The organism is Aquimarina pacifica (assembly GCF_000520955.1).
In the GTDB taxonomy this organism is placed as follows: Bacteria; Bacteroidota; Bacteroidia; order Flavobacteriales; family Flavobacteriaceae; genus Aquimarina; species Aquimarina pacifica.
In genome coordinates this window covers 1-57,671 of record NZ_JACC01000028.1, presented here as the reverse complement: position 1 = coordinate 57,671, position 57,671 = coordinate 1, and the positions used below count along the sequence as shown (strand labels likewise).

The following is a 57,671-nucleotide window of genomic DNA, read 5'->3' as shown; positions in this document are numbered from 1 at the left end:
AAGGAGATAGGATAGCAAAAGCGTTAGGAGATAGTAAAGCGGCCATTTTACAAAATCATGGTTTAATAACCGTAGGTAATACTATCGATGAAGCGGCATGGTGGTTTATTACTATGGAGCGAAGTTGTCAAGCAGAATTATTAGCTAGGCAAACAGGAGGCAAGTTGATAGAAATAGATCATGAGACAGCCATGAGAACGCGTGCAGAATTGGGGTTTCCTCTTGCTGGATATTTCCAGTTTCAGCCCATGTGGCAGGATATAAGTGCCAGTTTAGAGTTTATTAAAGTTTAACCCATTTAATTTAGTCGATTACTATATGAACGAAACAGGTACCATAATTATCGGGCTTTCATTGATCATCATTATGTTTGGGATGGGACTTTCGCTTACTGTTGATGATTTTAGAAGAGTAATTAAATACCCTAAAGCTATATTGCTAGGGTTACTCAATCAATTAGTTTTTTTACCAATTATAGGATATGTAATAGTATCTGTATTAGAGCTTAGACCAGAGATAGCTATTGGGATTATGATTCTGGCTGCTTGCCCAGGAGGAGCTGTTTCAAATATTATTGTAAACCTTGCCAAAGGTGATGTGGCTTTATCTATCAGTCTTACGGCAATTTCTAGTGTTGTAAGTATACTGACCATCCCTTTTATTATTCAATTTGCCTTATTAGAGTTTATAGGAGCCGGAGAAAAAATTACACTCAATGTTCCTCAGATGATAGGACAATTATTGGCTGTTATTATTGTTCCGGTTTTTGTGGGGATGCTGATTAGGGCAAAATCATCGGGTTTTGCTATTAAGATGGAAAAACCAGTCGGTGTAGCGTCTGTGATTTTACTTATTCTTGTTATTACAGGAGTGCTTATAAAAGAGAGAAGTAACTTTGTGCCGTATTTTATTGAGGCAGGTTTACCTACGATAGTATTAAATATATCTACAATGGGATTGGGGTATCTCACTGCAGTTTCTTTAAAACTTATCAAACCACAAGCAATAAGTATTGCAGTAGAGTCGGGAATTCAAAATTCTGCACTGGCAATGACTATTGCGATCGTAACATTGCAGAATTCGTCTTTAGGTATTTCTGCAGCTATATATACCTTGGTTATGTACGTTGCCGGTTTTGCGGTTATTATATACGGACGTAAATAATTATATCAATACCCTACACGAGATATAAACATTTATTTTGTGATTTATTATGGTAAGCCCTTCAAGAAATAACCCTTCTAATAGTGAGTATTTTACTGCATCAAAAAAACAAAATAAAATGAGTTATTTTTTTCATTTTAAAAGACTATATTTGCAGCCTGAAAAAAGATGGTATTCTTAATTGGTAAATATCAAGTCTTTTTAAATAGTTAAATACTAAACATTAAATAGTTATATAATGTCTAAAGTTACGGGTAAAGTATCTCAAATTGTAGGTCCGGTTATCGATGTAGAATTCGCTGCTGGTACTGACTTACCAAAAATTTATGATTCGTTAGAAATTAACAAAATAGACGGTACTAAGCTAGTATTAGAGATTCAGTCTCATATTGGTGAAGATACTGTACGTACTATTGCAATGGACTCAAGTGATGGGTTAAGCAGAGGGATGGAAGTTGTAGGAACAGGAGCTCCAATCCAAATGCCAATAGGAGGAGATGTGTACGGACGTTTATTTAATGTGATCGGAGATGCTATTGATGGTCTTGGAGATCTTCCTAAAGCAGGAAAAGATGGTCTTCCTATCCACCGTCAAGCTCCTAAGTTTGAAGATTTATCAACTTCTACAGAAGTTTTATTTACAGGGATCAAAGTAATTGATCTTATTGAGCCTTATGCAAAAGGAGGTAAGATTGGATTATTTGGAGGTGCCGGAGTAGGTAAAACAGTATTGATTCAGGAGTTGATTAACAATATTGCAAAAGGTCACGGTGGTCTTTCTGTATTTGCAGGAGTAGGAGAAAGAACACGTGAAGGAAATGATTTACTTCGTGAGATGTTAGAGTCAGGAATTATCAAATATGGTGATGACTTTATGCACTCTATGGAAGAAGGAGGATGGGATCTTTCTAAAGTTGATAAAGAAGTAATGAAAGAATCAAAAGCTACTTTCGTATTCGGTCAAATGAATGAGCCACCAGGAGCACGTGCACGTGTTGCGCTTTCTGGTCTTACGATTGCAGAATATTTCCGTGATGGAGCTGGAGATGGGCAAGGAAAAGATGTACTTTTCTTTGTTGATAATATCTTCCGTTTTACACAGGCGGGTTCTGAGGTATCAGCACTTCTTGGTCGTATGCCATCAGCGGTAGGTTATCAGCCGACATTAGCAACAGAAATGGGGGTAATGCAAGAGCGTATTACTTCTACCAAAAAAGGATCGATTACATCTGTACAGGCGGTATATGTACCTGCAGATGATTTAACAGATCCTGCACCAGCAACAACTTTTGCTCACTTAGATGCAACAACAGTATTGTCTCGTAAAATTGCTGAGCTTGGTATTTATCCAGCGGTAGATCCATTAGATTCTACATCAAGGATTCTAACAGCAGATATATTAGGAGATGAACATTATAACTGTGCACAAAGAGTAAAAGAGCTTTTACAGCGTTATAAAGAACTACAAGATATTATAGCTATTCTTGGTATGGAAGAATTATCTGAAGAAGATAAATTAGCAGTAGGACGTGCACGTCGTGTACAGCGTTTCTTATCTCAGCCATTCCACGTAGCAGAGCAGTTTACAGGTATCCCAGGATGTTTAGTAGATATTAAAGATACAATTAAGGCATTTACAATGATTATGGATGGTGAGTTAGATCACCTACCTGAAGCAGCATTTAACCTTAAAGGGACTATCGAAGAAGCTATTGAAGCTGGTGAGAAAATGTTAGCTGAAGCTTAATATTAGTTACTTGTTTTAGTTCGTAGTTGATGGGAGTGTAATTCCTGAACAACGCAGAACTATTAACAAACAACAAACAACGATAAGATATGTATTTAGAAATAGTAACTCCAGAAGCAATATTATTTAGTGGCGAAGTAACTTCGGTTGCGGTGCCTGGTGTAGACGGAGAGTTTCAAATGTTAGATAATCACGCCCCAATTATTTCTTTATTATCAAAAGGTAATATAAAGGTGTATGGTGATATGAAGTTAGATGAAGAAGTTGCAGATAAATTTACCAAAGGTGAAAACGGGGCAACTTTACTTTCTATTAATTCAGGAACTGTAGAAATGAATGATAATAAAGTCATCGTTCTGGCTGATTAAAAAATCAGAAACGAATACAAATAATAATAAAAGCCTTTTAATTCTTTTGAGTTGAAAGGCTTTTTTCGTTAAGTAAATTTATGTTAGAATTCTTTATTTCAAGTTCCATTGCAAAATAATCCACTCTGTTTTATCAGAAGTATAGGTGATAAGCGTTTCGAAACCAATTGCATAATGTGCTTGTAGTGAACGCGAGTTGTTAGCAGCAACTTCTGTAATGAGGAGTTCATAACTCGTATGAAGTTCTTTTTTCATAGTTTGATAAAGTCCCCTGAAAATTCCCTGTTTTCGGTATTTTTTATGAATACAAATTTGCCCCATGACGATATAGGAAAAAGGTTGAGATACATGCTGATCAATTTTAGAAAACATGGGTTTCAGAATTTCGATATCATCTTTGAACTCTTTTTGCATACACAAAGCATAACCAATAACATTATTTTGATCTTTCGCAATAATATGAGGTTGACGATCGTGCATTTTTTTTAGGATATCAATAGTGTGTTGTACGGTAACAAAACCTTCTTCTTTCTTTTCTATCGTTGAAATTGAAGTTGGTAAATTAGCTTGTTGCAGTGTTAATATTTGCTCTAATTCATTTTCAGAAGAAGTAGTAGTAAAGCGATATGTGTTAGAATTTTTGGGTCTCATGTAACTCTATAAGGTAGAAAATAAACACAATGATTATCTTTGTGAAGATAATGAAAAAACTCCCAAGTAAATTACAGTCTAAGTTAGCGTTGCGGCAGCAAGCGAATTCGCTTCGTACATTACCAATTAATAAAACTCTTGTAGATTTCTCATCAAATGATTACTTAGGATTTGCGCAATCAAAAGAAATTTTTGATCGTACGCATACGTTTTTGCAAGAAAATGAAATGAATCAAAATGGAGCAACAGGATCTCGGTTGCTTTCAGGGAATCATAAGGTATACAGCCAGACTGAAGCTATGCTGGCTACTTTTCATAATGCCGAAGCTGCTTTAATTTTTAATTCTGGATACGATGCAAACGTGGGTTTTTTTTCGTCAGTACCACAGCGTGGAGATTTAATTTTTTATGATGAATTAATTCATGCATCGATTCGTGACGGGCTTACTATGAGTACTGCAAAATCCTATAAGTTTGACCACAATAACTTAGAGGATTTAGAGAAAAAATTAACCTTACTGTTATCAGGGTTAGATACTCATAAAGAAGTGTATGTGGTGACAGAATCTATTTTTTCTATGGATGGGGATTCACCAAATTTGCAAGGTCTAGTTGCGTTATGTAAAGCATATAATTGCCATATTGTGGTTGATGAGGCACATGCCATAGGGGTTTTTGGGCAATATGGAGCAGGTCTCCTGCAGGAATTAGAGTTAGAACATGAAATTTTTGCTCGTATTGTTACCTTCGGCAAAGCTTTGGGTTGTCATGGAGCGGCAATTCTGGGATCAGAGGAGTTAAAAAGCTATTTGGTAAATTTTGCACGAAGTTTTATTTATACAACCGGACTATCACCACATGCTGTTGCTACAATACAGTCAGCATATTATGAGTTGCAGGTAACAGAGAATATAGGAAGACTAAAGTGTACTATAGACTATTTTAAACAACAATTAGAAACAGAAGGTCTAGAATCAATTTTCGTACAAAGTAACTCTGCGATACAATGTTGTTTGATTTCTGGAAATGAAAATATAAAAAGAATAGCGAATACAATTCAAAATAAAGGAATTGATGTCAAAGCTATTTTGTCTCCGACTGTACCAGAAGGAAAGGAACGTCTGCGCTTTTGCCTGCATAGTTTTAATACTAAAAAAGAAATAAACGCTGTATTAAATTACTTGACTACCTTTGCTCTTGTATGAATGAAATGTTTGCAACTGTAGCTGTTTTTCAGTATTCTTCTGAAGCTTTGATTCTAAGAGGTAGGTTAGAGACAGAAGGAATTGATGTTTATATGACAGATATGCACACTATTGATACAGACCCGCTGGTAAGTAATGCTATTGGTGGTGTTAAGATTAAAGTACGATCAGAAGATAAAAAAAAGGCGCTCGAAATTATTGATGGGATTAGCAAATATGTAGTAGATGATCTTGGTTATGAGATAGAATGTCCTAATTGTAAAAGTAAAACAATAGAATACTTTACTACTATCACGAGCATCAAATCATTTTTCGCTTTTGTTTTCGGATTTTTATTTGGAGGACTTCCTTTTTATAAAAAATATGAATATCGATGTGCGATATGCAATACTAAGTTTAATCAAAAATGAAAAAAATTTTTATTACAGGAATTGGGACCGATGTGGGAAAAACAATAGCTTCTGCAATTGTAGTAGAGGCGTTGCAAGCAGATTATTTTAAACCAATACAAGCAGGAGATTTAGCGTTTTCTGACACAGATAGAGTGAAAGAATTGGTATCAAATTCAGTGTCCAAATTTCATCAAAATAGTTATGCTCTTAATACTCCTATGAGTCCCCATGCAGCTGCCGATATCGATGGTGTTACTATTGATGTTGATAAAATAATATTACCAAAGACAGAAAACTCACTAGTCATAGAAGGAGCTGGCGGATTATTAGTTCCATTAAATGAAGAAGACACAATACTTGATATAATTGGTCCAGATTATAATGTCATCGTTGTGTCTAGACATTATCTAGGAAGTATTAATCACACACTTATGACTATTTGGATTTTGGCAGAACAAGGTTTTACGGTATCTGTTATTTTTAATGGTAAAGAGCATAAAACAACAGAAGATATCATTAAAAAAATGGCAAATGTATCTGTTATAGGAAGAATAGATGATGAATCCTATTTTGATCAAAAAGTAATTAAAGAATATGCTGAACAGTTCAAGGAAAAATTAAAAGAACTGTAATGAATCTTTACTCTAAATCAATTTGATGAAAAATTTAGAGATAAAGTAGTAAGGATTAGTTATGTATCTACAAGACCGTTAAAAATGAGTTTAAAAGAGAGGGATAAAAAACATCTTTGGCACCCACTGACACAACATAAAATTCATCCCGAAGCATTGCCTATTGTAAAAGCAAAAGGAGCTTTGTTGTTTGATGAAGATGGGAATGAGTTTATTGATGGTATTGCATCATGGTATACCTCAATGTATGGTCATTGCAATGATTACATTTTAAATAAAGCGCAATCTCAGATGCATCAATTGGATCAAATTGTGTTTTCTGGGTTTACACATGAACCGGCAATTGCATTGTCAGAAGAACTCATAAGAATCTTACCCAAAAATCAAGAAAAAGTTTTTTTTTCTGATAATGGATCTACGGCAAATGAGGTAGGTATAAAGATGGCGCTTCAGTATCATTTTAATAAAGGAGAAAAGAGAAATATAATTATAGCGTTCGAAGATGGATTTCATGGAGATACTTTTGGAGCCATGTCGGCCTCTGGCTTATCAGTGTACAACGGTCCTTTCGAAGATTTTTTTATCGACGTAAAAAGAATTCCTACTCCGAATTCTCAAAACATTAATCAAGTAATAAAACAACTAGAAGAGTATATTGGTTCGAATGAAGTGGCAGCATTTATTTATGAACCTTTGGTACAGGGAGCTAATGCAATGCATATGTATGAAGCTAGATATTTAGATCAAATTCTTGCTACATGCAAAGAGCATGCGGTTATTACTATTGCAGATGAGGTAATGACTGGTTTTGGAAAAACAGGAATGAACTTCGCATCGGATTTTGTAGAAACCAAACCAGATATTATTTCTATGTCTAAGGCATTAACTGCTGGTTTTGTACCTATGGCAGTAACGAGTTGTACACAAGATATATATAATGCTTTTTTAGATGATTCTGTAGGGAAAGCTTTTTTTCATGCACATACGTATTCTGCGAACCCCATTGCATGTGCTGTTGCTTTGGCGGGAATAGAGTTATTGAGCTCAGAAAACATTCAGCAGAATATAAAAAATATTATAGCGTCGAATAAAGGTTTTGATGAAAAAATCAAAAAACATTCAAAAGTACAAACAACACGACAGATGGGTGTGATCTATGCAATAGAACTTAAGATAGATATGGATCGGTATGGTAAAAAACGATATGAGATATTTGATCACTTTATGAAGAATGGAGTTTATCTCAGACCTTTGGGTAATACTATTTATATACTGCCTCCGTATATTATTTCTCCAGAGCAGTTAGAATTAATCTATAGTTCTATCATTAGTCTTTTAGACGATGTTATCTAAGACAAAGTCAACTAATAAAAGATAGAGATTGTTTTTTGATACTGTATTTTGATAGAGTTCACATTAATTGCATATGAGTTAAAAGGCTCAATGCTCTTAATGTATTTTTGCTTTGCACAAAAAAATATTTTTTTGTTTTATTTTGACACATGCGAACACTCAAAATGTGTAAATGGCATGAAAGTTTTCTAGAAAAATCCTTGAAATTTTATAAAAAACAAAAGATCATTTGATTAAAATGATATCAAAAACAATATAACCAACTAATTAAAATCACTACAAAAAATGATAATTCTTAAAACCCAAAATTTTGAAGGTATCACTAATGCTTGATATCTCTTAGCGCCCTTATTTGAATCTCTAGTTTTTGTTCTTGCTTGCGCTAAACTAAATCATAAGGGTTGTTTTAATATTAATTTCTAAGTAATGTTATGATATTCTATTAAAAGTATTTTTTAGGGTATGGATTCTTTTTTTTGATATTACAAACGCTACCATAGAAATTACTAGTTCTTATTCGTAATCGGTAATGCAACATCACTAACAATAAAATTCGAATCACTATATGAATGATAATTCTTAGAACCTAAATTTAAACGACCTTTATCAAAAGAATCAAAGATTAGTATAGTCGTTTTAACCTATGTTTTGATTTGTTTTTTTTGAAAATTCTTCGATTAAGAGTATTTACACTTTTGAGTTTACAGTTGTAAAATGGCTTTTTTTAGTTTCGTTTTAAAGTAAAATTATAAGCATTGTTTGACACCCCAATTAAGCTGATTGCTAGATTTTCTTTTTTACCAAAATAAAAACTAAACATTTACTACAGTAAATTCAAAAGTGTAATTTATTCTAATACAGTTTTTCTGTTAAAAAAAATAGAATATTTTTTGAGATTTAAAAAAACTACTTAATTTTTATTTTCTATTTACTTCTTTAGGATTAAATTTTCACATATCATTATGCATGTCGAAACATCAAACATATTAGAATGTAACATAACAGGTAGGGATTTAAAAGAATCTGTTGAGCAAATCAGAGATACTATTGGAGGTAAAATTGAAGAGCGATGGGGGGAGTATGTTCTTACGGTTAATAATTCAAATGCAACTGGCGAAATCAGGTTTATTACTTTTGATTGGGGGGTGAATTTACTACAGTTAGAGATGGTGTTTCATAAAGAATGCATTATTAGTGTGGATGCTTCTAAGTTTAATCCTATTCAATTTATTTATTGTCTTAAAGGATATTGTAGACATAGTTTTGATTATCAAAAAAGGATAAATACTATAGAACAACATCAATCAGTCATTATTACAAGTCGATATGGAGGATATAATTATGCTTATTTTCCAAAGGACGAGAAATTGGTTCTTAATGTTATAAAAGTTGTTAGAGAGAAGTATTTGAAAAAGCGACTTAATAATGTGTTTCAGCTTAAAAACCAGCTTTTTCAGGTTTTTACGGATAAAAAACAAGAAAAGGCGTATGCTCATTTTGGAGCTCTTAATTTTAAACTGTTAAATAAGATAGAAACTCTTCAGAAAATAAAGAAAAAAGGAATTACTCGCATATTACTAATAGAGGGGATTGTGTATCAAATACTATCAATGCATATTCAGGAATATGAATATCTGATGATAGAAAAAAATAGCCCTAAAGTTCTTTTGGAAGGAGAATTGAAATTAATAAATGATCTAGCCGAGAGAATAGCCAACAGTGTATCTCATGAATATTCTTTAGAAAATTTATCAAAAGAAACAGGCTTGTCAAAGGCGAAGCTTCAGGAGGGTTTTAAAGTGTTATTTGGTCGTACTGTAACAGAATACATTCGCCATGTACGTCTAGAAACTGCAATAGATCTTATAAGTAAAAATGATATGAATATGTCAGAGGTTATGTATGCGATTGGTTTTAGTAGTAGAAGTTATTTTTCTAAGATATTCAAAGAGAAATATGGTATTGCCCCTAATGATTTTAAAAATAGATTAAAACTGCCTGTAAAGGAAATTATTGATGCGTCTTGATTTTTTTAAAGTAAGGTAACTATCGAATTAACAATATCTTAAGTTATAAGTCTGTAGGTATTTCATATCTTTAAGTTAGAATATTAAATTTAGAGTTTTATGAAAAAATCAGCTATATCCATTAGATACGGGGTTTTGATTGCAATAGGCCTTGTTTTTTATTTTTTAATTCTTTCATTAGTGGGTGTTCAGACAAACCCGATTTTTAGTCTCGGTAACGGATTTATTGTAGCATTTGGTTTGTACAAAGCCATGAAAAATTATAAGAAGGAGTTAGCTGGTGATTTTGAATATCAGAAAGGGTTTATGGCAGGTCTTTTTACAGGATTTAATGCAACTATTATTTTTACATCTTTTTTTGCCGTATACGTAACTAACATTAATAGTAACTTCTTACCTATGATGTTAGAGAATTGGAGTTCGCATTATCATGTAGGAGTAGGAACTGTGGTGTTTATAGCTGCCGTAATGGGTATTGCCACTACTTTTGTTCTTACGCTGTCGTTTATGCAACTATTTAAAGAAAGTTGGAATTCTAAAAAAAATCAAAATTCTCTATCTATAGAGGTATAAAATATTTGTCAGTTAATTAATTAGCAGTATATTTGCACCCGCCTATGAATATAGGTGGGTTCTTTATTTTAGAAAAAAATTAATAAAACGTTACGCTATGTACGCAATTGTAGAGATAGCAGGGCAGCAATTTAAAGTTGCAAAAGACCAAAAAGTGTTTGTACACCGTTTACCAGGAGAAGAAGGAGACAAAGTCTCTTTTGATAAAGTTCTTCTTGCAGCAGATGGGAAACAAGTTACTTTAGGCGCCCCAGCTATAGATGGAGCTCAAGTAGGAGCAAAAATCACTAGGCACCTTAAAGGTGATAAAGTTATTGTTTTCAAGAAAAAGAGACGTAAAGGATACCGTGTAAAAAACGGACATCGTCAATCTCTTACTGAAATCATTATCGAAAGTATTGTTACTTCTGGAGCTAAAAAAGCAGCTCCTAAGGCAGCTAAAAAAGCTGAGCCTAAGAAGGTTGAGACTAAGAAAGAAGAGAAAGCTCCTGTAGCTAAAGCGGCTCCTAAGAAAAAAGCTGCTGCAAAAGGAGATGACCTTAAGAAAGTTGAAGGTATCGGACCTAAAATCGCAGAAACTCTAAATGCTAATGGTATTTTGACATTTGCAGATCTTGCAAAAACAAAACCAGAACAAATAGCAGAGTTTATTAAAGATGTTAGAGGAAATCACGTTCCTAATTCATGGCCTAAGCAAGCTAAAATGGCTGCCGATGGTAAATGGGACGAGTTAAAAGAATGGCAAGATAACCATAAAGGTGGTATAGAAGAATAAAGTTTAATCTTCTATTCGTTTACTAGAAAAACGACTAGAAATAAAATATTATATCATGGCTCATAAAAAAGGAGTTGGTAGTTCAAAAAATGGTAGAGAATCAGAATCGAAACGTCTAGGTGTGAAGATTTTTGGTGGACAAGCTGCCATAGCTGGTAACATCATTGTTAGACAAAGAGGAACAGCTCATAAACCAGGTGAAAATGTGTATGCTGGTAAAGATCATACATTACATGCCAAAGTAGATGGTTTGGTAAAATTCACAAAAAAGAAAGACAATAAATCATATGTTTCTATAGTACCTTTTGAAGCATAAGGATTTCTTCCTTGTAATAAATTACGAACCGCTTTTCAATTAATTTTGGGAAGCGGTTTTTTGTATTTCTAATGATAGAGTTATCTAAAAAGGACTTAACTTTTGATAATACAGACAATAATATCAAAAAGAATAACATAAAAATAATCCACAAATAACAACTAAGAGTTTTTCGAGAATTAAGTTTACAATTCTATATGGGAAAAGTGGCCCTGTTGTTATATATAATTTTTATGAAACATTATCGAAAGATTATTCTCCTGTTTTTCTTTATATCAATTAAACCTACCCTATTTTCGCAAATATATCAACATAAGGAGCAAGAGGAGAAAAGGCATGTAGATGAAACATTTCGAGTGTTAGAATTAGAACTCAAAACGGCTCAGGAAAAGAACATACCTTCAGAAATCGCCTATAAATTTCTTCAATTAGGTGAATTTTATCAAAAAGCAAGGGTGTATAACGAAGCCATCCTGCACTATAATCATGCTTTAGGGGTGCTCAAAAAGAATGATACACTGGTTGTTCATCTGCAAAATGAAATAGGTAAAATACAACTTTCATTAAAAAACGTAAGAAAGGCCATCATCTATTTTAATAAAAGTCTGGCAATATCATTGGCCAATGATTATTTAAGAGGTGCAGCAATAACAAAAGGGTTACTCGGTTCTTGTTACGAAAAGCAAGGAGAATATCTTAAAGCATTACAATATCAAAAAGAAAGTCTTGAATTATTTACACAGATAAGTTATCATGCCGGGATCGCCAAGGTGCATGAAAATATGGGAAGTATTTATGAAGATCTTGAGCAATATGATTTGGCATATGAGTATTTCGAAAAGTCGGATCAATTCTTTGCAAAAATAAATACAATTGATCGGATTAGTGTTCTAAATAATTTAGGGGATATTAATAGGAAAACGAACAACTATCACAAGGCCTTAATGTATACACAAATGGCCTATGAATTATCGAATCAATTTAACGATAAGCATCAGTTAAGAAGTGCACATAAAGATTTGTCTAAAACATATAAACTGACAGGAAATTATAAAGAAGCACTCGATCACTTACTTAAAAGTGAGCACATAAATGATGAGCTAACAACAATGCAAAATGTACATCAGCTTAATACCTTGCAAACCATTTATGAAACCAAGCAAAAAGAGGCACAAATTAATTTATTACTACAGCAAGGAAAAGTGAGTCGTGCTCATCAGAATCTGTTGTGGGTAAGTTTAGGAACGACAGTTATTATAGCAATCATTTTATTTTTATACTTTAGAAAAAAAAGAATTCAGAATACAAAACTGCAAGAATACAAAGAAAGAGCCCTGAAGGTTGAAATAGAAAAAAAAGCGTTTGAAGAAAAAAACTTACAAAAAGAAGTGCATGTAAAGACGGCAGCATTGTCAAGATACAGTCTGCACCTGTCTCAGAAAAATAAGATGTTGTATGATGTTTCGCAAGCACTTACGAATATTGCTAATCGAAAAAATTTTGATCAAAAGGTTAGTTTAAAAAAAATTGCCCAAGAAATTAATTTTAATCTACATCAGGAAAAAGAGTGGGACGAGTTTAATAATTTTTTCAAAGAAATCCATCCGGCATTCATAAAAAAATTATCTGCACTTTCAGAAGAAAAACTATCCCCGGCAGAATTACGATTAGGAATGCTATTGCGACTTAACTTATCATCAAAAGAAATAGCATCGATCCTACGAGTAACACCAGACAGTGTTCGTGTTGCTCGCTATAGATTGCGTAAAAAACTTCCTATTGCCCAAAAAGAAGAGTTGGTTAGCTTTATGATAGATCTATAATTCAGGAATTTAGAAAAAATTATTGTCAATTTTTTTTAATGTTATTGCAATGTAAATAAAAGGTAATTGTTGCCTTGTTGTTTCTATAGCATCTGTGAAATGTTTATCCTTTGTTGCTTTACGTTTTTACAGTATGTTACAGTGCCGGTGTAGCTTTGTAGTGATTTTTAAACTCACGTAAAATGATACCATCTAGATTTTTAAAATTAATGTATGTCACCTTTTTAGTGTGCATTGGTACTAGTACAATATATGCACAAAATGGCTCAATTAAGGGTGTAATTACCGATGAAAATGGCATTTCTATGCCCGGAGCTTCAGTACTAGTCGGTGCACTCAATAAAGCAACAATTTCTGATTTTGAAGGAAAGTTCACTTTGGTGAATGTCCCTGAGGGAGCGTATACTTTACAAATTCAATATTTGGGATATACAGATACAGAAAAACAAGTCAATGTAGGAGCGTCAAAAACTACGGCAATTTCTATTGTTTTGGTTACCAAAGGAGAACAATTAGAAGATGTTACAATTTCTACTTATGGAGCTGTGGGACAGGCCAGAGCTTTGAATACTCAGAAAAACAACATGAATATTACCAATGTCGTGTCGACAGATCAGATCGGAAAATTTCCTGATGCTAATATTGGAGATGCAGTAAAAAGAATTCCGGGGATTACTATGCAAGTCGATCAAGGAGAGGCTAGAAATATTATAGTCAGAGGGCTTTCTCCACAATTAAATTCTGTAACACTAAACGGAAGTAGAATTCCTTCGGCAGAAGGTGATAATAGAAATATACAAATGGATTTGATCCCCTCTGATATGATCAAGACCATCGAAGTAAATAAAGCGGTAACTCCAGACATGGAAGCAGACGCTCTCGGAGGATCGGTAAACTTGATCACAAGAACTGCTCCCCAGGGATTCAGACTCTCCGCTACTTTGGGCTCTGGTGTTAACTTTATCACAGATAAGAGAATTCTAACGGGTTCTTTTCTAATTGGGGACCGATCAAAAAATAAAAAGTTTGGTTGGATGCTATCAGCATCTATAAATGATAATGATTTTGGTTCTGATAATATTGAAGCAGAGTGGACAGATGAATTCGAGTTTAATACGGGAGATGAAGACGAAGAAGGTGAAGCCATTCTTGAAGAAGCTGATGTACAGCCGTATACAAATGTATTCGAGCAACGCGTGTATTTAGTACAACGTATTCGAAGAAGCTTTTCTGCAAATTTTGATTATAATTTTGATGATAATCATACCATGTATTTAAAAACTATGTACAATTGGCGCGATGATCGTGAAAATAGATTTCGATTAGAGCATGGAATTTTGGATGGAGAAGATATCGAAGAAGGAGATTTTACGATTACTAATGGATTCCTGACAAGCTTTCCTGTTGAGGTTAAGCGCCAGAGTAAAGGAGGAATTGATAACAGTCGAAATAAAAACACCCGATTAGAGGATCAACGGATGCAAAATTACAATTTGGGAGGAAATCATTTATTCGGAAATGTGAAAATAGATTGGATGGGGTCATTCGCCAAAGCCTCTGAAGAGCGACTGAATGAACGGTATGTAGAATTTGAATCAGAATATACCATCATTAATGATAACTCTGATCCTGAGTTTCCGATATTTTTACCTGCGAATGCAAGTGATGCAACCAATCTTTCTGCCTTTGAGTTTGGTGAATTAACAGAAGAAAACCAATACACAGAAGAAGAGGATATTAATTTTGCTATTAATGCAGAATTTGTTTCGGATTTTTTTGGTAGAGGTGAAGGAATAATCAAATTCGGAGTGCGCAGTAGACTAAAGCGTAAGCTAAGAGATAATAACTTCTTCGAGTTTGATCTCGAGGATGATTTTCCTTCGTTAGCAGAAATTCCTATACAAGATTTTTCGAATCCTGATTTTCTGGCTGGAAGTAAGTATCAAGCAGGTCTATTCGCCGACGAAGCATGGTTGGGAAGTCTGGACCTTACCGAAGGAGAATCTGTACCTGATGAGTTTCTTCGGGCTAATTATGAGGTCAGTGAAGATGTTTTTGCAGGTTACCTAATGACCAATCAAAAGATATCAGATAAATTAAGCGTTCTGTCAGGGATTCGATTAGAAAACACTTCGATCAAAGCTACCGGAAATCAAATTGTAGATGAAGAAGAGCTTATAGGTGAGGTAACCGACGAACAATCATATATCAATATATTACCCGGAGTGCATTTTAAATATGATGCCTCTTCTAAAACGGTACTTAGATTTGCGTGGACCAATACAATAGCAAGACCTAATTATGCGGACCTGGTACCTTCTGTTGATGTAGTTTTTGATGACGAAGAAATTTTTGTAGGGAACCCAGATTTAGATCCTGCAACTTCCATGAATTTCGATATTATGGCAGAGCATTACTTCGCTTCTGTAGGGATTGTTTCTGGAGGTTTGTTTTATAAAAAAATAAATAATTTCACCTATATTTTTAGTGGAGAGACAGAGAATAATGATTTTGGAGAGGGTACAGAAGGGTATGATATTTTTCAGCCCCTTAATGGAGATGATGCCTCAGTCTTTGGCGTAGAAGTTGCTTTTCAGCGTCAGCTAGATTTCTTGCCAGGTTTTGCGAAGAATCTTAGTCTATATCTCAATTATACGTTCCTTACTTCCAGTGCAGATGGTATTCGTAATGAGGATGGAGATGAGCGCGATGATCTGGACTTACCAAATACAGCACCCAATATGTTCAATGGATCATTAGGATACAATGATCGTAAATTAAGTATACGATTATCTGCAAATTTCTCTGATGCCTATATTGACGAAATTGGCGGAAATGCCTTCGAGGATAGGTATTATGATCAACAATTTTTTCTGGATTTTAATGCCAGTTATGCGATTACAAAAAACCTAAGTATATATGCAGATCTAAATAATATTACCAATCAACCATTGCGTTTTTATCAAGGAGTCTCAGAAAGAACAATGCAATTAGAATATTATGATAGAAGACTCACTTTTGGTCTTAAGTATGATTTGTTTAATAATAAATAAGAAATAGATGCCAGATATGAAAACATTTTGTTTTGCCCTATTAATTAGTGTAGCCTTTATTTCTTGTGATCAAAAATTACCAGAAGTGGCACCAACACTTATTTCAGAAAAAGTCCCCCATGATACCGATGATCCTGCGATTTGGGTTCACCCAAAAGATCCAGCAAAAAGTATTGTATTCGGTACAGATAAAGATACCGATGGAGCTATTTACGCTTTTGATTTAAAAGGAAAAATCATTGAGGATAAAATGATTAAGAACGTTAAATACCCCAATAATATTGATGTAGAATATGGATTCAAAATCAATGATTCAACAAGAACAGATATCATTGCTTTTACAGAAAGGGAGCGCAATCAGATACGTGTTTTTTCTGTTCCGGATATGAAGCCTTTGGATGGTGGAGGGTTTCCTGTTTTTGAGGATGAAACCGATCTAGCCTTAAAAAGACCCATGGGGATAGGATTGTATAAAAACCCTGTAAGTAATATCGTTTCTGTGATTGTGAGTAGGAAGTCTGGTCCTGAAGATGGTTACCTGTATCAATATGAATTGATAAGTGATAGTACGGGTGTTCGAGCCAAGTATATTCGAAAATTTGGAAAGTTTAGCACAGAAAAAGAGATCGAGGCAATCGCAATCGATGACGAACTAGGTTTTGTGTATTATTCGGATGAAGGGGTTGGGATACGTAAATACTATGCAGATCCATCAAAAGGAAATCAAGAATTGGCTTTTTTCGGAGGAGAATATTTTGAAGAAGATATCGAAGGAATTGCAATCGCTACAAAACCAAATGGTCAAGGGGTTTTAATTGTTTCGGATCAGCAAAAGGGGCAGTTTAATTTATTTTCTCGCAAGGATGGAAGTTTTATTAAAGCAATCAATTTGGGAACTCAAGAAACAGATGGATGTGAAATAGTTACTATTCCATTGAATGCAAAGTTTACAAAAGGTCTTTTTGTTGCTATGAATACGCAAAGAGACTTTTACTTTTATGATGTAGAAAAATTAGGGATTTAAGAATGGGTTTGTGACGTTGCGAATAATAGTTGGGCAGAATAAAAAAGATAAGGTAGCACTTTTAAGTTGCTACCTTATCTTTTTGTAAATGTTTTAACTCGGTGTTTGTATAAAAAACAGCTTTTTTGGTGAAAACAACCCCCGGTTTACAGGGTTTCTTTTTCATTATATATGGGGTTTTTTTATTCGTAATTCACCACCATCTTTGCGCAATGATTTTTTTGACATTTTTGTTATGAGAAGAAAACTCTGCAAAGGCATTCATAAAAAATCGTAAGAAAAAAGTATTAATCTTTTAAAAATTAAAACTATGACTTGGGGAATAACATTAATTTTATTAAGTATCATTGCGGTACCTTCATTACTGCTTGCCAAAAAACCAAATGCCAAAGAGTTATTAGAAAAAATCGAACCATATCAGGGATGGATAGGACTTGCATTCTGTTTTTGGGGAGTATGGGGAATTATATCTTCAGTATTAAGTATTAGTTGGCTTTCAACAAGTCCAATATGGTGGATTACGTTACTTGCAGGGAGTGTTATGCAAGCTATATTAGGGTTTATGCTTGGATTTGGAATGATCAATAAACTTGTTTTGGGTAAGAACGAAGCGGCAAAAGAGAAAGCAAGTCTATTAAGAGAAAAAATTGCACCTAAGCAAGGTAAACTAGGAGTATTAGGGCTAATAGTTGGCGTGTGGATAATTATAGCTTCCTTTTTACCTCCTATGTAAAAAGAAAAATGCTTTAATGAAATTCAAAAGTTCAAAAATTAAAAAAATACAAAGTTTTGATGCATAATAGTGAAATGCCAAACCAACTAGTTGGAATCAGGAACAATTCATTATTGAAGCATTAAAAAGAATTTGTAATTGGATACAAACTAGCTAATTTTAATAGATGATTAGTCTAGACCCATCAATTATTTGATCAATATGCTCCGCGAACCTACTTCGTCGGGGCATGTGTTTTTTTAACTTAGAACGCCTATTGCAACCTTCAATTCCTGCAAACACTGATGTCTCATTTCATTTTATCGGTTGCTGTTGTCGAACAGAAAGTAAGAAAAAGGTAATCTTCATTGCACTATAAATTTAGTATAATGATATTTAAAGAGGCGACAAGTGATATAAACAAAACCCTCTCTTTTCAGAGAGGGTTTTGTTTATATAGTAGCCTTATGCTAACCTCTACACAAATAGTATTCAATTGCCTATAGTTATATAAAGGATTTAATAAAATTTAGTATCTGTAATATTCAGGTTTAAAAGGTCCTTCTACAGTAACACCAATATAATCAGCTTGATCCTCTCGAAGCGTTTCTAATTCTACACCAAGACGTGCAAGATGTAATTTAGCAACTTTTTCGTCTAAATGTTTCGGTAGCATGTATACTTCGTTCTTATAGTCCTTTGAGTTATTCCAAAGTTCGATCTGAGCCAGTGTTTGATTGGTAAAAGAATTACTCATTACAAAACTTGGGTGCCCGGTAGCACAACCAAGGTTCACTAAGCGACCTTCTGCAAGAATAATAATATCCTTGCCATCAACCGTATATTTATCCACCTGAGGTTTGATTTCATCTTTTGTATTTCCGTAGTTTTCATTTAACCACGCCATATCGATTTCATTATCAAAGTGCCCAATGTTACATACAATAGCTTTATCCTTAAGAGCTTTAAAATGTTGACTCTGCACAATGTCTTTATTTCCTGTAGTTGTAATTATCACATCAGCATTACCAACCACAGTTTCTAATTTTTTTACTTCAAATCCATCCATTGCTGCTTGTAGCGCGCATATAGGATCAATTTCTGTAACAGTTACAATAGATCCAGCTCCTTTAAACGAAGCTGCGGTTCCTTTACCTACATCACCATAACCACAAACTACAACACGTTTACCGGCAAGCATTGTATCTGTAGCACGACGAATAGCGTCAACTGCACTTTCACGGCATCCGTATTTATTGTCAAACTTAGACTTCGTTACAGAATCATTTACATTAATTGCAGGCATCGGTAGCGTTCCGTTTTTGACACGTTCGTATAAGCGATGCACCCCAGTAGTTGTTTCTTCAGAAAGTCCTTTGATATCTCCTACTAATTCTGGGTATTTATCAAGTACCATATTCGTAAGATCTCCACCATCATCAAGAATCATATTTAGTGGTTTGCGATCTTCTCCAAAGAATAAGGTTTGTTCTATACACCAGTCAAATTCTTCTTCATTCATCCCTTTCCATGCATACACAGGTATTCCTGCTTCTGCAATTGCAGCTGCCGCTTGATCTTGGGTAGAGAAAATATTACAAGAACTCCAGGTTACTTCTGCACCAAGAGCCTGTAACGTTTCTATTAGTACAGCGGTTTGTATAGTCATATGAAGACAACCTGCAATACGGGCCCCTTTTAGAGGCTGCTCATCTTTATATTCTTCGCGAAGAGACATTAATCCTGGCATTTCTGCTTCTGCCAATTCAATCTCTTTTCTTCCCCAGGCAGCTAATGAAATATCCTTTACTTTATAAGGAACATAGGGTATTGTTTTGGTGCTCATAGTAGTTCGTTTTATGTTTATATAGTGCATTTTGGTATTTCGCACTAAATTGTTCTAAATTCGCTCATTGAGAATGCCTTTTTATCCTCAATTTTTAGGTTGCAAAGGTACATAATAACTTTAAGATTTTAAATGCCTCTTTACAAAACTATAACAGTAGATCAAAGTACTAATGTCTTGATCTGGAAGATTGAAGAAACATTTGAGTTTCTTTCTGAAAGTGTTCAGCTAACAGCGCATTGTCAAAAAAGAGTGGACAGTATGAAGTCAGATCTGCATCGCAGAGGATTTATGAGTGTTCGACATCTTTTGGCTGTGTGCGGATATACAGATCATGATCTGTATTATGATGAGTTCGGGAAACCACATCTTACAGATGGAAAGTATATTTCTATTACACATTCTTTTACCTTTGCAGGTATTATAATTAGTGATGTGCCGGTAGGGATTGATATCGAAAAACAACGAGACAAAATTAATAAAATAGCTCATAAATTCGTAAATGATTTCGAAAACGGATATGTAGAAAAAGAGGAAAATAGTGTGAAAATGCTGACCGCAATCTGGGGAGGTAAAGAGTCTTTATATAAGCTACACGCCACAGCTGGTTTAAGTTTTAAACAACATATTTTTATATCTCCATTTACACTAGAGTATCCTTTTATCTATGGAGCAATTAATTACGATAATACCATTGATCATTATGATTTAGCTCTTATAGAGTTTGAAGGGTTCACCTGTGTATATGCGGTGCCAGCCTCTGAGGTATAGATTTTTTGATTAAGAATACCAATGTTGATGAAAAATAAATAAGAATGCAAGTTTCAATTGAATTAACACTTACTCCGCTTCAGAATGATTTTGAAGCCCATATTATTCGTTTTATAAAAAGGCTGCGTGATTCTAAGTTTACAATTTTAGAAAACCCATTGAGCACACAGGTATTTGGTGCGTATGATGAGGTGATGCCTTTTTTAACCGAAGAAATAAAAACGGCCTTTGGTGATATGGATCACGTATTGGTATATATGAAAATGGTAAAAAGTAATAGAAGCGATTATGAGCCCCATTTTTGATTTTTTCTTTGGTCAATATTCAGAGTATTCTACTTTTTATATTAGCCTAGAGATTATTGCCGTAATCTTTGGGATACTTAGCGTTTTTTTTGCTAGAGCAAATTCGATATGGGTGTATCCTACAGGTATGATTAGCACGCTGATTTATGTGTATTTACTTTTGCAATGGGCATTATTAGGAGATATGATGATTAACGCGTATTACTTTATAATGAGTGTATATGGATGGTATGTATGGACCAGAAAAGTAGACGATACAATAACAACACCAATCTCTAGAACAACGGCAAAAGAAAAGCGGATACAACTTATTATTTTTGTAGCTACCTTGGTTTTTGTGTATTCAGTTTATATTGCATTTGATAAGTGGAATGATTGGACGGCTTATGTAGATACGTTAACAACGGCGATTTTCTTTGTGGGAATGTGGTTAATGGCAAGGAGAAAGATTGAGAATTGGATTTTTTGGATTATAGGAGATATTATTTCTGTACCCTTATATTTTTATAAAGGATTTACGTTTTCTAGTTTTCAATATCTATTATTTACAATTATAGCAATTTTTGGATATCTCTCATGGAAGAAAAGCTTAGACAAAATCCCAGTAACTGCATAAAAATAGTTCTTTTTGGACCTGAATCTACAGGAAAAACTACATTGTCCAAGCAATTAGCAGCGCACTACGGCACACAATTGGTTGGGGAGTATATGAGGGAGTATCTACAGGATAAATGGGATGCCAAAAAAGAAGTTTGTGTGTATGATGATTTGCTACCAATTGCAGAAGGGCAGATGCGTCTAGAAAATGAAGCAGCACAAAAGACAAATACCATTCTTGTATGTGATACCAACTTATTAGAACTAAAAGTGTATGGTGAGTTCTATTATGAGGGGGAAATCCCCAAGGCATTAGACAAAATTTCATTAGAAAATGTTTACGATTTGTATCTTTTGACTTATATTGACGTCCCTTGGGTACAGGATGACCTAAGAGATCTACCCCACCAAAGAGAAGAGATGTTTTTGCGATTCAAGGAATGCCTTGATATCTATGGTCTAAAATATGTCATACTGAAAGGAGATAATACAACACGTTTTAACAAAGCAATACAGAGTATTGAGCAATTAATAAAAACAAAAAAGTGAATATAACCGATAAAGATATTAAGTTAATCAAATCAAAAGGGTTGACCATAGACAAAGTACTTTCTCAGATAGAAACTTTTAAGAATCAGATTCCTTTTGTAGCCTTACGAAGTGCTGCAACACTGGATCATGGGATCCTCAAGTTTTCAGAACATTATCAATCAGAACTTACCAAAGTATATACTTCTAGATTGTCCGGTCTTGATACCTTAAAATTTGTTCCTGCATCTGGTGCTGCAACAAGAATGTTTAAAGACTTGTTTCGGTTTTTGGATACGTATGATTGCGAAAAAGAGAGCCTAAATTCATACACCAATCATCAGAATGCAACTGCGATACGATTATTTCTAATAGGCTTAGAAAAATTTCCGTTCTACGAAGAGGTAATGAATAATGTAAAGGATGTATACCCCAAATTCGAAACCTTATCGGAGGGAAGACAGTTACATATTTTTGTCGAAATGATGCTTAAAGAAAAAGGATTGAACTTTGGGGCATTCCCAAAAGGATTACTTCCTTTTCATAAATATACCAATAGTATTGCTACCTCTTTTGAAGAACATTTGTACGAAGCAGCAGGTTACAATACCAATGACAAGGGGGATTCTAAGTTGCATTTTACGATTTCTAAAGAGCATCTAGATGCATTCGAAGATGAATTCGAAAGAATAAAGAAAAAGGTTGAGGAGAAAACAAATACCAATTTTAGTATTACGTATTCTTTTCAGAAATCCGAAACAGATACTATTGCAGTGACAGAAGACAATGAACCTTTTAGGACAGAAGATGGTTCTCTGTTATTTAGGCCAGGAGGACACGGCGCCTTGATCGAAAACCTTAATGACCTTGATGCAGATATTGTGTATATAAAAAATATAGATAATGTTGTAGTTCGAAAATATCAAGATGAAGTTTCTGGATATAAAAAAGTATTAGCGGGTAAATTAATCGAAATCCAGGATGAAGTATTTAGAATCCTGAATGTGATTGATCAAAAAAAACCATCAGAGCCCGAATTAAAGGATATAAAGAAATTTTTGGTGCAACAATTAAATGTGCGACTACCCTTAGATTTTGATAAATTTTCTGATAAGTATAAATTACGTTTTTTAAGAGAATCCTTAAATCGTCCTATTCGCGTTTGTGGAATGGTTATTAATGAAGGAGAACCAGGAGGAGGACCATTTTGGATTAAAAAGGAAAATGGTAGATTGATTCTACAGATTATCGAAACACCACAAATAAATACATCAGATCAGGGGCAGCAAAAAATCCTTAATAGTGCCACGCATTTTAATCCTGTAGATCTGGTTTGCGGAGTCAGAGATTATCAAGGAAAGAAATTCGATTTATTGGATTTTGTAGACCCTAACTCAGGGTTCATTACCCAAAAGACCTTAAACGGAAAAGTATTAAAGGCATTAGAATTGCCGGGGTTATGGAATGGTGCCATGTCAAATTGGATAAGTGTATTTGTTGAAGTACCTCTTACCACCTTTAACCCAGTAAAAACAGTCAATGATTTACTGAAATCTGCACATCAGGTAAAACTTTTTTCGTGAATACCTCGGTACTTTTACGTGAATTAAAATTTAAAGCCGTCCGCAGTTCAGGTGCGGGCGGTCAACATGTAAACAAAGTATCATCAAGGATAGAACTTAGTTTTGATATATCTAATTCTCTCGGACTTACTGATGATGAAAAACTTAGACTGTCCAAAAAATTATCTTCTCGAATAACTAAAAAAGGAGTCTTAGTCCTACAATGTGATGACAGCCGAAGTCAACATAGAAATAAAGAAGTAGTCATCAAAAGACTTATTGAAATCCTGAAGAATAATCTTTATGTTCCTAAAAGAAGGAAACCTACTAAACCTTCTAAAGGATCTATCAAAAAGCGCTTAGAAAACAAACAAAAACAATCTTTAAAAAAGGTAAATCGCCGAAAACCGCTTTTGTAATAGGATATGCCTGCAAAAAAATGTGTAATATTTCTACACTTTTGTGGGGATTCCACGCTTTGAAACATATTTATCTATGAATATTTTAATATTTAATTAATTGATAATCAGTGTTTTGATTCTTTTTGTGTTGACCTAGATGTTTTGGAACAATTATTACTTATAGTATTATCAGATAACATAATTTTATCAATAACCCAAATGAAAAAGTTACCAATGATAGTAGCAATAGTAGTAAGTATTTTTTCGGCACAGGGTGTTCTGGGTCAAGATGAATTGGCGCTTTTAGGCGATGATAATTTTGGATACAGAGATTATGATTACGAGCTGCAAGAATATACTGAAATAAACAAAATGGAGTTGCCAATGGCAGTTCTTGAAGCAACCAAAAAAGATTTTCAAAAAGTACGAATTGTAAAAGCATATATGTCAAAAGATAATACATATAAAGTAGTATTACAAGATAACGATTACTCTACAAAAGTTGTATTTGCAAGCACTAATGGCAAATGGATAAAGCCAAACGACCATAAATCTTAAATCTAGGGGTAGAAAAGAATATCGTTTTGCAACCAAGAACGATATACAAAGTTGTTTAGTGCTAAAAAAGAGACTCAATCCCAAGGGTCTCTTTTTTTATGCTCTTCTTTAAAAAATTGATATTTTTAAATCGTAATTTTATAAAATCAAAATTAGTATAGTATTTTTTAGTCACTCTTAGAACCATTAATTTTTTATTGTAACTTAAACAAATTAAGTGAATGACTATGCTCATTTTTTTAGAATATAAATCATAAAATATGACAAAGATACTTATTGTTGAAGATGATGTAGCCTTTTGTACAATGCTAAAAACCTTTTTAGAAAAAAAGGAATACGCTGTATCTACTGCTTTTTCTGGAAATGAGGCAATACCAAAAATCAAACAAGATAGATTTGATGTAGTGCTTGCTGATGTGAGGTTGCCTGATAGTGATGGCATTACTTTGTTAGAAGAGATTCTTAAAAATGATGCAAGCACACAGGTTATTATAATGACTGGATATGCAGAAATTAATATGGCCGTTAATGCTATAAAACAAGGGGCTTTTGATTATGTGGCAAAACCATTTAATCCGGATACAATAGTACAAACTATAGAAAAAGCTCTTAATGTTAATGATACACAAGATGTTTCTGTCAAATCGGCTAAACCTTCAGCGACAGTACCAGTAACTAAAAATCTTAATAATTCCTTTGTAAGAGGGGTTAGTGATGCTTCCAAAAAATTAAATGAATATGTCGCTCTGGTTGCTCCTACCCGTATGTCGGTTTTAGTAATCGGGGACAGTGGTACAGGTAAGGAATATGTAGCAAGTAGTATACATAAAGCGAGTAAAAGATCAGAAAAGCCCTTTATTGCCGTAGATTGTGGAGCTATACCCAAAGAAATTGCTTCAAGTGAGTTTTTTGGACATATAAAAGGGTCATTTACCGGAGCTGTGAATGATAAAATGGGGCATTTTGAAGCTGCTAATGGAGGTACCTTATTCTTAGATGAAATCGGAAATTTAAGTTATGAATTACAGGTTCAACTTTTGAGAGCACTTCAGGAACGCAAAATAAAGCCTGTTGGAAGTAACACCGAAATCGAGGTAGATATTCGGGTTATAGTCGCTACTAACGAAGACCTAAGTAATGCAGTGAAGGAAGGCGAATTTAGAGAAGATTTATATCACAGATTAAATGAGTTTTCTATAAAAGTACCACCGTTAAGAGATAGGATTGAAGATTTAATGCTTTTTGCAAACCATTTCCTTGAGGAGTCGAATACTGAGCTAGAAAAACATGTTGTAGGGTTTGCAGATGAGGTTCTTGAAGCTTTCAAAAAATACTCTTGGCCAGGTAACCTAAGAGAATTAAAAAATATTGTAAAACGATCTGTTCTCCTTTCTCAAGACGAAATGATTACCTTAGATATTTTACCCGGAGACATTGCTTATGCATCTCATAATTCTAAACAAACGTACGGGTTGTTTAAAAATCAGAATGAACAAGAATTAATCCTTGATGCTTTAGAAAAATCTAACGGAAACAAAGCCAAGGCTGCAAGGATGCTTTCTATAGATCGAAAAACACTTTACAACAAATTAAAACAATACGATATAAGTCTTTAAATTAGATTGTGCAAAACTGTTAGTTTTCTACTTTGAGCTTATCTATTAATGTTTTGATCTTAGTTATTCCTTTGCCTGTTAATGATAGTACTGAAGAGTTATCCAAGGTATACTGGTCAGGATGTTCTAATCTCTCAAGTATATAAACGACTTCTTTTGCTTTGATTTGCTTAAACATAGGAAGCATTTTATGTGCGGTTTTTTTTATGCTTTCGATATCCTTCTTCTCCATTTTTTTCTTTAACTCTTCGATATTATCAATGGTGCTAGTATAAAAAGTGTCTAAGATAGCATAAAGTGAGTCAGAATCTCCATGAGCAAATAGCATAAGATCACTAAGAGAGTATTCTTCTTGAGTCGAATCTTCATGATTGTTAGAATGGTCGTACTTTTTAATATCCATATGTAATACCGTTGCTATATGATCAACTAATTCTTTGGGAGCATATGGTTTTTGTAAACTTGCAGCAAAACCGGCATCCTGATATTCTGAAACACTTGTGTCTGTTCTTCCGGATAATGCAATTACGGGCAGATTGTGATAATCAGGGTTTCTCTTTATAGTTCGTAAAAGTTCAAAACCATCCATCTTTGGCATTTGAATATCTGTTAGAATTAGGTCATAGGTGTTGCTTTGTAATAAAGACACCGCGTCTAAACCATTTTTGCAGATATCATAGGTTAACCCTGCCAACGAAGCAACTTCACTCGTAAGAGCTAGTTGACTTGGGTCATCATCGACAATTAATACTTTTTTATTAGTAAAACTTTGTAATTCAGTAATTTCTGGGCCTTCTTCCGGTAATGATGATCCCGAAAGCTTAATAGGGATATAAAAAGTAAAGGTACTCCCCTTACCCGGTTCGCTATTCAGTTTTATTTTACCCTTGAGAAGTTTAATTATTTTTTTGGTAATTGCGAGCCCCAGACCAAAGCCGCCATATCTTTTTTCTGTAGTGTCATCACCCTGCGAAAATTCTTCAAAGATGTAATGTTGTTGTTCTTTAGTAATACCAATTCCGGTATCTTCTACAGAAATAACCAATTGTTTTTCTGATAAGCCATTTTCAATAATTTTACTGTCAATAGTAATAGATCCTTCGTCAGTAAATTTGTAGGCGTTACTAACCAGATTGGTCAGTACTTGTTTAATTCTAAATGGGTCTCCTATATATTGTTTTTTTAGTTCGTCTGTAGTCTTAATTTTGATATCAAGATTTTTGGCAGAACTTACAGGGATAACACCAGATATGGTATTATCTATTAATTTTTTAGGGGAGAAGGGCAACATTTCGATCACCATTCTTCCTGCTTCGAGTTTTGATAAATCTAGAAGATCATTTACCAAGTGTAAGATATAGTCAGAAGATTTTTTAAGATGATCTAGATAATGTTTTTGTTTAGTGTCTAAGCCAGTTCTCTCAAGGAGATCAGAATACCCAATAACACTATTTAATGGGGATCTAAGATCATGAGTCACAGTGGTTATAATTGACTCTCTAGTTTTTAATAAGGATTCGGTATATGTTTTTTCTGCTTCAAGTTCATTCCTGTATTTTTGACTTTGAGAAACATCTTTAGTAATCAAAAGTAAGAATATAATAGCGATGACAACACTGATTGCGGCTATCAATAATATAATATCAGATGTATTATTCAATACTTTATTAGAAGCCTCTAATCTAGAAAAATAACGATCTCGCTCATTACGTTCTATGGCAGCAAGTACATCACGCAATTGTTTTGTAATAATTTGGTCATTTTTAAGAAGAGTATTCTCTTTTCTGGATATTTCTCTTTTGTATTTCCTGTCTTTTTGTTCTAGCTCTGATAAAACTTGCCTAACAGAGGTAGTTAAAGAATCTACAGTTTGATTTGTAAGGCGTTCAGCATTGTCCTTTTTTAGGATTTCTAAGCTTTTTTTTAAAGATTCTCGAGCACCAAAATTCTTAAATCGTTCATCATAATTAGAGTCATCCTCAAAATTCTTATTTACTTTTCCTAACTCATTAATAGCCGTTTTATAAACTCCTCCTTTTTTCTTTCTTTCTCTGTAGATCTTAATAAGTTCTTCGAAGTTTTTATTTTTACTATCAATAAGGTATTTGATACTATCAATCTTTTGAGTCTGTAAGGTGTCTTCAGATATTTCTGATACTTTATTAATGGTGCTAAGTATGGTGTCTATTTTAGATTTATAAAGATCAAATTTTTTAGTATTCGAAGTTTGTATGATATTACGAGTCAAACTTTCTGCTTCATATAATCCTGTTATAGCCTCACCAACAAGAAATAGTTTTTCATTATTTTCGTTCTTGATCTCAGTAAGCTGAGTATAATTGTTTAATTGTTGGTAGATTACCCAAAAGGCAGTAACAACAAGAATTCCTGCTAATAAAACTCCAAGGATAATTTTATTCGTTATGGATCTCTTCGTATTCTTCATGGTACCTGTATAACTTCAAAAAACGTCTGACATTGTTTTTAGATCAATTAAAAGTACAATAAATCGATAAAACATAGTACTTTTGCGCAGAAATCTCAAAGGGGTGCTTTTTTGAGTTATACATGTTGAGTTAGGATTAATTTTATTTTTTAGTAATCTGAGACTGAATAGTAAACGCGAATGGGCTGAGATCATACCCGATGAACCTGGGCAGGTAATGCTGCCAAGGGATCGATAAAATATCGGTATGTGCAAAATATGCATTTGTAGATACATTATATGGTAAAAGAAAAGTGTTTTTGAAAATACTTTTTCAGAGGGAATCAAAAAAAACAGAATTATTTAAAAACAGAATAATTACCCCTTTTATTCGTGATATATTTTTTACGAATGAAAAACGTAGTATTTTTCCTTACTATTTTCTTATGGAGTAGTATCCTGATCGCTCAGGAAAAGGAGCAAGATTCAATCTCATCTAAAACTGAAAAACTTGACGAAGTTCTTGTGAAATCGGTACGTGTAGATGCGGATTCACCCATTACACACTCTAACCTTTCTAAAGAAGAAATTGCCACTAGAAATTTGGGGCAGGATATTCCTATCTTATTAAATTACTTGCCAGGAGTAGTAACTACCACTGATGCAGGTACGGGAGTAGGTTATACCTATATTCGGGTTCGAGGAAGCGACGCGTCTAGAGTAAATGTAACCCTTAACGGAATACCTTTTAATGACGCAGAGAGTCAAGGTACTTTTTGGGTCAATTTACCTGATTTTGCATCATCTGTAGAAAATTTACAATTGCAAAGAGGTGTGGGTACTTCTACAAATGGTTCTGGTGCTTTTGGAGCTAGTCTAAATCTACTTACCGATGCTGTTTCTAAAGAAGCTAATGGAGAAATTTCGAATTCATTTGGATCTTTTGGTACCAGAAAACATAATGTAAAATTTAGTACAGGCTTACTTAATGAACATATCGAAATAGCAGGACGTCTATCTGCAATTGCTTCTGATGGATATATAGATAGAGCTTCTTCTGATCTTAAATCGTATTTTTTGCAAAGTTCTTATGTAGATGATAATACCTTGGTTAAGGCAGTAGCTTTTGGAGGGCACGAAATCACTTATCAATCCTGGAATGGGATCGATGCAGAAACACTAGAAACTGATAGGACCTTTAATTCTGTTGGGCAGTATACCGATGACGAAGGAACTATTCGTTTTTATGATAATGAAGTAGATAATTACAAACAAGATCATTACCAGTTGCACTGGAATCAAAAATACAATAATAATTGGTCTACAAACCTAGGGCTTAATTATACCTACGGTAGAGGTTTTTTTGAACAATACAAAGAGGACGAAGATTTTGAAGATTATGGGTTCACACCTATAGAACTTGGTGGTGAAACAATAGAAACAACAGACTTGATACGCCGTAGATGGTTAGATAATGATTTTTATGTAATCAATGCTTCTGCAAATTATAAGAATGATAAGCTAGATATTGATTTCGGAGCATTTTATAGTCTATATGACGGAGATCATTTCGGAGAAGTAATTTGGGCACAAAATGCGGGTGGTTCAGAAATAAGAGATCAATATTATTTCGGAAATGGTGAAAAAACAGAGTTCACAGTTTTTGGAAAAACTACCTATAGAGTTAACGATAAGTGGAGTGCCTTTTTGGATCTTCAAGGTCGATTTGTAGGTTATGAGACTTCGGGAGAAACCTCGGATCTAGTAACACTAGAACTTGATGAAAGTTATGATTTTTTTAATCCAAAATTAGGAGCAACATTTCAGCTTAATGACACGAACCAGTTTTATACATCATACGCTCGTGCCAATAGAGAACCCAGAAGAAGTGATTTTGAAGTAGGGATTACTACCGCAGAAATATTGAATGATATCGAATTAGGATGGAGATACGCCAACAATAAAGCGATTGTGAATACAAACCTTTATTATATGTGGTATAAAGATCAATTGGTGCTTACAGGAGCATTAGATGATGTAGGAGCGCCAATTAGAGAAACAAGTGGTGAAAGCTATCGCTTAGGAATAGAAATTGATGCCGATATTACCCTTTCTGAAAAATTTAGACTGAAACCAAATATTGCAATAAGTACTAATAAAAATAAGGATTTCGTAACTTCTAGGGACGGAGGGTTGGTTAACTTAGGTGATACTAATATTTCATACTCACCCGAAATTGTTGCAGGAAACATGTTAGTATATCAACCTATCAAAAGCTTGCAACTAGGATTTTTATCTAAATATGTAGGGGAACAATATATGGGGAATATTGATAGTGAAACCTCTAAGTTAGATGGTTTTTTTACGAATGATCTTAATATAGTGTATGAGATTAATGATATTCCTGTTTTTAAATCCATTGTGCTCACAGGTTTGATTAACAATATTTTTGATCAGGAATTTGTGTCTAATGGATACTTTTTTACGTACGATGATGATTTTAGTAATCCAGGGACTATCACCACGATCGAAGGAGCTGGATACTATCCACAAGCAGGAATCAATTTCTTACTTGGTGCAACGCTAAAATTCTAAGGGATTTTTACTTACGCCCAGTGTATGCAATAGCATTTTGTGATGAAGTGGGCTAAGACTAAAACAAGGCTGAAAAATTAAATTCAGCCTTGTTATATAATTTTATTATTTTTGACATATAAACTTTAGGGGTGTATCCATAGCAATGGATTCTGAGAAATACCCTTTGAACCTGATTCGGTTAATACCGACGAAGGGAAAAGTTAATATTACATTTTAGTATAGATGTGATATTTCTTCTTCAAACTAGGTGACTTACCTAAGGTTTATGGATTAATATATTGAAGATATGACCATAAACGTTAATAATCAATCGCAAAATATTACAGAAAATAGTTCTGTACAAAGCTTGCTAGAACAATTGAATATTGCTTCTAACGGAATTGCAATTGCAATAAATAATCAAATAGTTTCTAGAAATAATTGGAACACGATGTGTCTGCAAATAGGTGATGATGTAATCATCATAAAAGCAACACAAGGAGGCTAATAGATCCCAGTTTTAAACCTTTGTTCAAAAGGGGAGCATAGAAAGTCAAAAAACAGAACATTTTTTAGATAAAAATACACACAACAATAAAATTTTATGAAGAAGAAAGATACAGCACCACAAGAAGGAAAAATAACCACAACACCTTTTCCTAGTTCAAAAAAGATTTATGTTTCAGGTTCAATTCATCCTCAACTTCGTGTTGCTATGCGCGAGATCGAATTGACAGATACGGTCGATTCTATGACAAGAAAAAAAACGCCAAACGATTCGGTTGTCGTTTATGATACCAGCGGTCCATATACAGATCCAGATAAAAAAATTAATGTACATGAAGGTATAGAGCGAATAAGAGAACAATGGGTTTTGGATCGTGGTGATGTAGAAGAATTAGACAGTTTTTCTTCAGCGTATTGTAATGAGAGATTAAATGATACTTCTCTGGATCACTTACGATTTGATCATTTGCATAAACCAAAAAGGGCGAAGAAAGGGAAAAACGTTTCGCAAATGTATTATGCGAAACAAGGGATTATCACTCCCGAGATGGAATATGTTGCTATTCGAGAAAATCAAAAAATACAAGAAGCAAAACGTTTATCCAAACAGCATCCAGGGCAAGATTTTGGAGCTAGTATTCCAGAAGTAATTACAGCAGAATTTGTAAGAGAAGAAGTTGCCAGAGGTAGAGCAGTAATTCCATCAAATATTAATCACCCCGAAGCAGAGCCTATGATTTTGGGGCGTAACTTTTTGGTAAAAATTAATGCAAATATTGGGAACTCTGCAACTACATCTAGTATTGAAGAAGAAGTTGAGAAAGCTGTTTGGGCATGTCGTTGGGGTGCGGATAATATTATGGACCTTTCTACAGGTCAGAATATTCATGAAACAAGAGAGTGGATTGTACGTAACTCACCCGTACCTATAGGAACAGTACCGATTTATCAGGCACTAGAAAAAGTAAACGGAAAAGCAGAAGATTTAACTTGGGAAATCTTTAAGGACACATTAATAGAACAAGCAGAACAAGGAGTAGATTATTTTACGATCCATGCAGGTGTACGTCTAGCATATGTGCCTATGACTGCCAAGAGAATTACAGGGATTGTATCTCGAGGAGGATCGATTATGGCGAAGTGGTGTTTGGCACATCATAAAGAAAGTTTCTTATATACGCATTTCGAAGAAATCTGTGAGATTATGAAAGCATATGATGTGGCATTTTCTCTAGGAGATGGATTGCGCCCTGGGTGTATTGCAGATGCAAATGATGAGGCGCAATTTGCAGAATTAGAAACTTTGGGCGAGTTAACAAAAATAGCCTGGAAACATGATGTACAGACCTTTATTGAAGGACCAGGACACGTCCCTATGCATATGATTAAAGCCAATATGGATAAACAATTAGAGGCATGTGGTGAAGCACCTTTTTATACACTAGGACCTTTGACAACCGATATTGCCCCGGGATATGATCATATTACTTCTGGGATAGGAGCAGCGATGATTGGTTGGTATGGTACAGCAATGTTATGTTATGTAACACCAAAAGAACATTTGGGACTACCCAATAAAGAAGACGTGCGTGTAGGAGTAATTACTTATAAACTAGCTGCACATGCTGCTGATTTGGCAAAGGGGCACCCAGGAGCTCAACATAGAGACGACGCCTTAAGCAAAGCGCGTTTCGAGTTTCGTTGGGAGGATCAGTTTAATTTGGCATTAGATCCCGAGAGAGCAAGAGAATATCATGATGAGACATTGCCTGCAGATGGAGCAAAAATTGCACATTTCTGTAGTATGTGTGGTCCAAAATTTTGTTCAATGAAGATTTCTCAGGAAGTACGTGATTATGCTGCTCAAAAAGAAATTGATGATCAAAAAGCATTAGAAGAAGGAATGCAGGAAAAAGCAGAGGAGTTCAAAGAAAAAGGAAGCGAAGTGTATTTGTAATTTGTACTACTGTTTCTATTTTCAGGAGCTGGTTCCCGCTCTATGCTATATCTTTTTTATAGTTGTTTTGTCGAGAACAACTATAAAAAAGGATGCCGCTGCGATCGGGGCTAGTTTAGAATATGAATAATGAAAAAAGCGTAGTTTTTTACTAATAGCTAACAAATAGATATGCTAATCATAATTACCTCAGAAAGAGAATTAGAAAACGAAGCGGATCGAATTAACACCTTATTCGAGAATGGTTTAGAAGTGTTGCATTTTAGAAAACCAACCTTGGATATTCAGGGATACAGAGCATTACTTACTAAGATAAAACCTCAGTTTTTAGATAGAATAATGTTGCATCAATTTCATGAATTATGCATAGAATTGGGACTTAGAGGGGTTCATATTCAGGAGCAACCGCGATTAGATTTGGATGAAGAGCTGGGAGCTTATGTTAAGAGCTTTATGGATAAGAATTACAAAGTAAGTAGTTCCTTTCATTCCAAGGAAGATATTAGTAATTGTCCTGTTGATTTCGAATATGTATTATTAAGCCCCGTTTTTAGCTCAATTTCTAAAGCAGGTTATCAAGGAAAAGGGTTTGATGTCAGGGATCTTGATAAATTTGTTGTAGGAATGGGAGGAGTAAACGCTGGGACATTGCAAGCTATTTTTGATCTAGGTTACAAGGGAGTTGGTGTTTTAGGAGGAGTATGGAATACAGAAGATTATTTAGGAAGCTTTTTAGAAATTAAGAAAGCTAATGACGAGCTAATAAGGATGCAGAGATAGAGAATGAAAACACGTCCAAACATATTAACCATTGCAGGTTTTGACCCATCAAGTGGGGCAGGATTTACAGCCGATATCAAAACAATAGAAGCTTTAAAAGGATACGGATTAGCCGTTTGTAGCGCCAATACTATCCAGAATGATATGTTGTTCGAAACGTGTCATTGGACTCCCATAGAGGTGATTAAAAATCAAATTGACATTTTATTTGATCGTTTTACTATTGATGTGGTTAAAATTGGGATTGTTCAGAATTGGTTCGTGTTAAATGAAATTATAGATCGGCTGTTACAAAAAAGTAAGGATATCAAGATAGTACTAGATCCAGTTCTTACAGCAAGTTCAAATTATAACTTTCATAACAAAGAAGTACTGACTAAAACACAGCAGCTAAAATCTCAAGATCATTTTGATCAGATTTTAGATAAAATTTATTTGTTAACACCTAATTATAAGGAGATAGAACAGTTATACACTGACAAAACAATAGAAGAAACAATCACATATATTAGTAGTAAAACGAACCTGTTTTTGAAAGGAGGACATCGAAAGGATACCATAGGAAAAGATGAACTTTTTACAAAAAAAGGAAAACACTTTATCCTGAATCCAAAAGGTGAAAACAATTACGAAAAACATGGTAGTGGTTGTGTGTTGTCATCGGCAATAACTACATATTTGGGTAGGGAGTTGCCTTTACTTCAAGCTTGCTATAGAGCAAAAAGATATACAGAAAAAGTATTGAGCTCTAATAAAACATTACTAGGTTATCATAGGATATAGGGTTTTACAATAAAGCATGAAAGAAGTTAAGAAAGAAGGAATATATGAATCAAAGCAAAAAATTAAAAAGACTTAAATGACTCCTTTACAATATATTTCTCAAGGAAAAACACCAGAAGAGCACCTTAAACATATAGAAGAGGTATGCAAAGCAGGGTGTCGTTGGGTACAATTACGTCTCAAAGAGTATGATATGGCTACGTGTCTAAATACAGCTATTAAGTGTAGGGCGATTTGTGACACCTATGATGTTACTATGATTGTCAATGATAATATAGGGGTTGCCAAGGCGGCAATGGCAGATGGTATTCATTTGGGATTAGAAGATGTGCATCCAAAAGAAGCTCGAAAAATAGTAGGCGATAATTTCATCATAGGTGGTACCGCTAATACATTAGAAGATTGCTTGCTTCAGATTAATAATGGAGTGGATTATATTGGCTTAGGTCCTTTTAGATACACAACAACCAAAAAGAAGTTAAGTCCGATTTTGGGAAATGAAGGATATAATAAAATACTAGCAGAATTAAGAAGTAAACATCATGATGTTCCAATTGTTGGTGTTGGTGGGATTACATCAGATGATATTTCAGAAATTTTTGATACGGGTATTTCGGCAATTGCTGTTTCGGGAATGTTGACGAATCAGTCTGATATAGAAAAAACGATTACTAGGATAAACAGCACATATGATCAAAAGATTAAATAGAATAAAAGAAAGTATAGAATGGATATGTTAAAAATTGCAGATAAAGAATTTTCTTCTCGTCTATTTACCGGGACAGGAAAGTTTAGTTCTTCATCGTTAATGAGAGATGCTTTGCTAACTTCAGAAAGTGAGTTAATTACTGTAGCATTAAAGCGTGTCGACGTTACTAATGAACAAGATGATATATTAAATCATTTGAATCACTCGAGAATTAATTTGTTACCTAATACATCAGGAGTTAGAGATGCCAAAGAGGCGGTATTTGCTGCTCAATTGGCAAGAGAAGCATTGCAAACTAATTGGGTGAAATTAGAAATTCATCCTGACCCTAAGTATTTATTACCCGATCCTATTGAAACCCTAAAAGCAGCAGAAGAGCTGATTAAATTAGGATTTGTTGTTATGCCCTATATTCATGCAGATCCTGTATTATGTAAACGATTAGAAGAGGTGGGGGCACAATGTGTAATGCCATTGGGAGCCCCAATTGGTAGTAACAAAGGGTTAAAGACTCTTGAGTTTTTAGAAATTATAATTGATCAAAGTAATGTTCCAGTCATTGTAGATGCCGGTATTGGTAGCCCGTCGCATGCTGCTCATGCTATGGAGATTGGAGCAGATGCTGTTCTAGTGAATACTGCAATTGCAGTTTCTCAAAACCCTATAGCAATGGCAAATGCTTTTAGAATGGCAGTGGCAGCAGGACGTATGGCATATAATGCAAAATTAGCACCTATTCAGCAACACGCAGAAGCTAGTAGCCCATTAACTTCATTTTTAACGAAATGAAGCTATTAGCTGATAACTCTGGGCTGATGATAGATATAATTTTAAAAGCGAGTACTAAAAAGCAATGAGAAATTTTAGGAATTATGGTGTTTGGATAAAGTCAAATCAATGTACGTTGGAGGGATACAAAATATCAAAAAAAAATCCAAAGGATGAGATGTTTGGGTTGATTTCGCAATTGAGAAGAGATTCTAATCCTACAAATATTGCATCAGCGGCCGAAGTAGCGTATCTAATTGAATTTTATGAGAATACTGAATATGTCCAAGATAAAGAATTTGAGATATTAAATTCGAATATAGTAGAAATAAGAAAAATGTTAAACGTATTACATTCAACTGTAAAAAAGGGATAATTAATTTGAAGCTTTTGGTGAATAGCCAGAAGCTAAATGCTAACAGCTATGAATACTTTCAAGACGCTATTCGATAAATATAATTGGGACCAAATTCTTGTAGATATTAATGCAAAAACAGAAGAAGATGTCAGGAGAGCTTTGCAGAGATCAAAGCGAGATTTAGAAGATTTTAAAGCATTAATTTCTCCGGCTGCCACACCATATATAGAGGAGATGGCACAACTAAGTAATGCTATTACTAAAAAACGTTTCGGAAATACTATACAAATGTATGCACCGATGTATTTAAGTAATGAATGCCAGAATATATGTACTTATTGTGGGTTTAGTATGACCAATAAAATTCCTCGACGAACATTAACAGATCAAGAAATTTTGAAGGAGGTTGATTTTCTTAAATCAAAAGGATACGATCATATCCTTTTGGTAACAGGAGAAGCAAACAAAACAGTTGGGGTTGATTATATCAGTAATTCAATAAAATTGATTCGGTCAAAATTTGCTAACATTACAATAGAAGTACAGCCACTAGATGAATCAGAATATGAACTTTTGCGAAGTAATGGTTTATATGCAGTATTGGTATATCAGGAAACGTATCATCGAGAAGAATATAAAAAACACCATCCTAAAGGGAGGAAGTCTAATTTTGACTATCGTTTAGAGACTCCGGATCGATTGGGTAGAGCAGGGATTCATAAGATTGGGTTAGGAGCACTTTTTGGTCTTGAGGATTGGCGTGGCGACAGTTTTTTTACGGCTTTACACTTGCAGTATTTGCAAAAGACCTATTGGAAAACAAAATATTCTATATCATTTCCCAGATTGAGACCGCATAGTGGGGGATTAGAGCCTAAAGTAGCAATGACAGATACAGATCTTGTTCAGCTAATTTGCGCTTTTAGATTATTCGATGAGGATGTAGAACTCTCGATGTCTACTCGAGAGAGTGAGTTGTTCAGAGAACATATTGTCAATTTAGGAATTACTTCTATTAGTGCTGAGTCCAAAACGAATCCTGGCGGATATGCCGTTGATCCACAATCCTTAGAACAATTCGAAATCTCTGATGAACGCACTACAGAAGAGGTGGTTAAAATGCTTAAGAGCAAAGGCTTAGAAGTGGTCTGGAAAGATTGGGCACATAATTGGCAATAATGTCAATAATATAAAATTTAAAAAAGGTGTTAATTGCTGATTGATAATATGTTTCCAGTTCGTCTAATGGCATATGCCCGTAGACTGAATTGTCCTTCTCCTTCAGTTTGCTGCCCCGTTATAATGTTATATGAATTACCGTCTTCGCAATCACAAGTTGCCGTCAAACCATTGATAGTTTGTGTAGAACAAGAACTAGGCACATGATTAGGATCACTTAACTCAAAAGCACTAAACTGTGTGTCATTTAGATTATAAATTATAATTCCTTTGATACTACCATTTTCTGTTTTGTCGACATAATGATTACCAGAAAACTTGAGGTCACTAAACTGAGGAAGGTCTAGATTAATCTGATAATTAATACTTGTTGAAGGTAAAAATTGGTTGTTATCACTACCATCATCGCTACTGCAGGATAAAATTAATAAAGTAAGAAGTAGAAATACAATCTTTTTCATAACGCCGGTATTGTGGAGCCAAATTACGTAAATTTGTGGTCTTCAGTAAATTTTTTATTATCTTTGAATATAGAATCCCATAGCTATGGGATTTTTTGTATTTATATAAACGATGAAGTTATGAGCAAAGTATCTTATTATACTGCAGAGGGGCTAAAAAATTTAAGAGACGAACTAAATCAGTTAAAAGATGTTGAACGTCCAAAAGCTTCTCAAGCAATAGCAGAGGCGCGTGATAAAGGAGATTTAAGTGAGAATGCAGAGTATGATGCAGCAAAAGAAGCGCAAGGATTATTAGAGATGAGAATTTCTAAATTAGAAGAAACCCTTGCCAATGCGAGATTGATTGATGAGTCTCAATTAGACACCTCAAAAGCACTAATACATTCTACGGTAAAGATCAAAAATCAAACGAATGGTGCTGAAATGATTTATAAATTAGTAGCACAAAGCGAAGCAGATCTTAAAACAGGAAAAATATCCGTAGATTCCCCTATAGGTAAAGGACTTTTGGGTAAAACTGTAGGAGAAATTGCAGAAATACAAGTGCCTAATGGAACAATGAAATTTGATGTTGTAGAGATTTCTAGAGAATAGAAAATCTAACATTAAGCTATTAAAAAACTCCTTTTTAATTTTATAAAAAAGGAGTTTTTTTGGTTTTGACTTACACATAAATAAACTATATTTCCCGTAATTATATACTAACTAATAAACAAAGTAATGCCTACCCTATTTACTAGAATTATTGATGGAGAAATACCATCGTATAAGATTTTTGAGGATGATAACTATTATGCCTTTTTGGATATCAACCCCAATGCAAAAGGACATACATTATGTATTCCTAAAAAAGAAGAGGATAAAATTTTTGATCTAGATGAAGATGCATATTTGGGACTTATGGGGTTTTCTCGAAAAGTTGCTAAGGCCCTTGAAAAAACTGTACCTTGTAAACGAGTAGGAATCGCCGTAGTAGGACTAGAAGTGCCTCATGTGCATGTACACCTGATTCCGCTGAATGACATGAAAGAAATGACTTTTCAGCATAAAGTTTCGATGTCTGATTCTGATTTTGAAATATTAGCATCAGAAATTCGATCGAATTTTTAATCTGGATTTATGGAAAAAACAGCGTTTAAATTATCGTTACAGTTGCGTATTGATTGGAGTGAGATGGATACCTATCAGCATGTTAATAATGTAAATTTCATGAAATATATGCAAAGTGCACGGGTGCAATTTTGGGAGGTAACAGGATTGGTAAAATTATATGCAGAAACAAAAAAAGGTCCAATGCTGGTATCAACGAAATGTGATTTTAAACATCCATTATTTTTTCCTGGTAATGTAATGATTAAAACTAAGGTTGCATTTGTAAAAAACACAAGCTTTGGATTATATCATGAATTGTATAATGATGCAGGTGTATTATGTGCCGAGGGACACGATGTGGCAGTTTGTTTTGACTTTAATATAGATAAAACGTTTTTAATAACGCCAGAATTGAGATCACGTATAGAGCATTATTCATAACTATTTGCTCATAGGTTCATTTCTACGTAAAGTAATAAGACAAGTAGAATAATGCATTGTTTTTATAATCCAAAAATAGTTGGATCGAACAAATAAACACCGATAGCAATTAAAATTGCTAAAAGTATAAAAGTGACAAAATAAAAAGGTTTAGTAAATTGTATGGATCCTTTTTTTCGGGGGATCGTTTTCTTGTGATAGTTGTATACTCGCTCGATATCTAGTGTCCATTGTCCCGGAAAAATTTCATTTTCACACTTGGTACAAAAAATATTCTCAACAACATTACTTTTTGTTTTTATTAAAAATTTTGAAGTAGTCATTTGCTGTTTAAACGAAAGGACCATACCATCAGTAGAATAACATTCGGGACAATTATTGGTAAGAGTTGTTTCTTTTAAGGTAATATACTCTGTCTTCACATTGTTTCAATTTGATGTTAAGTGTATAACTGACTTTATAAATAAAATATTGTTATATAATATTCATTTTTTTAATTGTGTTTAGTAGGTCACTTTACAGGATTAATTTTAAGAATTAAAATAAAAACATCAGTTTTCTTGAGTTATTAATAAAGAAAGACTAAATGGTCACTCCTGATTTTCTTAGTATAATCTGAAAAGTAGTTCCTTTGCCAATATCAGATTTGAGAACTTTTATTTTTCCCAAGTGATATTCTTCTATAATTCGTTTTGATAATGATAAACCAAGTCCCCATCCCCTGCTTTTTGAGGTGTATCCTGTTTCAAATATTTTAGTGAATTTACTTTTAGGGATTCCTTTGCCACTATCTTTTATCTGTATAAAAACCCGTTTTGCATCCTCAGTAAGGTCGATTTTTAGATCTCCTTTTCCTCGCATTGCATCAATCGCATTTTTAACAAGATTCTCTATGGTCCAACTGTAGAGTTGAGAATTTAGGGATACTGTAATTGGTTTTTTGGGTAGGTTTAAGGAAAAATTAATTAGTTTAGAACTCCTAGACTCAAGGTAGGTATATGCGTTCCTTGTTTCTTCAACAATATCTACTTCTTCAAGATTAGGAATAGAACCAATTTTAGAAAACCGCTCGGTAATTACTTTTAATCGTTCAATATCTTTTTCTATTTCATACAAATACTCAGGATTTACATTTTCGGATTTGAGTATTTCATTCCATCCAACCAGCGATGATAAAGGTGTTCCTATTTGATGTGCAGTTTCTTTGGCCATACCAGCCCATAACTTATTTTGTTTACCAGCGTAAGAGGTAGTGAAGAAGAAATAAATAACGCCAATAAGTAAAAATATAATGATGGCAATTGTCATAGGGTAATATTTAAGCTTATTCAGAATGTCTGAATTGCCATAATAAATGTATTGCACTGTATCTTTATTGAGATTAAGTTTTATAGGTTTGTTCTCTGCTCTTAGTTTTTTTAGGTAAGACTTCAGTTTTGATTCACTTTCTATGACGCTTTGAGATAGGTTTTGGAAATAACTAGGGTCTGGTTTTCCTGAAGTATCTGTTATAAAATTACCGTCGGCGTCTGTAATTATAATGGGGCTTGATTTATTTGTAGATCCAATTAGAAGTGATAATTCTAAGTAGTCGTCTGATTGTTCACTATTTAGTGCTTTTTGTGACTGTGCCCAAACCTGAACTTTTGTGCGCTCATCTTCTTTAAGTCGCTTTAAAAATAATGAAGTATTCCATAATACAAGCCCAGTGATTACCAAAACAGCAATGATAATGAAATAGCTCGAAAAATTACGTTCATCAGAAAAATTCATAGAGGTTTGTTAACTAAATCTTAAATATAACCGTTTTATAATAATTTTATTGCAAATCTTCTGGTCTGTAGTTCAGAAATCTGCCAAAATAGGGGGTTAAGTTGTCGTAGTTTGTCTCGAGTTGACTAAAATATAAAACTATATCCGTTTAACCTTCTTTATGTCAAAGAACTTCGTTGCTAAACTGTCAAAAACTGTAATAAATTGTCTTTTTGTGTTTCTTTTGTTAGTTGAAGGCTCAGACGTTTATGAGCTTGTAAACTTTGGTTATCTTTGTTTAAAATAGTTACAGTATGAGTATGATGACAATAGATCCATCACAAGTTACTACCGCAAAATTGCATGGATTCATGCTAGGTGCCATTGGTCCTAGACCCATAGCTTTTGCGAGTACTGTAGATAATCAGGGTAACCCTAATTTATCTCCTTTTAGTTTCTTTAATGTTTTTAGTGCGAATCCACCAATTCTTATTTTTTCACCGGCAAGAAGGGTGAGGGATAATACAACAAAGCATACGCTAGAAAATGCAAAGACTACGAGAGAAGTAGTTATAAATATTGTAAACTATGATATTGTACAACAAATGTCGCTTTCTAGTACAGAATATCCCAAAGATATTGATGAGTTTGTTAAATCTGGTTTAACACCTTTACATTCAGAAAAAGTTAAGCCATTTAGAGTTAAAGAATCACCTGTACAGTTTGAATGTAAAGTGAATGAAGTAGTGGCTCTGGGAGAAGAGGGAGGAGCAGGTAATCTAATTATCTGCGAGGTTCTTCTTATGCATATTGACAAAGAAATTCTTGACGAGAATAATAAGATAGATCAACACAAAATAGATCAGGTGGCCCGTATGGGAGGCAATTGGTATACAAGGGCAAATTTGGGAATGTTTGAAGTGCCTAAACCTCTAAGCAGTATAGGGATCGGTGTTGATTTACTACCTGATTCGATAAAAAAAAGCACAATTCTTACAGGTAATGATTTAGGTAAACTAGCGAATAAGGCAGAAATTCCTAAAAAAGAAGAGGTTTTAGAATTTGTTAATAACCATAGTGATATTATGGATAAAATAGAAGGTGCTAACCTAATAGAAATTCATAAATTTGCAAAGCAGTATCTTGATATAGATGATATTGATACCGCATGGAACATTTTAGCAGCAAAATAATAATATAGTAAGATGGAAGTACAAGGTAAAGTAAAAATGATCGGTGAGACACAAACCTTTGGTAGCAATGGTTTTAGAAAGAGAGAAATTGTAGTAACTACAGAAGAACAATATCCGCAATCGATAATGGTAGAGTTTGTTCAGGATAAATGTGATTTATTAAATGCTTTTCAGGTTGGCCATGATGTAAAAATTAGCATCAATTTACGTGGTAGAGAATGGGTAAACCCACAAGGAGAAACTAAATATTTTAATTCAATTCAAGGATGGAGAATAGAGAGTTTGCAGCCAGCTGCTCAAAATGCTTCTGCTCCTCCGGTTCCTCCTGCAGATGCTTTTGAACCTGCTACAGATTTCTCAAAAGAAGAGCATGATGATTTGCCATTCTAAATAAATATTCATTTTTGAACCTGTAGTGTGTTTTATGAAGGTCTAATACGACTTATAAACTTGAAGATATAAGTGTTTAATACACTTTACAAATTTCTTAAAGTAGTTTTACTTCATAAAATCAGGTAAGATAATAGATAGCAAATAGCTTCAAAAATAAAAAAGTCCGATACAAAATATCGGACTTTTTCCTATTGTTATTTATGCTGACCTTTTAATAAAAACTTAAAAAAGCAATGATGAACAAAATTTATCTTAAAAGGCACTAACAAATATTGCGATTTTTTTGGTAATTTCAAACAACTAATTGACTTTTAACGTTGTATATTTTTATAGCTGTATTTTGCATATCTTAACAAATGTCATAGAATTTCCGCCTGTAGAAGATGCTAATATTGATGGTTTATTAGCAATTGGTGGGGATTTGTCTGTACGTAGACTTTTAGAGGCCTATCAGAAAGGTATTTTTCCTTGGTACAATGAGGGGGAACCTATTTTATGGTTTAGTCCGGATCCTAGAATGGTACTTTTTCCTTCAGAATTAAGGATCAGCAAGAGTATGAAACAGTTGCTTAGAAAACAAGCATTCGAAGTTCGCTTTAATACTAGTTTTAGCCTTGTGATAGATAATTGCGCGATGATCAAGAGGTCAGATCAAGAGGGTACTTGGATTACTGATGATATGAAAAAAGCGTATAAAAAACTTCACAATTTGGGGTATGCTATTTCTGTTGAGGTTTGGGATCAATCGAATTTAGTAGGTGGGTTATATGGGATCTTGCTACAAGATAAGAAAGTCTTTTGTGGTGAAAGTATGTTTTCTAAGGTCAGTAATGCCTCAAAATTTGGTTTTATTAAATTGATTGATTGGCTAGCACAGAAAGATATAAAGTTAATCGATTGTCAGGTGTATACTGACCATTTGGCAAGTTTGGGAGCCCGAGAAATCCCCAGAGCAGAATTTTTGGAGTATTTAAAATAATTTTATAATTAATTCATTAGTAACATATAACTAAAGGTGATGACGATTCATGATATAGGGATACAAAATTCAGTGTTAAATCAGTTTGTTGCTGACCTTAGGGATGTTGATATACAGAAAGATTCATTGCGTTTCAGAAGAAATATTGAACGCATAGGAGAAATTCTGAGTTACGAAATGAGCAAAGCACTATCCTATGAGATAACATCAGCTCAAACGCCATTAGGAACCAAAGATATTTTAGTGCCAATAGACGAACTTGTATTATGTGCTATTCTTAGGGCTGGTTTACCCTTGCATCAAGGTGTTCTTAATTATTTTGATGCAGCCGAAAACGCATTTATTTCTGCATATCGAGATCATAAAGAAAACGAAGATGATTTTGAAATTGTAGTAAACTATCTTGCAGCACCTTCGTTAGAAAATAAAACCGTGGTGCTTATTGATCCTATGTTGGCAACAGGTAAAACTCTTGAAAATACATTAAAGGCGATAAAAAAGCATGGTATGGCCAAACAAATACATATTATATCTGTAATAGGCTCTCGACAAGGTGTAAGTTATATAGAGAATATTTTTCCTGAAAATACTCATTTATGGATTGCCGCAATAGATGAAGAATTGAATAGTAAAGGATATATAGTGCCTGGTTTGGGTGATGCAGGAGATCTTGCTTTCGGCGTTAAATTATAGATTGCTAGTCTGTTCTATATACTCAAGTACAAATACATTAGTAGTTGTCTGATAAATCTTTTAAAACTTGCATTGCTTTGAGCTCATCTTCCTTTGCTACAAAAATATGATCATGATAATAACCAGAAATAACATTACAGCTTATCTGATGTTTTGCAAGTTCGGATGAGAAAGCAGCTGTAAGGCCAACTGCATGAAGGGACGAATGAACCTTTAATGTGATCCATGAGGCAATATAACTATATGTTAGATGCAGTAAATCTGCAGTTTTTCTTTCGAGAATGATAGTGATTCCTTCTTTTTCTTTGAATTCTCCTAAAATATCTTTTCGCGGTATTTGATCTGTATCAGGAACGGTAACAAATACATATGCACCAATATTTAGTTGAGGGGCCATTTCTTTGATAAGAATTCTCAAATTTGTTTCAGTAATCATCTTGAATCTTTTTATACCTATGGCATGCGGTTTCGTGATCATTAACCATACCTATTGCTTGCATAAAAGCATATACAACAGTAGATCCAACAAACTTAAATCCACGCTTTTTTAAATCTTTACTTATGCTATCCGAAATAGGCGTGTTAGCAGGGCAGTCTTTGTAATTAGACCATGTATTTACAATAGGTTTTCTGTTTACAAACCCCCATATATAACTGTCAAAACTTCCGAATTCTTCTTGAATTTTTATAAAATTCTGAGCATTGGTGATAGCAGAATTTACTTTTAGTTTATTACGTATGATTCCTGAATCTTGTAAAAGCTGCTCTTTTTTTGTTTCAGAATACCCAGCAATAATTTTATAATCAAAATTATCAAATGCCAATCTAAAATTTTCTCGTTTTCGTAGAATAGTGATCCAACTTAATCCAGCTTGAAAAGTTTCTAACAATAAAAATTCGAATAATAGTTGCTCATCATGAAGAGGGACTCCCCATTCATTATCATGGTATGCCTCATATAAGGAATCCCCAAGACACCAGCCGCATTTATGTTTTTTCATACCTAGTTTTTAAATTATAAATATATAATATTCATGTAAAATTAAGTATGTAAGTTTTTATAATTTTAGACGTCTTAATAGTTATATTGATATCATTTATTAATTGAGTTAGCCAGAATAAAACACTATTTTTTGTGTTTGTGCAACAGATGCAAAAAATAGTTGATTTTATTTTTTATTAAATTCGATACAAGGGGTAGATGAGCAAAAAAAGAAGTATTATTTTTAGGATTCTAAATACATGGAAAACATAGTGACTACAGAAATATCAGAATTAATCGAGAAGGGACTAAAAGAATCGTACACATACAAAGAATACAGGCAATTAGTCAGTGATTTATTAGAAAAAGACAAATCCACAGGGCATGAGCAAACCGAAGCCTTAACGAATTATAGCATGCTTAATGATCGCAGGATGAAACGATTGGACAAGACCATAAAGATTGATGAATCTATTACACGAGTATTTGAGTCGGCTACACTCGACGTCACTTGGGTTGTTTTAACAGAAGGGTGGTGTGGTGATGCTGCACAATCTTTACCTGTAATTAATAAGCTAGCGGCATTAAATAGTGGTATTGATTTTAAAATTATATCAAGGGATGATCATGATGAGTTAATGAATAACTTTTTGACCAACGGAGGAAAAGCAATTCCCAAGTTATTAGTGTATGATAATAAGACAAAGGAAGTTCTTAGTTCTTGGGGGCCTCGTCCTTCGTTAGCTACAAAAATGGTCAATGATTATAAAAAAGAACACGGTAGTCTGGATCCCGAGTTTAAACAAGATTTACAAGTTTGGTATAACAAGGATAAAGGGGTAAATATTGCTAAAGATTTAGTGGATTTGTTATAATGCTTTAGTGTTTTGGTAATCAGAATAATTCGTCTAACTACGTTTAGGTTTACTAAATTTTACAACAACAAATAAAATAACGAGAAGTAATACAATTAGACCAAAGATCCAAAACAAATAAGAGCCGTTATTTCCTAAAGATAAAGAAGTAGGGTCCCCTATCAAATAAAAACTTCCCCAATAAAAAGGATGTGTATAGAATGAATCAGAGGTCTCTAAATATTTTATTTTGGCTTGTTGTAAAGCTTTTGATTTAGACATTCCATCTTTAAGGTTGCTATAAAAATATTTCATGAGTTGGGGAGTGGTTTTATCGGCAACTTCCCATCGACTCAATAACAGACTTTTGGTACCAGCATATTGAAACGCATTTCCAAGACTCATAATACCTTCTCCATTGGCAATTTTTCCTGTTCCTGTATTACAAGCACTTAGTATGGTAAGTTCAGAAGGAATTTGCATAGCCAATAATTCATGAGTATATAATGTATTATCATTAATAGTATCCTTTGTTTCAGTAAAAAAGAGCTTAGAGTTTTGCGGGTTTTCGTTATCTACCTCACCATGTAGTGCTAGGTGCAGGATGTTATATTTCGATGCATTTTTCTTAAAATTCGTTTCTGTAGCTTGATTTCCGAAAAAGTATTGTCCTTCTATAATATCTGAAATTGCTCTTACTTCTTCTCTACTGCCGGGTAAATCTTTATCCTTGTTTCTCAATTGTGACATTGCGATTGCAGAATTTTGAGATGATTTTTTACTTTCTTCTTTGGTAAAAGAAAAGGCCAGGCATTCATTTTCGATTTTTTCAGTTGATTTAATGTCTTGTTGATTATATAGTAAGTTTATAGAATTTGCGTAACTGATTTGATATTCTTTAAAAAAGTAAGACGCCTCTCGTAGTTGTGTTTCGGCAACTTCTTGTTGGGTAAGTAATAATTCAAAATTAAGGTGCCATAAGATACCGTCAGGAATAATAACGAGTTCATCTCCTTTGATTTGATTGGCTATTGGTGATATAAGTTTTTGGTATAATTGATGAGCTTGGTCCTTATATTCTACTAATTTTTCTGTTACAATACTTTGATGCAGTTTTGTGATATCTGTTGCAAGATTTGGTGTTGGGATTGTATGTAAGGTCACATTATTTTTTGAAATCACAAAGGCATATGTAATGCTATCGGTAGTAAAGAACTCTAATATTGTTCTGTTGGGAGATAATTTATTTTGAATTTCTGCTAGGTCGATAATGTTATCTTTATACTTGAGTTCGTGATATTTTGGATATTGTTTTTCTAGAATTATGGTTAACGAATCTTGTCGTCTACTAATATTGAATATTTCGTTTTCGAATGTGGTTAGTTTGGTGGTATCGATGGTTGTTTCAGAAGTTATCTCTGCAATTTTAGAGATATAAAAAGCCTTGTCAATTTTTAAGGAGCGCTCTAATTCTAGAAGGTTAGATGATACATTACCATAACTTTTGGCATTAGTGTCTGTTATTAATTCTTTTAGGGTATTGGATTTACTTTTTTCAGAAAAATAGAATGCTTTGGTGATATCTTGGGGATCTTTTGTGATTTGATATAAGGTATATTGAGCGGCAATAGCATCAGTATAGATTTCTTTCGTGGTTTCAGAAAAAGTGATTTTATCTTGATAATTGGATTGGTATGATTTTCTGATTTCATTGATGATTTGATCTGCTTTTTCATACAAAGCGATACTTTTTTTAAGGTCTTCTCTGGTATTTTGTTTCTGATATAGCTGCATATAGCAATCAGCCAGATCATTCAAACTTTGAAGAAGTATAACAGAATTAAAACTAGCATTCAGATGTAATTCAGGTAATAAGAATTTTTCTTCTCTAGAATTGTATGCCAATGTTTTTTGGTATTCTTGTATTGCTTTTTGGTATTCACCTTTTGTTTTATACAGTTGAGCAATGTTTTTGTAAACACGTGTTCGCAGATTACTTTTAGTTGCAATGTTTAGTGCTTTTTCATAATGTTTTAGAGCGATTTCAAATTTGTTCGTGTGTTCATAGATATTTCCCAATCGAATATAGTTATCAACAAGATCAATATGTTTGTCATTCCATTTTTGGATTATATTATGGATTGCCTTTTCACTATATAAAAAAGCAGGGTCTATGTCTTTTTTATTGTAATAAGCGGTAGCTAAGTTTTGATAGATTTCGGTGACAAGAAAATGATTAGTCCCAAAATTTTTTATCAATATATCTAATGAATTATTTAAAATAGTTATGGCTTCATCGTATTTTTTTAGATCAATATATATTGAAGCTATATTTTTCAATGAATATGCTATTTCTGGATGGTTTTCATCCATTTGTTTTTGTTTAATTACAAGCGCTTTTTTTGCATAGGTAAGTGCTAGGTCTAGTGTTCCTTTTTGTTGATATGCTATTCCCAGATTAGTATATAAAGGAGCTATTCTTAAATGATCTTTTCCAAATATATGGGTTCCAATCGCTAACGTTTTATTTAAATACACTATTGAATTATCCAAATCACCAATTTTTCTTAGAAAAACGGAATAGTTACCATAGTAATTAATCATTTTTTGATTATTTTCTCCAGTAGAATTTAGTTGTATGGCAATTGCTTTTTTGAAATAATTAAGCGCTTCTTTATGATTACCATTTTCATAAGATAAAAAACCTATATTGCTATAAAACCCTGTTAATTTTATATGGTCTTCCCCATATTTTAAGATTTGATAATGTAACGCTTTTTTAGAATAATCTAGTGATTCTTTATAATTTCCTTGTATCTGGGCTATGCTAGCAAGGTCCCCGTAAGAATGTGCCAGGTAAGGGTTACATTCACTACTGTCAATAGCGATAATTTTTTGAAACCACATTGTAGCCTCATGTAATTTATTTTTCTTTAAGTACACATATCCTATAAATGAATAGGATCTAGAAAGCGCAGTATTATTATTCCCTTGTTTTTTGATGTCTAGTGCTTGATTATAGTAGGATAACGCTTTATCAAGATCAGGTTTATATCTATAATAACCTCCTATATTATCTAATGCTATTGCTTTTTCAAGATGATTTTTATTTAAATATGAGTTACTTATTTCTAAAGCCTTTTGTGCGGGGATAAGTGATTCTTTATACTTGCCATTTTGTCTTTTATAACTTGAAATAGAATTATATGTTCTTGCAACGTTTTCCCAATCTTTTTCTTGCAAAGAAATGTTCAATGCTTTATTGTAAAGTGCTATTGCTTTTTCTAATTGTTCATCCTTTAAAAACGCATCTGCTTTTTCAAGTAGTGTTATTGTATTTTCTTTGGATTTCTGTGCATAGGTATTAAAAGAAAATATATAAAAAATAAGTAAGAGAAGCGTACGGTTTTTCATTAGAAATGTGATTGGACCAACAAAAGTAAATTAAAAATAAATGATGTAATATTAATTCAATAAAAGAAAACATATGACGTTATTTTATTGTGTAAATCCTAAAAAATCAAGCCAATAATTCTTTTCTTTTTATTTTTCTTAAAAAAATATAATTACTTTTGTTTGCTTAAAGCCACCTATTTATTTGATTTTTGGGCTCTTTAAAAATAAAAATCTATGTATTCTTGAATGTTTATGAAGCCGAATGATTTTGAAAAAAGCGCAGGATGGATTTGCGTCCAAGGAGAGAAAATACCATTTGATCGTTTTTTAGAAACTACTTTTGATGCGTTATATCCTAAGTTATATACCTTAACAAAATCTAAAGCCGATTGTGATGATATTTTTATGATTTCTATTTATAAATTTTGGGAAAAATTTGTGGCATCTCAAGAAAAATTACCTTACAATATACAAGGATATATCTTTATGATGTGTAAGAATGCATGGTTAATGAAAAAGAGAGCGCCTTGGGAGAACAAAGTTTCGGGTAACGACAGTATAGAAAATTTTGAAAAAGAAGATATAAGTATTCAACCTGAAGAAGATGCTGAAGTCCAAAAAATCCAGTTTTTAAGACAAAAAGCATTATCACTTGCCATTGATGATTTATGTGGTAAATGTAAAAAATTAATAGAATCACAATTGGCTCAGGGAGTTAATCAAAAAGAGTTGCAAAACGAACTAGGATATACGACCTATCAGGCGTTGATGCAAGCAAAATATAATTGCAAAAAACGATTGGTAAAGAAGGTTATCGAAAAATTGGAGATATTAAAAAAAGACAAAAAAGAAGTATTGCCTTATGGAAAATAAAGATATAGAACTTACGCAACGGTATTTTGATCTCGAACTTTCTGAGGATGAACTTAAGTCTTTTGAAAATAAGTTAAAAGATGATAAGACATTTCTAGAGCATGTGCAGACCTATAAAGAAGGTTTGGATGAAGTAGAAGTATTATATCAGGCAGAAAAAGAGGAGCGTATAGGTCACTGGAGATCTCTTATTCATAAGGAGAATGCAGAATCTGAGAGACCAGAAAATGCTAAAAGTTCTAAAGTAATACTTCTAAAATGGATGGTAGGGATCGCTGCCTCGATTATGATTTTTATGGTTGGAAAACAATTTGTTGGCACTTCTTCTTCGATAGATATGGCATCAGAACTTCAGGTAGCATGGGATAGAGAAGTGGGTCTGGATTATGCTAGTATGAGAGGTAATAAGGTAGATTCAATGAAATCAATAATTGTAACGGCCTATAATGCATTTGATAATAGTTCGTATGATGAAGTAATCGCTATTTTAAGAAATTACCCTCAGCAAAAAACATATTATGAAGATGCCCTATTTCTTAAGGCATTATCCAACTACCGAAAAGGAGAAGTCCAAGTAGCATTAGAAACGTTGGATACAATAATCAACTACCAATCAGGTAGAAAAAAAGATGTAGCCATGTGGTATACAGGTCTAATATACCTAGAGCAAGAGGATCTTGCATCTGCTCAGAAATATGTTACAATAACGAAGAACTCTCCAAGGATCCAACCTTTAAAGGAGTAAAAAGTTACCCTACCTATTTAGTATTTCTTTTTTATACGATATAATTGATACCAATCAGTTCTTGAAATGTAGAACTTTTTTAATCTCCAAAAAAAGTCGATTAAGAAGATCCAGTAATACTTTATCTCTAAAATCTTTCTATTAGTTAAACAAAAAAGTCTAAGAGTAAAAAATCACCTATTTTTCTGCTTAAGTCTTTTCAATAATAGAAACGTACTATATCCAGATAATCAGAGACTCTACAGCGTTTTTATCTCAAATTTTATAGATAGTTTTTGACCCATCTATTGGGTTAAAAGAGAATTTTTTAGTGTGTTTTTTGCTAGAACCCTTGTTATTTTTTTTTGAACCTGCATCTAGTAAATGGGGGACTACTTTTACGATAAAGGAGAGCTCGCATCATGAAATAATACAAAACACGCAAATTACATCACATGAAAAAGATTATTTTTTACTTCATTCTTCTAGTAGTAGGATATGCAGGAATGGCACAACAAACACAATACAATGTTACTGCTGGTAACGGTAACGGACTCCGTTTCTGGAATAGTGATAGCTATAAAATCCATATGGGCAAAGGAACACAATATGCCTTTGGTCCTGTAACCGATTATAGTATCAAATCAAATATGAATACCACAACAGGACGTGGTTGGACTTGGGGTACACTTAATCAAGTACCTGTAGCCGGTTTGAGTAATGTGGGAGATATGCGCATTGCAGGAGATTTTACCTCAGGCCGAATGAATTTATATAATGATGATGAAGGTGGTGTTACAGGATATATAGAAGCAGACACGCAGGGATTGTACCTAAGAAGTATTGGAGACGAAATGACATTGCGTTCAGGAAATAATATGAATTTGTATGCTTCTGAATTAGGTGTTTATGCTGATATTCAGTTTTTTAATGGGCAAGATTTTAATATTAACAGTTCTGACTACACTACTTTTAGAGGTGGAGGAAGTTTTAATATTATTGATGCCGATGAAATAAATGTGTCAACAGGTAATGATGTCGCTATTAATGCTGGGCAAGGAGTGAATATTCAATCAGAAAATTTTTCTGTTCAAGCGGACTCGTATTTTTCTGGCAATATAGGTGTAGGAACTATTTCGCCACAAGCAAAATTAAATATAGTTAATCCCACGACTATAGGATTATCAGACCTGTCAAAAGCCTCTTTGTTAATAGGTACAAGTTCAGTGGGAATAGGGTTAGACCCAAATGAATTAGTAGTATTAGGAACAGATTTACATTTTGGAACAATATCTTCTCATGATGTAAAATTTTTAGCGAACAAAAGCACTAGAATGTTTATTGAGAGTACAAATGGTAATGTAGGAATAGGCACGACAACTCCTCAAAACAAACTATCAGTAAACGGTACAATTTGGGCAAAAGAGGTAAAAGTAAGTCTTACTGATGCGGCTGATTGGGTATTCGAAGAAGATTACAATCTACGTCCACTAGAAGAGGTGGCTAACTATATCAAAGAAAACAAACACTTACCAGAAATGCCATCTGCCGATGAGTTCAGACAAAATGATATGAAAGTGTCAGAAATGACGAACAAGTTATTGCAGAAAATAGAGGAATTGACATTGTATACTATTGAGCAAGAAAAGCAATTGACAGCTCAAAATACCCAACTACAAGCTCAGGATAAGAAGCTAGCTGAGATGGAAGCATTGAAATTAAGAATGGCCAAGTTGGAAGCATTGTTGGGGAACTAAGGTTCTTGATCTTAGACTATAATACTCAATTAAATGTGTTACTAATTAATATACAGATAAACTCTTATTTTAATTCTTTACCTGTTTTTTTTGGGTGTTGTCCAGAAGAAAGTTCTAAGTAAGAAGAAATAGGTTGAAATCATCAATTTAATTTCAGCTTGTTTAGTATAATATTGATATAGTAATAAATCCCGAAGTAATTGTTTACGTTAAAATTAATTATAAAAAACAACGATAAGAAGTCAAAATGAAGGAAAAACTATTATCACTTATACTAGTCTGCAATTTTGTGATTTTATATTCTCAAACAGAAAACACCTCTGTAAATTCTCCGTCTCCTAATGCGGCAACATTGGGTTTGTTTGGATCAGTACCTGTAAGTCATTTTACAGGTACTCCTAATATTAATATTCCTCTTCATACGATTTCTGAAAAAGATATAGCAATACCATTAACTTTAAGTTACCATTTATCTGCGGTCAAACCAGATGCACACCCTGGGTGGGTTGGCTTAGGTTGGTCTTTATCTGCTGGAGGATCTATAACTAGAGAGGTGAAAGGTATACCAGATGAATACAAAAGAAAAAATGATTTAGATAATGGAATAAATAGAGGGTTTTATTTTCTAGAAGGACAAAATAATATGAATGATTTAGATTCGGATAACTGGTATTTACAACTGGGTTCTTATGGTAATAATAGTAGTTACCACCAAAGAGATGTAATGTCAGATAATTTTCATTTTAATTTTTTGGGGTATTCGGGGAGTTTTTATCTGAATGAAAAAAATGAATGGAAAGTAAATAGTGATCAAAATATAAAGGTGTTGTTTGACCCAGAGAATGGGGGTTTAGTTACACAGGATCAACTAAGAAATCCATTAAAGAGAAATAACAAATCATTCTATAATGATAATTATTTTACAGAATTTACAATTGTAACAGATGATGGGACTAAATACAAATTCGGAGGTGTAGAGGCTACAGAATATAGTTTAGTTTATACGTTGGATCATCAGAATGTAGATTCAAAATTAATACCCACTACTTGGAATTTAATTGAAATAGAAAAATTAAACGGAGACAAGGTTGAATTTGAGTATGAATCCGAATATGGAGGCGAACATGAAATTATTTGTACTCGATTTAATAATATTTCTTATAATAATTACCAAGCTAGTGGTTGTGCGTCGTACAATTCTGATATCGATAAAGTTGGAGATTTAATTTTTCCCGTTTACCTTAAAAAAATTACATCTAATACAACGATAATTGAATTTGAACGCTCCAATTCTAAAGAGTTACGTTATAGCAGTTTTGATTTTTCTGACACAATCGATTCTGATAATGTAGATGAAGAAGGAAGCCCTTATTATGATAGCTATAATGATTTACAATGGAAACAATTAGATGTAATACAAATTAGAAACAGCACTAATGATTTGATAAAATCTTTTCATTTTGATTATACTAATGATAATAATACACGTTTAAAATTACTCGAATTAAGAGAAAGTTTTCCTCAGGGAAATACTGATATCATCCATTCTTTCAACTATAATTCAACTTCATTACCAGTATATTGTTCAACCGGGATTGACCATTGGGGGTTTTATAACGGTTTTAATGGTACTATAGATGCTAGTACCTACGAAGAATTTTTTGCGCAATACCACACGACAAGAGCACCAGCAACTAATGTAGATTATTATAAAGCTGAGACTTTAGAAAAAATAATATATCCAACAGGAGGATATACATTATTTGAGTATGAGCAAAATGATTATAGACAAGTAGTTAGTGAAAATCGGAGTATATTAGAAACTAAATCTAGTAATACAAAATCTGGAGGTCTTCGAATAAAGAAAATTGAATCATATACTTCAGATGAAGATTCAAACCCTATAACAAAAGAATACTTTTATGTCAAAGGGTACTTAGGAGAAAACAATCCGAGTACGCTATCTTCAAGTGGTGTTCAAAACTCAAAACATCAATATTATTGGGATACGTATTTAATAGAACATCAAGGCATTCAGTTTTACTTCAAAAAAGGTTCTACGGTATCAATGCTTCCGGGCTCATTTAATTCTTTAGGAAGTCCTGTAAGTTATTCTGAAGTCGTTGAGAAAAGTAATCAAAACGGATATACAATTTTCGAATTTACTAACTATGATAATGGTTACAAGGATGAATTACCTATAGCTACAAGAAACTTTCAACAAACTCCTTATCGCCAATTTACTAATACTTCAAAAGAAAGAGGTAAACCTTTATCAATTAAAAAAGTTAATAATGATAACAAAACCGTTGAAATTCAAAATTTCAATTATGAAAGATCATCCAGTGATTATGTTAGGTCTGTTGATGTTAGTGCTATACCAATTTGTACTGTTGAAGGTAACACTTTAAGTGATTATGTAGGGGTTGCCTATAAGAGATATATCTATGATTTTAATTTGATAGAAAAAGAGACGATTACTTATGATGAAAAGGGGGAAAATGAAAGAGCTAATATTGTAGAGTACACGTATAACGATGAGAAATTATTATCCGAAACTAAGACATGGGATAGTTTTAATAGAGAATTAGTGACTACTTATGAGTATCCTTCAGACTACCCAACGGGTAATGAAATGTCAACATCACTTTATCAAGATATGATTGATGTTCACTTTTTAAATCCTGTAATAAAAACACAAACTAAAATTGATTCTGATATTATTTCAACAAGTGCGACCAGATACTCTAGTCAATATTTTCCATTTTTAATGTATAGTTCTAAAGCGGATGATCCTTTAGAAAGAAGAGAATTTATTTTTACTTATGATACAACAGGAAATATTATAAATAAAACAAAAATTGGTAGTGGTCATACATCAACAAGTGGTAATGCCTCAGTAAGTTATATATGGGGGTATAATAAAAGTTTACCGATAGCAAAGATAGAGGGAATGACCAGAGTAAATTTAGAAGATTTTTTTGAACATGAAATTTACATAGGGGATATACTTTATGGGAAGGATGTAAGTATTTCTTATTATGAAACACTATCTAATAATGATGTAAATAAAACTTCAGAAAACATTTTAATTGCTGAGTTTAAAGAGTTACGAGATGCGCTGAATGAAAAATTAAAACGTGTATTTATTACAACGTATACATATGATCCGTTGATAGGTATGACTAGTGTAACAGACCCAAGAGGCAAGACAGTTTATTACGAATACGATGATCTTAATCGCTTAGAATACGTAAAAGATGACGAAGGAAATTTACTATCAGCAAACGAATACAATTACAAAAACTAACTAAGGGCATATCATGAAAAGATTAATTCACATACTATTAGTTGTAGTGATCGCTACAATAAGTGCTACTGCACAGACAACGACCGAGAATTATGTAAAAACCACCGTTTATCAAAATGAAGTTACGGCAGATGAGAATGCTTTAAATAACGATAAAATAGTAAAAATTCAATATTTAGATGGATTAGGAAGACTTAAACAATCTGTGCAAAAAGGAACCACACCTGATCAAAAAGATCTCATTACCCCTATTACATACGATGTCTATGGCAGACAAGTCAAAGAGTATCTGCCATATGAAGCATCTAGTGGTACAGGTGTGTATAGAACATCTGCGGTAACTGATGCATTAGATTTTTATAACACATCAAAATATGAAAATACTACAAACCCATATGTAGAAAAGGAATTCGAAGCCTCTCCCCTTAATAGGGTGCTAAAACAAGCTGCACCAGGCGAGGTATGGAGATTAGGCAGTGGTCATGAAATAGAGTTTGACTATCAGGCCAATGCGCTTAACGAGGTGAGACAATTTAATGTAGTTTTTACCAATGGAGACATCAGTTTGCCGACACTAGTAGCTGATGGATATTATGATCAAGGAACGCTAACAAAAACAATTGTCAAGGATGAAAATCATACAGGCACAACGAGCAAGGATCATACGAGTGAAGAGTTTACAGACAAACAAGGTCGTGTAGTACTTAAGAGAACGTATAATAACGA

Annotated in this window: 55 protein-coding genes and 1 riboswitch (1 of these 56 running past the window's edge); of the genes, 46 read left to right on the top strand and 9 right to left on the bottom strand. The window is 33.5% G+C overall.

The features are described 5' to 3' along the window. The 4 genes from DZ60_RS0114610 to DZ60_RS0114590 all read left to right on the top strand — a co-directional run. Positions 1-293: the end of a class II aldolase/adducin family protein gene (locus DZ60_RS0114610; protein WP_025742784.1), read on the top strand. It extends 499 nt beyond the left edge of the window; the window shows 293 of its 792 coding nt (coding positions 500-792); its start codon lies off the left edge, out of view; its stop codon occupies positions 291-293. A 25-nt stretch (positions 294-318) separates the two neighbouring features. Then, positions 319-1,164, top strand: a complete 846-nt coding sequence (locus tag DZ60_RS0114605) for a bile acid:sodium symporter family protein (protein WP_025742783.1) — start codon at positions 319-321, stop codon at positions 1,162-1,164. A 238-nt stretch (positions 1,165-1,402) separates the two neighbouring features. Further along, positions 1,403-2,911 (top strand): F0F1 ATP synthase subunit beta, encoded by a 1,509-nt coding sequence (gene atpD, locus DZ60_RS0114595; RefSeq protein ID WP_025742782.1) that lies wholly within the window; start codon positions 1,403-1,405, stop codon positions 2,909-2,911. 89 nt (positions 2,912-3,000) lie between these two features. After that, the gene (locus DZ60_RS0114590) at positions 3,001-3,279 is read left to right on the top strand and encodes a F0F1 ATP synthase subunit epsilon (protein ID WP_025742781.1); all 279 of its coding nucleotides are present in this window, start codon (positions 3,001-3,003) and stop codon (positions 3,277-3,279) included. A gap of 93 nt (positions 3,280-3,372) precedes the next feature. Here DZ60_RS0114590 and DZ60_RS0114585 read toward each other — a convergent pair whose 3' ends face one another. Then, positions 3,373-3,930 carry a GNAT family N-acetyltransferase gene (locus tag DZ60_RS0114585; RefSeq protein WP_025742780.1) on the bottom strand — a complete coding sequence of 186 codons (558 nt, stop codon included), beginning with the start codon at positions 3,928-3,930 and terminating at the stop codon, positions 3,373-3,375. 50 nt (positions 3,931-3,980) lie between these two features. Here DZ60_RS0114585 and DZ60_RS0114580 point away from each other — a divergent pair, with 50 nt between their 5' ends. The 12 genes from DZ60_RS0114580 (at position 3,981) to DZ60_RS0114520 (ending at position 17,836) form a co-directional block, all read left to right on the top strand. Further along, positions 3,981-5,135, top strand: a complete 1,155-nt coding sequence (locus DZ60_RS0114580; RefSeq protein WP_025742779.1) for an aminotransferase class I/II-fold pyridoxal phosphate-dependent enzyme — start codon at positions 3,981-3,983, stop codon at positions 5,133-5,135. Continuing rightward, positions 5,132-5,545, top strand: a complete 414-nt coding sequence (locus DZ60_RS0114575; RefSeq protein ID WP_025742778.1) for a putative signal transducing protein — start codon at positions 5,132-5,134, stop codon at positions 5,543-5,545. The genes DZ60_RS0114580 and DZ60_RS0114575 overlap by 4 nt, the downstream gene beginning before the upstream one ends. Next, positions 5,542-6,159, top strand: a complete 618-nt coding sequence (bioD, locus tag DZ60_RS0114570) for a dethiobiotin synthase (RefSeq protein ID WP_025742777.1) — start codon at positions 5,542-5,544, stop codon at positions 6,157-6,159. Before DZ60_RS0114575 ends, bioD begins: the two co-directional genes overlap by 4 nt. 84 nt (positions 6,160-6,243) lie before the next feature. Further along, complete coding sequence (bioA, locus tag DZ60_RS0114565) at positions 6,244-7,512, top strand: adenosylmethionine--8-amino-7-oxononanoate transaminase (protein ID WP_025742776.1); 1,269 nt, start codon at positions 6,244-6,246, stop codon at positions 7,510-7,512. 962 nt (positions 7,513-8,474) lie between these two features. Beyond that, the gene (locus DZ60_RS0114560) at positions 8,475-9,539 is read left to right on the top strand and encodes a helix-turn-helix domain-containing protein (protein WP_241448748.1); all 1,065 of its coding nucleotides are present in this window, start codon (positions 8,475-8,477) and stop codon (positions 9,537-9,539) included. A 99-nt stretch (positions 9,540-9,638) separates the two neighbouring features. Continuing rightward, positions 9,639-10,112 (top strand): DUF4199 domain-containing protein, encoded by a 474-nt coding sequence (locus tag DZ60_RS0114555; protein WP_025742774.1) that lies wholly within the window; start codon positions 9,639-9,641, stop codon positions 10,110-10,112. Between the two features lie 97 nt (positions 10,113-10,209). Beyond that, positions 10,210-10,887, top strand: coding sequence for a 50S ribosomal protein L21 (gene rplU, locus DZ60_RS0114550; RefSeq protein ID WP_025742773.1), 678 nt, complete (start codon positions 10,210-10,212; stop codon positions 10,885-10,887). 55 nt (positions 10,888-10,942) lie between these two features. Beyond that, positions 10,943-11,203, top strand: a complete 261-nt coding sequence (gene rpmA, locus DZ60_RS0114545; RefSeq protein ID WP_025742772.1) for a 50S ribosomal protein L27 — start codon at positions 10,943-10,945, stop codon at positions 11,201-11,203. A 233-nt stretch (positions 11,204-11,436) separates the two neighbouring features. Continuing rightward, on the top strand, positions 11,437-13,026 hold the full coding sequence (locus DZ60_RS0114540) for a tetratricopeptide repeat protein (RefSeq protein WP_161634425.1): 1,590 nt from the start codon (positions 11,437-11,439) through the stop codon (positions 13,024-13,026). A 182-nt stretch (positions 13,027-13,208) separates the two neighbouring features. Beyond that, positions 13,209-16,079 (top strand): TonB-dependent receptor, encoded by a 2,871-nt coding sequence (locus tag DZ60_RS0114535; protein WP_025742770.1) that lies wholly within the window; start codon positions 13,209-13,211, stop codon positions 16,077-16,079. A gap of 16 nt (positions 16,080-16,095) precedes the next feature. Further along, the gene (locus DZ60_RS0114530) at positions 16,096-17,103 is read left to right on the top strand and encodes a phytase (RefSeq protein WP_025742769.1); all 1,008 of its coding nucleotides are present in this window, start codon (positions 16,096-16,098) and stop codon (positions 17,101-17,103) included. Positions 17,104-17,413: 310 nt separating this feature from the next. Further along, positions 17,414-17,836 (top strand): hypothetical protein, encoded by a 423-nt coding sequence (locus DZ60_RS0114520; RefSeq protein ID WP_025742768.1) that lies wholly within the window; start codon positions 17,414-17,416, stop codon positions 17,834-17,836. Positions 17,837-18,344: 508 nt separating this feature from the next. On the opposite strand, the gene ahcY is transcribed toward DZ60_RS0114520, so the two are convergent. Next, positions 18,345-19,661 carry an adenosylhomocysteinase gene (gene ahcY / locus DZ60_RS0114515; protein WP_025742767.1) on the bottom strand — a complete coding sequence of 439 codons (1,317 nt, stop codon included), beginning with the start codon at positions 19,659-19,661 and terminating at the stop codon, positions 18,345-18,347. Positions 19,662-19,793: 132 nt separating this feature from the next. Here ahcY and DZ60_RS0114510 point away from each other — a divergent pair, with 132 nt between their 5' ends. From DZ60_RS0114510 to DZ60_RS0114475, 8 genes are all read left to right on the top strand, one after another. Continuing rightward, the gene (locus DZ60_RS0114510; protein WP_025742766.1) at positions 19,794-20,432 is read left to right on the top strand and encodes a 4'-phosphopantetheinyl transferase family protein; all 639 of its coding nucleotides are present in this window, start codon (positions 19,794-19,796) and stop codon (positions 20,430-20,432) included. A gap of 44 nt (positions 20,433-20,476) precedes the next feature. Next, the gene (locus DZ60_RS0114505) at positions 20,477-20,737 is read left to right on the top strand and encodes a hypothetical protein (RefSeq protein ID WP_025742765.1); all 261 of its coding nucleotides are present in this window, start codon (positions 20,477-20,479) and stop codon (positions 20,735-20,737) included. Then, on the top strand, positions 20,721-21,353 hold the full coding sequence (pnuC, locus tag DZ60_RS0114500; protein WP_025742764.1) for a nicotinamide riboside transporter PnuC: 633 nt from the start codon (positions 20,721-20,723) through the stop codon (positions 21,351-21,353). Before DZ60_RS0114505 ends, pnuC begins: the two co-directional genes overlap by 17 nt. Next, a complete protein-coding gene (locus tag DZ60_RS0114495; protein WP_025742763.1) occupies positions 21,314-21,883 on the top strand; it encodes an AAA family ATPase in 570 nt (189 codons plus the stop codon). The genes pnuC and DZ60_RS0114495 overlap by 40 nt, the downstream gene beginning before the upstream one ends. Beyond that, the gene (locus DZ60_RS0114490) at positions 21,880-23,445 is read left to right on the top strand and encodes a DUF4301 family protein (protein WP_025742762.1); all 1,566 of its coding nucleotides are present in this window, start codon (positions 21,880-21,882) and stop codon (positions 23,443-23,445) included. Before DZ60_RS0114495 ends, DZ60_RS0114490 begins: the two co-directional genes overlap by 4 nt. Further along, positions 23,442-23,843 carry an alternative ribosome rescue aminoacyl-tRNA hydrolase ArfB gene (gene arfB / locus DZ60_RS0114485; protein ID WP_025742761.1) on the top strand — a complete coding sequence of 134 codons (402 nt, stop codon included), beginning with the start codon at positions 23,442-23,444 and terminating at the stop codon, positions 23,841-23,843. The genes DZ60_RS0114490 and arfB overlap by 4 nt, the downstream gene beginning before the upstream one ends. 201 nt (positions 23,844-24,044) lie before the next feature. Beyond that, complete coding sequence (locus DZ60_RS0114480) at positions 24,045-24,383, top strand: hypothetical protein (RefSeq protein ID WP_034229800.1); 339 nt, start codon at positions 24,045-24,047, stop codon at positions 24,381-24,383. A 260-nt stretch (positions 24,384-24,643) separates the two neighbouring features. Continuing rightward, entirely contained in the window at positions 24,644-25,999 is a 1,356-nt protein-coding gene (locus tag DZ60_RS0114475; protein ID WP_025742759.1) for a sigma-54-dependent transcriptional regulator, read from the top strand. 19 nt (positions 26,000-26,018) lie between these two features. Here the strand turns inward: DZ60_RS0114475 and DZ60_RS0114470 are convergent, their stop codons facing one another. Next, on the bottom strand, positions 26,019-28,445 hold the full coding sequence (locus DZ60_RS0114470) for an ATP-binding protein (RefSeq protein ID WP_025742758.1): 2,427 nt from the start codon (positions 28,443-28,445) through the stop codon (positions 26,019-26,021). 390 nt (positions 28,446-28,835) lie between these two features. Between DZ60_RS0114470 and DZ60_RS0114465 the strand changes: the two genes are divergently transcribed. The 9 genes from DZ60_RS0114465 (at position 28,836) to thiH (ending at position 38,042) form a co-directional block, all read left to right on the top strand. Next, positions 28,836-31,019 (top strand): TonB-dependent receptor, encoded by a 2,184-nt coding sequence (locus tag DZ60_RS0114465; protein ID WP_025742757.1) that lies wholly within the window; start codon positions 28,836-28,838, stop codon positions 31,017-31,019. A gap of 117 nt (positions 31,020-31,136) precedes the next feature. Beyond that, a riboswitch (TPP riboswitch) is annotated at positions 31,137-31,235 on the top strand. A gap of 73 nt (positions 31,236-31,308) precedes the next feature. After that, positions 31,309-31,509, top strand: a complete 201-nt coding sequence (gene thiS, locus DZ60_RS0114460; RefSeq protein WP_025742756.1) for a sulfur carrier protein ThiS — start codon at positions 31,309-31,311, stop codon at positions 31,507-31,509. Between the two features lie 96 nt (positions 31,510-31,605). After that, positions 31,606-33,465, top strand: coding sequence for a phosphomethylpyrimidine synthase ThiC (gene thiC / locus DZ60_RS0114455; RefSeq protein ID WP_025742755.1), 1,860 nt, complete (start codon positions 31,606-31,608; stop codon positions 33,463-33,465). Between the two features lie 171 nt (positions 33,466-33,636). Then, positions 33,637-34,245 carry a thiamine phosphate synthase gene (locus tag DZ60_RS0114450; RefSeq protein WP_025742754.1) on the top strand — a complete coding sequence of 203 codons (609 nt, stop codon included), beginning with the start codon at positions 33,637-33,639 and terminating at the stop codon, positions 34,243-34,245. Between the two features lie 3 nt (positions 34,246-34,248). Continuing rightward, positions 34,249-35,028: a hydroxymethylpyrimidine/phosphomethylpyrimidine kinase gene (locus DZ60_RS0114445; protein ID WP_025742753.1), complete on the top strand. Its 780-nt coding sequence runs from the start codon at positions 34,249-34,251 to the stop codon at positions 35,026-35,028. 76 nt (positions 35,029-35,104) lie between these two features. After that, a complete protein-coding gene (gene thiE, locus DZ60_RS0114440) occupies positions 35,105-35,737 on the top strand; it encodes a thiamine phosphate synthase (protein WP_025742752.1) in 633 nt (210 codons plus the stop codon). An 18-nt stretch (positions 35,738-35,755) separates the two neighbouring features. Next, positions 35,756-36,526: a thiazole synthase gene (locus DZ60_RS0114435; protein WP_025742751.1), complete on the top strand. Its 771-nt coding sequence runs from the start codon at positions 35,756-35,758 to the stop codon at positions 36,524-36,526. A 64-nt stretch (positions 36,527-36,590) separates the two neighbouring features. Further along, positions 36,591-36,881 carry a four helix bundle protein gene (locus DZ60_RS0114430; protein ID WP_025742750.1) on the top strand — a complete coding sequence of 97 codons (291 nt, stop codon included), beginning with the start codon at positions 36,591-36,593 and terminating at the stop codon, positions 36,879-36,881. A 48-nt stretch (positions 36,882-36,929) separates the two neighbouring features. Then, positions 36,930-38,042 carry a 2-iminoacetate synthase ThiH gene (gene thiH, locus DZ60_RS0114425; RefSeq protein ID WP_025742749.1) on the top strand — a complete coding sequence of 371 codons (1,113 nt, stop codon included), beginning with the start codon at positions 36,930-36,932 and terminating at the stop codon, positions 38,040-38,042. Positions 38,043-38,071: 29 nt separating this feature from the next. Here thiH and DZ60_RS0114420 read toward each other — a convergent pair whose 3' ends face one another. After that, entirely contained in the window at positions 38,072-38,503 is a 432-nt protein-coding gene (locus DZ60_RS0114420) for a Rieske (2Fe-2S) protein (RefSeq protein WP_025742748.1), read from the bottom strand. A 120-nt stretch (positions 38,504-38,623) separates the two neighbouring features. Between DZ60_RS0114420 and greA the strand changes: the two genes are divergently transcribed. The 3 genes from greA (at position 38,624) to DZ60_RS0114405 (ending at position 40,039) form a co-directional block, all read left to right on the top strand. Further along, positions 38,624-39,100, top strand: coding sequence for a transcription elongation factor GreA (gene greA / locus DZ60_RS0114415; RefSeq protein WP_025742747.1), 477 nt, complete (start codon positions 38,624-38,626; stop codon positions 39,098-39,100). Between the two features lie 126 nt (positions 39,101-39,226). Beyond that, the gene (locus DZ60_RS0114410; RefSeq protein ID WP_025742746.1) at positions 39,227-39,616 is read left to right on the top strand and encodes an HIT family protein; all 390 of its coding nucleotides are present in this window, start codon (positions 39,227-39,229) and stop codon (positions 39,614-39,616) included. A gap of 9 nt (positions 39,617-39,625) precedes the next feature. After that, the gene (locus tag DZ60_RS0114405) at positions 39,626-40,039 is read left to right on the top strand and encodes an acyl-CoA thioesterase (RefSeq protein WP_025742745.1); all 414 of its coding nucleotides are present in this window, start codon (positions 39,626-39,628) and stop codon (positions 40,037-40,039) included. 62 nt (positions 40,040-40,101) lie between these two features. Here DZ60_RS0114405 and DZ60_RS0114400 read toward each other — a convergent pair whose 3' ends face one another. Both DZ60_RS0114400 and DZ60_RS0114395 read right to left on the bottom strand, forming a co-directional pair. Further along, on the bottom strand, positions 40,102-40,461 hold the full coding sequence (locus DZ60_RS0114400; RefSeq protein ID WP_025742744.1) for a hypothetical protein: 360 nt from the start codon (positions 40,459-40,461) through the stop codon (positions 40,102-40,104). Between the two features lie 160 nt (positions 40,462-40,621). Then, entirely contained in the window at positions 40,622-41,812 is a 1,191-nt protein-coding gene (locus tag DZ60_RS0114395; protein ID WP_025742743.1) for a sensor histidine kinase, read from the bottom strand. A 299-nt stretch (positions 41,813-42,111) separates the two neighbouring features. Between DZ60_RS0114395 and DZ60_RS0114390 the strand changes: the two genes are divergently transcribed. The 4 genes from DZ60_RS0114390 to upp all read left to right on the top strand — a co-directional run bounded on the left by DZ60_RS0114390 (position 42,112) and on the right by upp (position 45,049). After that, the gene (locus DZ60_RS0114390; RefSeq protein WP_025742742.1) at positions 42,112-42,984 is read left to right on the top strand and encodes a flavin reductase family protein; all 873 of its coding nucleotides are present in this window, start codon (positions 42,112-42,114) and stop codon (positions 42,982-42,984) included. A 12-nt stretch (positions 42,985-42,996) separates the two neighbouring features. Beyond that, a complete protein-coding gene (locus tag DZ60_RS0114385) occupies positions 42,997-43,374 on the top strand; it encodes a DUF3127 domain-containing protein (RefSeq protein ID WP_025742741.1) in 378 nt (125 codons plus the stop codon). Between the two features lie 343 nt (positions 43,375-43,717). Next, positions 43,718-44,356, top strand: a complete 639-nt coding sequence (aat, locus tag DZ60_RS0114380; RefSeq protein ID WP_025742740.1) for a leucyl/phenylalanyl-tRNA--protein transferase — start codon at positions 43,718-43,720, stop codon at positions 44,354-44,356. Between the two features lie 39 nt (positions 44,357-44,395). Beyond that, complete coding sequence (upp, locus tag DZ60_RS0114375; RefSeq protein ID WP_025742739.1) at positions 44,396-45,049, top strand: uracil phosphoribosyltransferase; 654 nt, start codon at positions 44,396-44,398, stop codon at positions 45,047-45,049. A 37-nt stretch (positions 45,050-45,086) separates the two neighbouring features. Here the strand turns inward: upp and DZ60_RS0114370 are convergent, their stop codons facing one another. Both DZ60_RS0114370 and DZ60_RS0114365 read right to left on the bottom strand, forming a co-directional pair. Then, complete coding sequence (locus DZ60_RS0114370) at positions 45,087-45,485, bottom strand: ACT domain-containing protein (RefSeq protein WP_025742738.1); 399 nt, start codon at positions 45,483-45,485, stop codon at positions 45,087-45,089. Next, the gene (locus tag DZ60_RS0114365; protein WP_025742737.1) at positions 45,475-46,050 is read right to left on the bottom strand and encodes a DNA-3-methyladenine glycosylase I; all 576 of its coding nucleotides are present in this window, start codon (positions 46,048-46,050) and stop codon (positions 45,475-45,477) included. Before DZ60_RS0114365 ends, DZ60_RS0114370 begins: the two co-directional genes overlap by 11 nt. A gap of 241 nt (positions 46,051-46,291) precedes the next feature. Between DZ60_RS0114365 and DZ60_RS0114360 the strand changes: the two genes are divergently transcribed. Beyond that, entirely contained in the window at positions 46,292-46,906 is a 615-nt protein-coding gene (locus tag DZ60_RS0114360; RefSeq protein ID WP_025742736.1) for a thioredoxin family protein, read from the top strand. 33 nt (positions 46,907-46,939) lie between these two features. Here DZ60_RS0114360 and DZ60_RS0114355 read toward each other — a convergent pair whose 3' ends face one another. Then, positions 46,940-50,299: a CHAT domain-containing protein gene (locus DZ60_RS0114355; RefSeq protein ID WP_025742735.1), complete on the bottom strand. Its 3,360-nt coding sequence runs from the start codon at positions 50,297-50,299 to the stop codon at positions 46,940-46,942. 234 nt (positions 50,300-50,533) lie between these two features. Between DZ60_RS0114355 and DZ60_RS0114350 the strand changes: the two genes are divergently transcribed. The 5 genes from DZ60_RS0114350 to DZ60_RS23135 all read left to right on the top strand — a co-directional run. Further along, on the top strand, positions 50,534-51,154 hold the full coding sequence (locus DZ60_RS0114350) for a sigma-70 RNA polymerase sigma factor region 4 domain-containing protein (protein ID WP_152537442.1): 621 nt from the start codon (positions 50,534-50,536) through the stop codon (positions 51,152-51,154). Then, the gene (locus DZ60_RS0114345; RefSeq protein ID WP_025742733.1) at positions 51,144-51,899 is read left to right on the top strand and encodes a tetratricopeptide repeat protein; all 756 of its coding nucleotides are present in this window, start codon (positions 51,144-51,146) and stop codon (positions 51,897-51,899) included. The genes DZ60_RS0114350 and DZ60_RS0114345 overlap by 11 nt, the downstream gene beginning before the upstream one ends. A 434-nt stretch (positions 51,900-52,333) precedes the next feature. Then, positions 52,334-53,635 carry a hypothetical protein gene (locus DZ60_RS25605; protein WP_025742732.1) on the top strand — a complete coding sequence of 434 codons (1,302 nt, stop codon included), beginning with the start codon at positions 52,334-52,336 and terminating at the stop codon, positions 53,633-53,635. Positions 53,636-53,882: 247 nt separating this feature from the next. After that, entirely contained in the window at positions 53,883-56,945 is a 3,063-nt protein-coding gene (locus DZ60_RS0114335) for an RHS repeat domain-containing protein (RefSeq protein WP_025742731.1), read from the top strand. Between the two features lie 13 nt (positions 56,946-56,958). Further along, a partial coding sequence (locus DZ60_RS23135; protein ID WP_034229797.1) for a DUF6443 domain-containing protein occupies positions 56,959-57,671 on the top strand: 713 nt, incomplete at its 3' end.

Bases quoted from the DNA above. Each gene is read 5' to 3' on its own strand.
- DZ60_RS0114605 (WP_025742783.1), top strand. From the start codon at position 319: ATGAACGAAACAGGTACCATAATTATCGGGCTTTCATTGATCATCATT.
- atpD (WP_025742782.1), top strand. From the start codon at position 1,403: ATGTCTAAAGTTACGGGTAAAGTATCTCAAATTGTAGGTCCGGTTATC.
- DZ60_RS0114590 (WP_025742781.1), top strand. From the start codon at position 3,001: ATGTATTTAGAAATAGTAACTCCAGAAGCAATATTATTTAGTGGCGAA.
- DZ60_RS0114585 (WP_025742780.1), bottom strand. From the start codon at position 3,930: ATGAGACCCAAAAATTCTAACACATATCGCTTTACTACTACTTCTTCT.
- DZ60_RS0114580 (WP_025742779.1), top strand. From the start codon at position 3,981: ATGAAAAAACTCCCAAGTAAATTACAGTCTAAGTTAGCGTTGCGGCAG.
- DZ60_RS0114575 (WP_025742778.1), top strand. From the start codon at position 5,132: ATGAATGAAATGTTTGCAACTGTAGCTGTTTTTCAGTATTCTTCTGAA.
- bioD (WP_025742777.1), top strand. From the start codon at position 5,542: ATGAAAAAAATTTTTATTACAGGAATTGGGACCGATGTGGGAAAAACA.
- bioA (WP_025742776.1), top strand. From the start codon at position 6,244: ATGAGTTTAAAAGAGAGGGATAAAAAACATCTTTGGCACCCACTGACA.
- DZ60_RS0114560 (WP_241448748.1), top strand. From the start codon at position 8,475: ATGCATGTCGAAACATCAAACATATTAGAATGTAACATAACAGGTAGG.
- DZ60_RS0114555 (WP_025742774.1), top strand. From the start codon at position 9,639: ATGAAAAAATCAGCTATATCCATTAGATACGGGGTTTTGATTGCAATA.
- rplU (WP_025742773.1), top strand. From the start codon at position 10,210: ATGTACGCAATTGTAGAGATAGCAGGGCAGCAATTTAAAGTTGCAAAA.
- rpmA (WP_025742772.1), top strand. From the start codon at position 10,943: ATGGCTCATAAAAAAGGAGTTGGTAGTTCAAAAAATGGTAGAGAATCA.
- DZ60_RS0114540 (WP_161634425.1), top strand. From the start codon at position 11,437: ATGAAACATTATCGAAAGATTATTCTCCTGTTTTTCTTTATATCAATT.
- DZ60_RS0114535 (WP_025742770.1), top strand. From the start codon at position 13,209: ATGATACCATCTAGATTTTTAAAATTAATGTATGTCACCTTTTTAGTG.
- DZ60_RS0114530 (WP_025742769.1), top strand. From the start codon at position 16,096: ATGAAAACATTTTGTTTTGCCCTATTAATTAGTGTAGCCTTTATTTCT.
- DZ60_RS0114520 (WP_025742768.1), top strand. From the start codon at position 17,414: ATGACTTGGGGAATAACATTAATTTTATTAAGTATCATTGCGGTACCT.
- ahcY (WP_025742767.1), bottom strand. From the start codon at position 19,661: ATGAGCACCAAAACAATACCCTATGTTCCTTATAAAGTAAAGGATATT.
- DZ60_RS0114510 (WP_025742766.1), top strand. From the start codon at position 19,794: ATGCCTCTTTACAAAACTATAACAGTAGATCAAAGTACTAATGTCTTG.
- DZ60_RS0114505 (WP_025742765.1), top strand. From the start codon at position 20,477: ATGCAAGTTTCAATTGAATTAACACTTACTCCGCTTCAGAATGATTTT.
- pnuC (WP_025742764.1), top strand. From the start codon at position 20,721: ATGAGCCCCATTTTTGATTTTTTCTTTGGTCAATATTCAGAGTATTCT.
- DZ60_RS0114495 (WP_025742763.1), top strand. From the start codon at position 21,314: ATGGAAGAAAAGCTTAGACAAAATCCCAGTAACTGCATAAAAATAGTT.
- DZ60_RS0114480 (WP_034229800.1), top strand. From the start codon at position 24,045: ATGAAAAAGTTACCAATGATAGTAGCAATAGTAGTAAGTATTTTTTCG.
- DZ60_RS0114475 (WP_025742759.1), top strand. From the start codon at position 24,644: ATGACAAAGATACTTATTGTTGAAGATGATGTAGCCTTTTGTACAATG.
- DZ60_RS0114470 (WP_025742758.1), bottom strand. From the start codon at position 28,445: ATGAAGAATACGAAGAGATCCATAACGAATAAAATTATCCTTGGAGTT.
- DZ60_RS0114465 (WP_025742757.1), top strand. From the start codon at position 28,836: ATGAAAAACGTAGTATTTTTCCTTACTATTTTCTTATGGAGTAGTATC.
- thiS (WP_025742756.1), top strand. From the start codon at position 31,309: ATGACCATAAACGTTAATAATCAATCGCAAAATATTACAGAAAATAGT.
- thiC (WP_025742755.1), top strand. From the start codon at position 31,606: ATGAAGAAGAAAGATACAGCACCACAAGAAGGAAAAATAACCACAACA.
- DZ60_RS0114450 (WP_025742754.1), top strand. From the start codon at position 33,637: ATGCTAATCATAATTACCTCAGAAAGAGAATTAGAAAACGAAGCGGAT.
- DZ60_RS0114445 (WP_025742753.1), top strand. From the start codon at position 34,249: ATGAAAACACGTCCAAACATATTAACCATTGCAGGTTTTGACCCATCA.
- thiE (WP_025742752.1), top strand. From the start codon at position 35,105: ATGACTCCTTTACAATATATTTCTCAAGGAAAAACACCAGAAGAGCAC.
- DZ60_RS0114435 (WP_025742751.1), top strand. From the start codon at position 35,756: ATGGATATGTTAAAAATTGCAGATAAAGAATTTTCTTCTCGTCTATTT.
- DZ60_RS0114430 (WP_025742750.1), top strand. From the start codon at position 36,591: ATGAGAAATTTTAGGAATTATGGTGTTTGGATAAAGTCAAATCAATGT.
- thiH (WP_025742749.1), top strand. From the start codon at position 36,930: ATGAATACTTTCAAGACGCTATTCGATAAATATAATTGGGACCAAATT.
- DZ60_RS0114420 (WP_025742748.1), bottom strand. From the start codon at position 38,503: ATGAAAAAGATTGTATTTCTACTTCTTACTTTATTAATTTTATCCTGC.
- greA (WP_025742747.1), top strand. From the start codon at position 38,624: ATGAGCAAAGTATCTTATTATACTGCAGAGGGGCTAAAAAATTTAAGA.
- DZ60_RS0114410 (WP_025742746.1), top strand. From the start codon at position 39,227: ATGCCTACCCTATTTACTAGAATTATTGATGGAGAAATACCATCGTAT.
- DZ60_RS0114405 (WP_025742745.1), top strand. From the start codon at position 39,626: ATGGAAAAAACAGCGTTTAAATTATCGTTACAGTTGCGTATTGATTGG.
- DZ60_RS0114395 (WP_025742743.1), bottom strand. From the start codon at position 41,812: ATGAATTTTTCTGATGAACGTAATTTTTCGAGCTATTTCATTATCATT.
- DZ60_RS0114390 (WP_025742742.1), top strand. From the start codon at position 42,112: ATGATGACAATAGATCCATCACAAGTTACTACCGCAAAATTGCATGGA.
- DZ60_RS0114385 (WP_025742741.1), top strand. From the start codon at position 42,997: ATGGAAGTACAAGGTAAAGTAAAAATGATCGGTGAGACACAAACCTTT.
- upp (WP_025742739.1), top strand. From the start codon at position 44,396: ATGACGATTCATGATATAGGGATACAAAATTCAGTGTTAAATCAGTTT.
- DZ60_RS0114370 (WP_025742738.1), bottom strand. From the start codon at position 45,485: ATGATTACTGAAACAAATTTGAGAATTCTTATCAAAGAAATGGCCCCT.
- DZ60_RS0114365 (WP_025742737.1), bottom strand. From the start codon at position 46,050: ATGAAAAAACATAAATGCGGCTGGTGTCTTGGGGATTCCTTATATGAG.
- DZ60_RS0114360 (WP_025742736.1), top strand. From the start codon at position 46,292: ATGGAAAACATAGTGACTACAGAAATATCAGAATTAATCGAGAAGGGA.
- DZ60_RS0114355 (WP_025742735.1), bottom strand. From the start codon at position 50,299: ATGAAAAACCGTACGCTTCTCTTACTTATTTTTTATATATTTTCTTTT.
- DZ60_RS0114350 (WP_152537442.1), top strand. From the start codon at position 50,534: ATGAAGCCGAATGATTTTGAAAAAAGCGCAGGATGGATTTGCGTCCAA.
- DZ60_RS0114345 (WP_025742733.1), top strand. From the start codon at position 51,144: ATGGAAAATAAAGATATAGAACTTACGCAACGGTATTTTGATCTCGAA.
- DZ60_RS25605 (WP_025742732.1), top strand. From the start codon at position 52,334: ATGAAAAAGATTATTTTTTACTTCATTCTTCTAGTAGTAGGATATGCA.
- DZ60_RS0114335 (WP_025742731.1), top strand. From the start codon at position 53,883: ATGAAGGAAAAACTATTATCACTTATACTAGTCTGCAATTTTGTGATT.